This window comes from Acetobacterium tundrae, from assembly GCF_008086615.1.
GTDB lineage: Bacteria > Bacillota > Clostridia > Eubacteriales > Eubacteriaceae > Acetobacterium > Acetobacterium tundrae.
Genome location: NZ_RXYB01000016.1, coordinates 1 through 57671, shown reverse-complemented (window position 1 = coordinate 57671; position 57671 = coordinate 1). Strand labels below are relative to the sequence as shown.

Sequence of the window (57671 nt, the reverse complement as noted above, 5' to 3'; positions counted from 1 at the left end):
TTTTCTTAAAATCTCAATTCCCTTTCCCCCGACCCGCGGATTGGGATCCATTGCTCCAACCACCACCCTGGCAATTTTGCTTTGAATAATGGCCTCTGTGCATGGCGGTGTTTTTCCCGTATGACAACAGGGCTCCAGATTCACATAGAGGGTTGCGCCTTCAGGGGACTGGGTACAGGATGCCAGGGCGTTTCTTTCAGCGTGGAGTTCCCCATATTTTTGATGATAACCACGTCCGATAATAAGGTCGTCCTTAACAATAACCGCTCCCACCAGGGGATTAGGATTTACTAGACCTCGTCCTTTTTTTGCCAGTATAATCGCCATCTGCATATATTTTTGATGATTTTCCACTTAATCCCTCCTCTCAAATAAATAAAAAAACACCTTGAATAAGAATATTCAAGGCATCTGATAAAAAGTCTGTTTAATGCCATTTAGAACTCCCCTTTGCGATACAAAAAGCTCTGAAATGATAAACATTTCAGAGCTAAAAAAACAAAGATAAGCATAAACATGCAAACACTTTATCATCTTCTTTCATCCAGACTTTAACTGTCGGCTTCGGAATTACACCGAATCATACCTTGCGGCTCGTGGGCTATACCACCGGTAGGGAAACAATCCCTGCCCTGAAGACAAACTATTTAATTGCTTTTGATTTTAACACCTAACTACCTGGTTGTCAATATGTGTTGCTTTTTTTAATTCTATAGTCACCGGCAAGGGCCTCCGGCTTCAAACAAATCATCGCTTCGCTCATGATGCACACGCCCTCTGCCCCGGTCTTTAAAACCCTTTCAAGTTTATCTTTTGTAATCCCACCAATGGCAAAAACGGGTATTTCAACCGTATCACAAACCGCTTGTAAAAAAGAAAGACCCCTTGGCGGAACGCCTTCTTTACAAGCCGTAGGAAAAATATGCCCTGCCACTAAATAAGTAGCACCTATTTTTTCAGCTTCTTGTGCCTCATTCACTGTGTGAATTGAAGCCCCGATATTTTTAAATTCTTTAAGCTTTTTTTTGTTTTTCCTTAAATTATCCATCGATAACTGAATGTTCTCATACTTCATTTTGACAGCCACTTCAATGTTCTGATTGATAATCATGGTTACCTGATGCCTCATACAAATTTCATTTATTGCATTCGCCAATTTTTCATATCCTGCCAAATCCAGGTCTTTTTCTCTTAACACAATCGCCTGCGGTTTTCCGATTGCAATTTGATTGATTCGGCTTAGAAAATCATCATTACACAATTTTCGATTAGTTACGCAAATAAGCATTTTTACACTCTCATTCTAAACCCTGATATAATCCGTATAAACCGGTTGTAATCCCTTGCTTATAATCATATGATGTACTTCCGGGACACTTCTGGGATCGGATATCTCAAACTGTTCATCTGCCTTTTCTTCCAGCTTATGACCGCCAACCCCAACACTTACGCCAGCCGAAATTTTTGTCGCCACCATGCCGATGACATGGTCCCGAAAGCCTGCTCTTTCCCGAGTTGAAATGGTAATGCCGGCGTATGGCATCAACAGCCGATAGGCCAGCATCACTTGTAACAACTGTTTTTCATGAACATCATTGGGATTATTATCCGCATTATTGATGAATGGTCTTAATCTCGGAGAGGAAAAAGCAATCTCTGCCTGAGGATATTTTTGCTGGATGAAAAAGGCATGTAAGCCTGTCGCATAGGCATCTTTTCTAAAATCATCCAATCCCAGCAGCGCCCCGAAAGCGACGCCGCGCATTCCCCCCAGCAAGGCACGTTCCTGAGAATAAAACCGGTAGGGATAAATTCTTTTTGAACCGCTTAAATGAACCTGTTCATACTTATTGATATTATAAGTTTCCTGATAAACCGAAACAAAATCTGCTCCGCATTCATGAAGATAAGCATATTCATCTGAATTTAGGGGGTATATTTCAATGCCAATGTTGGTAAAATAATTTGCCGCCAACTTAATGGCTTCGCCAATATATTCGACACCAGACTGATGACGAGATTCTCCTGTTAAAATCAGAAGTTCTTTTAAACCGGTTTCTGCAATGGCCTTAAGCTCTTCTTCCATTTCAGCAAATGAAAGTTTTCCTCGGCGAATTTTATTTTTACAGTTAAAACCGCAGTAGATGCAGTGATTTTCGCAATAGTTGGAAATATATAAAGGGGTGAACAGACAAATCCCATTGCCGAAATGTTTTCTTGTCTCTGGAACAGCTTTTCTTGCCATTTCTTCCAGATGCGGCAACGCGGCAGGAGACAGGATCACCCCATAATCCTCCAACGTCAACTGTTCTTTGTTCAATACCTTTTTTACGTCTGCCTCAGTATATTGGTTGTAATCATAATTTTCTACCAATTTCAAAATACAATCCATCATCTCTGAATCAATGATTTCCATCCCTTCACTATATTCCATCGGGTTTGTTTTTTGGGTTGTCATCCTTAGTCCTCCAAAAATCCGGTTAACGGACTCGATGCTTCTGCAGTATGATTCAATACTCGGCCAAGTCCTGCAAGATAGGCATTTCTTCCCGCCTCGATGGCCTGTCCGAAGGCTTTTGCCATCTGGGCAACATTTTTTGCAGTTGCAATTGCCGTATTGCACATGACGGCATCCGCACCCATTTCCATGACCTCACAGGCTTGTGAGGGTCTGCCAATGCCTGCATCCACAATGATTGGCAGGTCTATTTCATCCACTAAAATCTGGATGAAATCTTTTGTACTCAAACCCTTGTTGCTTCCAATCGGAGCGGCTAAAGGCATTACAGCGGCAGCACCGGCATCAACCAGAGATCTTGCCACATTTAAATCCGGATACATATAGGGCATGACAATAAATCCTTCTTTGGCAAGAATTTCTGTCGCTTTGATTGTCTCATAATTATCCGGCATCAAATACTTGGAATCACGGATGACTTCCACCTTCACAAAATCACCGCAGTTCATTGCTCTGGCCAACCGGGCAATTCTTACCGCTTCTTCGGCATTTCTTGCCCCAGATGTGTTTGGCAGCAAGGTCACATTCTTCGGTATATGTTCGAGAATATTTTCTTCTCCGCCAATGTTGGCCCGACGCAGTGCCAGGGTTATAATTTCCGCTCCGCCATTTTCAACAACCGCTTTCATGATTTTCAATGAGAATTTACCGGATCCCAAAATAAATCGTGATTGAAAACCGTGTCCGCCTATTACCAATTGTTCATTCATTTTTCAATCTCCCTATACTTCTTCTATTTTCAGCAGCAGCCGTAAAATCATATTTGCCTGATGTCCTGCACAAATTTGTACCCGTGGTGCCATCAAACCTCTTCCTACTTCGGCGCCATTTTCCAAATCTCCACAAATATATAAATTTTTCATTACTTTGACTGTTCTTATTAAATTTCCGCTATCATATCCTGCCATTCCAGAAGCTGAAACAACCTTAATATCAGGCAATTCCTCTAAGGCAGTATTCACCAGCATGGATTTCATCTCTGGTTTATCAAAAGCTTCACAAATAACGTCATAACCGCTGAAAAGCTCTTTAACATTCTCTTCTGTTACTTTTATCTTTCGAACCGCCACTTGAATAAAGGGATTAATCTCGGTTATTTGTTTTTTCAAAGCCTCGGTTTTTGGCATTCCTAAATGGCTGATATAATAATTTTGGCGATTTAAATTACTTGGCTCCACCACATCAAAATCAACCAGTAGCAGCTGTCCCACCCCGATTCTGGCAAGCATAACCGCAATATTTGATCCCAGGCCACCTAGCCCGGCAATCGCAACTTTTCCTTTCTTTAATTTCTTATATACATTTGGTGTATGTCTGGCCATCATCATACTTTCAAGCTCATCTCTTTTGGGGAGCACACCTTTTCTGATAATCGCTAAACAGTCTTTTTCTTTCACTTTACAGTTTTCTTCAATCTGAAATCCATTCAAAATAATAATATCCTGCCGATTTCCAATATGTTCCCTTACTTCAAATACCGTGTTACAATCCAGCTCTGTTTTTTTTCCATTAATTATTAACTCCATGTCTCAGCCACCTCCCACAAATCTTACAATTTCAAGTCTGTCTTCATTATTAAGTATTACCTCCTGATAGGTTGATTTAGGTAATATTTCACCATTGCATTCTATTGCAATTTTTCTAATATCATATTGATTTATTGCTAAAAAATCCACCAGCTTTTGATTTTTACTTAAAATCACTTCTTTGCCATTAACTCTCATTCTTTTCACTTCCTTTCAAAAAAACGCAATAAAAAAACACAAAACGAGAACGACACCCTTTCGGTGGTGTACCCCATTTTGTGTTCATATTTATCTGATGCAATTTTATATTATATTATCCTGTCTAAAATGTCAAGACCCGCTCACTTTCAACTTCTTGTATAGGCATTATAAATTGCCATCTTACTTTTATCTTCTTCTATTTCTTCAATTTCTCTTTTAATAACTTCAAGTCTAACCATCAAAGAACTAATTTCCTCTTCATCAACCATTCTTTGAGCCACTTCCCTTTTGATCCCTAAAGCTAACAGTTGATCATCTTTTTCTTCATATTCTTTTTTTAATTTTTCAAGCGTAATATCATCATTATTCATCATTTTTTTTATCATTCGCTGTATCCGCATATCATCATATCTTTTTAATATTGTCTCCATTGAGTTCCTCTGCTTTCCTGAAATTCATGTTTTTATCATTGCTTTCAGTTTATCACAGCTACTCATGCAATTACTTATGCTAAAATGGAAAAAATTTGTGCTATCATCTAATTTCGGTTACAAAAGGTTTCAATAATCATCTATATTTTATAAACTATAATACCATGTTTCTTTTTCAATAACCCGGGCCGGAATTCCAACCGCGGTGGATTCATGAGTTGTATCACATAACACAACTGCATTCGCCCCTACTTTGGTTCCTGGCGCAATATAAATATTTCCTAATATTTTGGCTCCTGATCCGACGACTACACAATTACCCAGGGTTGGATGGCGTTTTCCTTTTTCTTTCCCGGTTCCTCCCAGGGTTACTCCCTGATAAAGGGTTACATTATCTCCAATGATCGTGGTTTCTCCAATGACAACACCCATACCATGATCAATAAACAAGTTATCGCCTATTTCTGCTCCCGGATGAATTTCAATTCCTGTTTTTTTTCGGGCTTTTTGAGACAACCAGCGAGCAGCAAAAAAATGACCGTTTTTATAAAGCTTATGTGCTTTTCGATAGGTTTTCAATGCCTTAATATGAGGATATAAAAAATAAACCTCCACCGCAGATCGCGCAGCTGGATCTTTACGCATCGTCACATCAATATCATTCATTACTGCTTTAAAACCTGAAAACATAATCTTTACTCCTTAATATCCAAGTATTCCACCTGGAATTACTACATTATAATTTTTTCACTATTTTTTGTCAATAGTTTTTACATCAATAACCTTTTTCTTTAATGTAATTCATGCTTAAATACTATATACTCAGGGTATAAACTTAAAAAAGTAATTCAATAAAATGGGAGCGTGTATAATGAAAGAAGAATTAAAAGAACTCATGAAAGCTAAAAAAGGCTTCATCTGCGATATGGATGGTGTTATATACCACGGCAACCGGCTTTTACCCGGTGTCATCGAATTTGTCAATTGGCTTTATGCCGAAGATAAGAACTTTCTCTTTTTAACCAATTCCAGCGAGCGTTCACCGATTGAATTAAAGGAAAAATTAAACCGGCTTGGCTTGGAAATTGATGAAAGTCATTTTTATACCAGCGCTTTAGCTACTGCTAAATTTTTAAAAGATCAATGCCCAGGTGGCTCTGCTTATGTCATCGGTGAACCTGGACTTCTGAATGCGCTTTATGATGCAGGAATCACCATGAATAATGTTAATCCTGATTATGTTATCGTCGGAGAAACACACAATTATAATTATGCCAGCATTTTACAGGCTGTCAAACTAATTCAAAAAGGTGCCAAACTTATTGGTACCAATCCCGATTTAACCGGTCCCACCGAAGAAGGTGTTATTCCGGCTTGCCGTGCTTTTGTTGCTCCGATTGAACTGGTTACCGGAAAAGAAGCCTATTATATTGGGAAACCCAATCCCTTAATGATGCGCACCGGCATCAAGCGTTTAGGGGTTCACAGCGAAGATACAGTCATTATTGGTGATCGTATGGATACCGACATCGTTGCGGGTATTGAATCTGGTCTGACAACTTTTTTGGTCCTCAGCGGCGTTTCAACTCATGAAACGGTAGATAATTTTCCCTACCGTCCTGATTATATTCTTACCGGAATCGATGAGATTGTCTCCGTACTGGAATTGCGATAAAAGTTTTTGGCTAGTAAAAAGACTTTTAGGATAACCCATTTATTATGGCCTATACTAAAAGTCTCGTTACTAAAATAGGATTCAAAACTTGGTGAAGTCCCCAGCCTATTGCTTTTGTATAATGAATGACGTCCTCTTATGTTAATGAACAACTATGAAGACAGGATTTTCTATTTTTTTAAAATCCCGATCAATTGATCAATGGTACTTTGAAGGTTGATCCCAGTCAGAAATGCTCTTCCATTAATGATCGGCGCATCAATTTCACCTTCTAATTGACAGGTACAAACAATGGCATCAGGATGCAACTCTTGATATTTACTAAAGGTATCAACGGCTCTAGCTTGAACAGTCTTACATTCAATACCATTCTCCTGAGCAATCTGTTCAATTTTCCTGGCCACCACTGTGGATGTTGCCAAGGCTGTTCCACATGCAACTAAAACAAGTTTCATTTTCCTCATCCCCCTCAAAATTTTAAGAACTTATCCTTCAATGATCTTTCTGAACCGTTTCATATTTTCTTGAATTTGACCTTTAAAAAGACAGGAACCCGAAACAATCACATTCGCTCCGGCATCAACCACTTCTTTTAAAGTATTAAAATTTATACCGCCATCAATTTCTAAATCAATGGAACGACTCCCAAGCATTTTCCGACACTCTCTTATTTTTTGGGTACATCCAGAAAGATAACTTTGTCCTCCAAAACCGGGATACACACACATAATAAGAACCATTTTGATTTGATCAAGATAAGGTTCAAGCACTTTTAACGGAGTATCGGGGGACAACACTAATCCCGGTTTTACACCTTTTTTTACAATGGCATCAATACAGGCCTGAATATCTCCTTCAGATTCCACATGAACAGTAATAATATCCGCTCCGGCATCTGCAAATTGATTGATATACTTTAGCGGCTCACTAATCATCAGGTGAATATCAAAAGGTATTGTTGTTGTTTTTCGAATCTGTGCTACCTGATCCGGTCCCATGGTAATATTCGGTACAAAATGACCGTCCATAATATCTACATGAAGAAAGTCAGCGCCACTCTTCTCAACTTCCTTTAAATCGTGTTCTAGATTGGCAAAATCTGCACTGAGCATGGATGGTGCTATTTTAATATTCATTAATCTTCACTTTCTTTGAAATAATTACTAGATCAAAATACAAACTTAATAGACATATCCAAAATTTAAAATAAATCAATTAAGTTAAATCATTTTATAACTTTAGTTGTGTACATTATTAGCATAGCGGTAGCTGGTATCTTGCATAATCGTATTAAACACTACAAAAAAGTATTAATTAGATTGTAAATGGTTTTCGATTCTTTTGCATCTTTTATTTTATGTAAAACCTTTTCATTTTGAATGATGGTAACAATTGTCTGTAAAATGCCTAATTGTTTTTCAGGATCTTTAATCGCTAATAAAAACACAATTTGAACCGGAACGCTTTCTTTAGGATTACCCATTCCTGCGAAAACAATGGTATTTTTAAGCGTAACGATGGAAATACTTTCTCTCAATACATATTTTGCCTCGGTATGGGGTAAAGCTACCCCAATTTTAGTTGGCAGACCGGTTGGAAAGGTTCTTTCTCTTTCTATCGCTGCTTCAATAAAATCTTCGGTTATATAGCCCTGCCTTAACAGCGGTTTTGCTGCTAAGGCAATGGCATCAAATTGATCATTAACTAAACAATTAATTTGAATGAGATTTTCATGGATTAATGAGTCCATTATTCTTTTTCAGTGGTGTCAATGATTTCTATTTGATCTTCTTCCTCATCATCATCCACTGAATCCTCCTTGTATACTTTAGAAATAGTCGCAATAGATTCATCAGACTTAAGTTTCATGAGTCGAACCCCCTGGGTATTCCGCCCAACTGCCGTAATATCATGTCCCTCCAGTTTAATAACGACGCCCTGATTATTGATCATCATAATTTCACCATCACGATCGATGACACAAAAGCCAACCAATTCTCCGGTTTTTTTAGTTACCTTATAGGTTTGAACGCCTTTACCCCCACGTTTCTGTGGACGATATAAATCTGAAGCACTCAGTTTTCCATATCCATTTTCACTGACACAAAGAACAAAGAGATCTTCTTTTACAATATCCATACCAACGACGACATCGTCATTTCTCAGATCGATCCCTTTTACACCAATGGATGTTCGACTAATGGCTCTAACTTCTTCAGAATTAAATCGAATGGCATGACCGCATTTGGTTCCCATGACAATTTCTTCATCCTGTTCGACCAATCGAACATTAATTAACTCATCGCCTTCTCTTAGATTAATGGAAATGATCCCATTTTTTCGAGACGTGTCATATTCGGTTAATCCTGTTTTTTTAATGATCCCCTGTTTTGTTGCCATAATGAGATATTTATCATCCGTAAATTCTTTTACCGGAATCATGGTGGCAATTTGTTCGCCTGCTTCCAAAGGAAGAAGATTAACGATGGCTGTTCCTCTTGCCGTTCTTCCGCCTTCTGGAATTTCAAAAGCTTTTAGACGATAGACTTTCCCTAAATTGGTAAAAAACATGAGATAGTGATGGGTGGTGGTTGTAAAGAGTTGTTCGACAAAGTCATTCTCACGGGTACTCAAAGCCGTTATTCCTTTTCCTCCGCGTTTTTGTGAACTGTAATTATCCGCACTGATCCGTTTGACATACCCAATATGAGTCATCGTGATAACCACATCGTCTTCTTCGATGAGATCCTCAATATCAAAATCTTCCACATCAATATCAAAAGCGGTTCGACGTTTATCGGCAAATTTTTCTTTAATCTCCAGCATTTCTTCTCTGATGATACTTAAAACTAATTTTTCATTAGATAAAATTGATTTTAAATAGGCAATTATTTTGAGTATTTCTTTTAATTCTTCTTCAATTTTTTCGCGTTCAAGACCGGTTAAACGTTGCAGACGCATATCTAAAATAGCCTGAGCCTGGATCTCCGACAAGGTGAATCGCTCGCTCAATTGGACTTTTGCTATCTTACCATCTGCAGCCGCTCGAATTAACTTGATAACCTCATCAATATGATCCAACGCAATTTTTAAACCTTCTAAAATATGTGCTCTTGCTTCCGCCTTTTTTAAATCAAAAATCGTTCGTCTCGTGATAACTGTTTTTTGATGTTCTAAATAATGGAATAACATTTCTTTCAGATTTAAAACCTTCGGCTCATTATTAACCAAGGCCAGCATAATAACCCCAAACGTTTCCTGGAGTTGGGTATGTTTGTACAGCTGATTTAGAATAATGGTTTCATTGGCATCGCGTTTTAAATCAATGACAACATTTATACCTGTTTTTAAGTCCGTCTCATCCCTTAAATCCGAAATTCCTTCAATTTTCTTTTCTTTAACCAATTCGGCTATTTTTTCAACCATTTTTGCTTTATTAACCATATATGGAATCTCGGAAATGATGATCTGTTTTTTACCTTTTTTGGTCGTCTCTATTCTTACTTTTCCACGTACTTTTATACGGCCCCTACCAGTCTGATAGGCGCTTTTGATTCCCGATTTTCCTAAAATAATACCGGCCGTTGGAAAATCCGGTCCTTTTATATGCTTCATCAGCTCATCAATAGTAATGTCCGCATTATCAATAAAAGCAACCGCTCCATCGATAACCTCGCCCATATTATGAGGTGGTATATTAGTAGCCATCCCAACGGCAATACCGGACGATCCATTTACCAGTAAATTCGGAAATCTGGATGGCAGCACCGATGGTTCCTGTTCTGATTCATCAAAGTTTGGAACAAAATCAACGGTTTCTTTATTGATATCCCGAAGCATTTCAACGGTAATTTTTGCCATTTTAGCTTCCGTATAACGCATTGCCGCTGCGCCATCCCCATCAATTGATCCAAAGTTACCCTGACCATTGACAAGGAGGTACCGGGTAGACCAATCCTGGGCTAAACGCACCATGGCATCGTAAACAGACGTATCGCCATGAGGATGGTATTTACCTAAAACATCGCCGACGATACGGGCTGATTTACGAAATGTCTTTTGCGGATCCAGCCCCAACTCGCTCATGGCATAAATAATACGGCGATGGACAGGCTTTAATCCATCTCTGACATCCGGTAAGGCACGTCCTATAATGACACTCATCGCATAGTCAATATAGCAAGTTTTCATTTCCTGTTCAAGATTAACCGATTTTACTCGATCAAATTCTACTATTTCTTGCATTTTATATTATTACTCCTTCTTTACTAGATGTCTAAATTCTTAACTTTTTTAGCGTTGCGTTCAATAAATTCTTTACGTGGCTGGACCTTGTCTCCCATTAAAATGGTGAAGACTTCATCCGCATAAGAAGCATCTTCAATATTAACTTGCAGCAGAGTTCTGGTAACGGGATCCATGGTCGTCTCCCAAAGTTGCTGAGCATCCATTTCCCCGAGACCTTTGTAGCGTTGAAGACTGATTCTGGAACGATCTTCGACTTCTGCTAATTTCTTTTCTAAATCTTTATCCGTATAAGCATAATCAACCTGTTTGCCCCGGGTTATTTTATAAAGAGGAGGTTGGGCAATGTACACATAGCCTTGTTCAATCAAACCTTTCATATAACGGAAAAAGAAAGTTAACAACAGCGTCCTGATGTGGGCCCCATCCACATCGGCATCTGTCATAATAACAATTTTATGATAACGGGCTTTTTCAACATTAAATTCATCACCAACGCCGGTTCCAAATGCAATAATCATGGATTTTAGCGAATCAGTGGTCAAAATACGATCCAAACGGGCTTTTTCAACATTTAATATTTTACCTCGAAGAGGTAAAATTGCCTGGGTTTTGGAATCTCTTCCGGTTTTTGCTGAGCCACCGGCTGAGTCCCCTTCCACGATATATATTTCCGATAAAGCCGGATCTTTTTCTCGACAATCTGCCAATTTTCCCGGAAGTGCCGTTGAATCCAAGGCCGTTTTTCGGCGGGTGAATTCTCTGGCTTTTTTTGCAGCTTCCCGGGCTCTTGCTGCTGAAAGTGTTTTTTCAATAATACTTTTAGCAATTCCCGGATTTTCTTCCATTAATGCCGTCAGTTGATCCCCGACAATGGTTTCTACGATCCCTTTGACTTCTGTATTTCCTAATTTTGTTTTAGTTTGTCCTTCAAATTGAGGATCAAGAAGCTTAATACTTACAATCGCCGTCATTCCTTCTCGGGCATCTTCTCCAGTAAGATTTTTGTCATTTCCCTTTAGAAAACCATTTTTTCTGGCATAGGTATTGATAGTTCGCGTCAAGGCACTTTTAAATCCATTAAGATGTGTTCCACCTTCTGGCGTATTGATATTATTCGCATAGGAATAAATATTTTCCGAATAGCCGGTTGTATATTGAAAGGCAATTTCTAATGCATAATCATCTTTTTCTTTTTCAAAATAGGTGATTTTATCATACAATGGATCTTTATTCCGGTTCATGTATTCAACAAAGGAATGAAGTCCACCGCTATAACAATAATTTTCTTTTCTTTTGGGTGATTCTTTTTCACTGATCAGATTAATGTTTATCCCTTTATTTAAAAAGGCAAGCTCTCTCATGCGATGTTCCAAGGTATCAAAATCATATTCTGTTTCATCAAAAATATCGCCATCCGGTTTAAAATAAACAGTGGTTCCGGTACGATTTGTCGTTCCCGTAACGATTAATTCATCGACAGGTTTTCCTTTTTCATAATGTTGAACAAATACCTGTCCTTTTTGTTTAACCTCAATGGTCAGCTTTTCGGACAAGGCATTAACGACTGAGACACCGACCCCATGAAGTCCTCCGGAAACCTTATAGCCGCCGCCGCCAAATTTACCTCCGGCATGAAGAACGGTGAGTGCTAATTCAACTCCGGTTTTTCCTTGAGCATGATTCATACCGGTGGGAATTCCTCGTCCATCATCGACAACGGTAATTGAATCATCTGGATGGATGGTTACCGTAATGTTCTTACAGTAGCCGGCAAGCGCTTCATCGATACTATTATCTACAACTTCATAAACTAAATGATGTAATCCTCTTGACCCGGTGCTTCCGATATACATTCCCGGTCTTTTTTGAACAGCTTCTAATCCTTCCAGGACCTGTATCTGGTCCGCTGTGTAGGTATCTAGGTTCTTTTCTGGCATGTATTTCCTCCTAATTTTCATGGTTTTCTGGTGTAAACTCTCTGGCCTTCCCCTGATGTATCTCAATAATATGCTTAGTTTTCTGTATTTCATCAGCACTTGTAAACAGATCTTCCGTACAGGTGATGAAGGCTTGGGTTTTATTTAAAAGCTTGATAATGCTCTTACGTCTGTTTTCGTCTAATTCGGAAAAAATATCATCCAGCAAAACCACTGGATACTCTCCGGTATTATCAAAGTATATCTCTATTTGCGATAATTTCAAGGAAATCGCAGCTGAACGTTGTTGCCCCTGGGATCCGTATCGTCTAGCATCTTTGCCATTGATTTGAATGATAATATCATCGACATGGGGTCCATATATCGTGGAACCCCTTAATATTTCTTCTTCCCGACTTGATTTCATTTTATTTTTGAAAATACTTTTAATTTCTTTCATATCTTCTAATGAGTCAATAATATTGTTTTGATAGTAAAGAGAAAGAATTTCTTTTTCTTGGCTTAGTATTTTGTGAAGAATATTTACTTCTCGATTAAGCCGATGTAAATAACGAATCCGATGATTCATCAGTCGCGTTCCAACCTCAACAAGCTGTTCATCCCAAACATCTAAAGTTGTTTCTAAACTGGGCTCATATCGAATATTTTTTAATAACATGTTTCTTTGATTTAATATTTTTTCATAATCTCTCAGCAGATAATGATATTCGGGTCTAAATCCGGATATCTCCTGATTCAGAAATCGTCTTCTTTTATCAGGTCCTTCCTTGACTATTTTTAAATCATCCGGCTCAAATAAAATGGTATTAAAAATTCCATTAATTTTATCTCTTTTTCTTACTTTTCCATCCAGTAAAAATTGCCGCTTTCCCAAATGACTTTTGGCAGTAAGCGTATGTTTTACTCCCTCACTGACGACACGTGCACTCATAAAAAAATCATCATGATCCCATTGGGCAAGTTCTGCCACATTTGACGCACGATGACTGTAACCACGGGATAAAAAAAACATTGCTTCAATAAGATTTGTTTTTCCTTGTGCATTTTCACCCATGATGACATTGATACCTTCTTGGGTTTTGATGCATTCATTTTCATAGTTACGATAATTTATTAATTTTATTTCTTCAATAAACATGTGTTATCGATCCCTTTGACTTCTAAGGTATCATAATCCTCAATTTCAACAAGATCGCCAGATCTTATTTTTTTATTTCTTTGGGTACACAACTCCCCATTAACACGGACTAATCCATCAAGAATCATGAACTTCACATCACTGCCATTTCCAACAATTCCGGCATATTTAATGAGTTGATCAATTTTTATGTACTCTGTGTTAATTTCAATTATTTGCATATTATTCCCCGTTCATTATGTTTTTGGTAAAAATTAAAGATTATTACTTTAATCCCCTTTATTTGTGCCAAAATTGATTAAATTATTGCATCACTATCTTTAGACCTAACTATTATAACATAAAATTAAAAAATAGTCTTTAAAATCAGATGTCATTCATTAAATTCTGATTTCATAGACTATTTTTATAAATTTAATTTTCTTCAGCAATTCGAACCGGTAATATTAAATAAATGAATTCATTTCCTTCTACCGGAAGAATAACTCCCGGACCAACAGAAGTGGTCATATGAATCATTAACTCTTCATCTTCAATCACCCGCAATGCTTCAATTAAAAATTTTGAATTAAATGCGATCTTTAAAGATTCTCCAATATTTTCAATTGGGATAATCTCGAAAACATTCCCAATTTCTGCATTGGAAGTTAAAATCAGTTGATCCTGATTAAAATCCATTTTTATTAAATTATTTTTACCTTCTCTGGCTAATAGTGCCGCACGTTCGCTGCTTTCTAAAAGCAATCGTCGATTGATCTTTACCTGAGTTGTTTTTTCCACTGGAATGATTTGTTTATAATTAATAAAATCTCCTTCCAGGAGTCTGGAAGTAAACTGGGTATTTTCCATTTCAAAAAATATTTGATTTTTTGAAAATTTCACAATCACATCCCCAGTATAATTTGTTAAAACCTTATTAATTTCAGATAATGATTTAGCCGGAATAATAACACTCAGATCTTCGCCAACAGCATTTTTTATTTTTCCAAAACGTAGTGCCAAACGATAACCATCTAAAGCAATTAGATTGATATTATCTTCATGCAACTCTATTTTTACGCCAGTCAAAACAGGAATATTCTCATTTGTGGCAACTGAAAACAAAGTTCCTTTTATTAATTCTTTTAAAACAGTAGCATCTATTGAAAAAATATGATCTTCGATAACTTCTGGAAAAGCAGGAAATTCATCAGCTGATAATCCCTTTAAGGTAAAGTTTGATAAAAGACATTCAATTTTTATTTGATGATGATCATCACTTTCAAAAAAAACATCAGATCCTGATAATTTACGAATAAGTTCACCAATGATTGATGAAGACAGAACAATATCACCTTCAGTATCAACCTCAGCAGGAATATTAACTTCAACACCAATTTCTAAATCAGTGCTTCTTAATAATAAATTATTATTAGCTACACTAAAAAGTATTCCTTCAAGTATAGGAAGTGTTGTTTTTGAAGAAACAGCTTTCTGAGCAATTGCTAAAGCACCCATTAAACTTTCTTTTGAACAATTGAATTTCATAAAAATACCTCCTTTGTAATTTGTTTAAAACCCCTTTTATATATAATAATATATATTTATATAGTAGTAATAGTAGTAGGGGGTGTGGATAGTGTGGATAACCCCTTAAAGTCGTTGCTGATATCAAAAAAGCTAAAAAGCTAAGGGGGATAAGCTGTGGATAACCAGTTTGATCAAAAGGTAAAAATGTGATCTATTAATTTCCATTAATTTCTCGTTGAATACGTAAGATCAAATTTTTGAAATCTGTGTTAGTAGCCATATCTTCAGTAATTTTTTGACAGGCATGAATAACAGTTGAGTGGTCTCTTCCACCAAATTCTTCACCAATGCGCGGAAGTGAAAGATCGGTGATATCACGGGTAATATACATAGCAACCTGACGGGGAAGAGAAATAGAACGCGTTCGTTTTTTAGAATTCATATCTTCAACGGTTATATTAAAGTATTTTGCGGTTACTTCCTTAATATACTCACTGGTAATAACAATATCCTCTTTTTTTCTAAAAATATCTTTTAAGGCATTTTTGGCAGATTCAATATTGATTGGAGCGTTATGAAGTTTTGAATAAGCGAAAACAGTCGTTAAAGCACCTTCAAGCTCACGAATATTTGAATGAATACTATCGGCAATGAAACTTAAAACTTCATTGGGGATTTCATCACTGAATGATTCTGCTTTTTTTCGAATGATGGCAATCCGCGTTTCAAAATTTGGAGCGTATATATCGGTAATTAATCCACTTTCAAAACGTGAACGTAAACGTTCTTCGAGCGTTGGTATTTCTTTTGGCGGACGATCGCTGCTGATAACAATCTGTTTGTTTTCCTGTTGAAGGGTGTTAAAGGTATGAAAGAATTCTTCCTGTGTTCCTTCTTTTTTCGCTAAAAATTGAATATCATCAATTAAAAGAATATCGGCATTACGATATTTATTTCTAAAAGCAATATTTGTTTTATTTTGGATGGCATCGATAAAATCATTCGTAAATTTTTCACATGAAACATAAACAACTTTTTTGTTAGGTGCATAAGATAAAATATAATGTCCAATCGCTTGCATGAGATGCGTTTTTCCTAAACCAACACCACCATAAATGAATAGCGGATTGTATCTTTCAGAAGGCGCTTCTGAAACAGCAACACAGGCAGCATGGGCAAAACGGTTGTTTTCACCGATTACAAAACTATCAAATGTATATTTGGGATTCATTGAATTATTTTGGTGGGAAGAAATATTATCATCAACAAATGAGTTTGATGTATTAGGCTGAGTGTTTTCCGGAGAAATCATGGCATCTTCTTCTTTTAAGACAATTTTAACAGTTCCGGGTTTTCCGGTGACCTCTGCTAAAGCATTGGTAATCAATGGAATATGGCGGCTTTCTAATATTCCTTTTTCAAATTCATTCTCAGATAAAAAATAATAGGTGTTGTTTACATAATTTATGGGTTTGATTTTCAAAAACCAGGTATTGAAACTTGTCGGACTAATATCAGGTTTGATCAGTTCAAGCGCAGAATCCCATATTTTTTTAAACGAAGTGTCCATGAAATGAACCTCCAATTTCTTAAAAATTTAAAGTCGTATCGTTGTGGATAAGGTCTTTTTTTATGCACAGGAAGTCTATTTTAATGTGAATAGATAAATAAATCAAGTAAAAGTTAAGAATAATTGTGGATAATTTAAAAAAGTTATCCCAATAAAAAAAGACGAGAATACAAGAATGTTTACAAAATATGAACAAGTTATCCCCATTTCGTCCACAAAAACGCGATAATTGTGGACAATATGATAAAATTTAAAAACTTATCCACAGAATGTTGGCAACACTAGTATAACAAATTGTTTAAGAGCATACAATACAATTAAAATAAACATATAGATTAATAAAAGTTTTGAGTAGTACAATAATAAAACTTGACAGAGAATGGGCAAAACTATATAATTCTAGGGTAAAAGTCTTGTTAGCTTGGAAACAAATAAATATAAAGATTAAGTCAGGGGGTGTCGAAGTGAAAAGAACTTATCAACCAAAAGTTAGACAACGAAAAAAAGAACATGGGTTTAGAAAAAGAATGTTTACCAAAAGTGGTCGACTTATTTTAAAAAAGAGAAGACGAAAAGGAAGAGAAAAATTATCAGCATAGTTCTTTGTAGACCGTTTTTCAAAAACGGTCTTTTGTTTAATAAAAATTAAGGAGAATTCCTTTGGTAAAAATAAGTTCCCTAAAAAAAGAAAATGAATTTAAATCTGTTTTTCAAAAAGGGGATGTGTTTGGAAACAAAGCTTTTGTTATTTATTATTTAAAAAACGATTATAAAGAGAATCGTTTGGGAATAATTGTAAGTAAAAAGGTCTCCAAACGAGCTGTAGTGCGAAATAAAATAAAAAGAAGAACTAAAGAGGCATATCGTCACAATGAAGATTCTTTTTCAAAAGGTTATGATATTATTTTGATTGCTAAGGAATCCATTACGCTGGTGCCGTTTAGTAGTTTAGAAAAATCATTAATACATTTGTTTTATAAGAAAAATCTCATGAGGCCATAAAATGATAAAAAAATTCCTGGTAGTAATCATTAGAGGTTACCAAAAATTTATTTCACCATTTTTAGGAAAAAATTGTCGTTTTAGTCCAACGTGTTCAGAATATTTTATTATGGCCGTTGAAAAATACGGTGTGATAAAGGGTAGCTATTTGGGTGGAAAACGCATTCTTAGATGCCATCCTTTTAATCCCGGGGGATATGATCCCCTTCCCTAAAGAGAATTTTTAGGGAGAAATACCTTAAGGAGTTAATGAATGGATTTTTTATACAATATTTTTGGATGGGTGCTTTTTCAAATTTTCGAAATTGTTCACAATTATGGTTGGGCAATTATAATATTTACAATATTAACGAAGATTTGTCTGCTTCCGCTAAATATTAAGCAGACCAAATCAATGAAGGATATGCAGCGTCTTCAGCCTGAATTACAAAAGTTGCAAAAAAAGTTCAAAAATAACAAAGAAAAATTAAATGAAGAGACACTGAAGTTATACAAGACATTTAAGGTTAATCCAGCCGGTGGCTGTCTACCTTTATTAATCCAGTTTCCGATTTTGATTGGTTTATATGGTACGTTAAAATCGCCTGATCTTTGGGTATTTCATGGGACCATTGGCACCTTTGACATGTCTTTCTTATGGATGACGAGTCTTAGTAATACAGATCCATATTACATATTGCCAGTTTTGGCGGCATTATTCACATTTATTACGCAAAAATTTACGATGGCTTCATCTACGACAAATCCGGATGATCCCAATGCCAAAACCCAAAAAATTATGCTTTACGTTATGCCGATTATGATTGGCTATATGGCTATCAATATGCCGGCTGGAGTCGCTTTATATTGGGTTGTTCAGAATATGTTTACGTTTGTTCAACAATTTGCAATGATGCGTATGCCGGAACCGGATTATTCGATTGAGGAAGCGGAACGACGTGTTCGCGAAGCAGAGCAAGAGAGAAAAGCAGAAATAGCTGCAAAGCGAGCGGCGAATAATCCCTATGATCAAAAGAAAGATAAAAAGAAAAGCATTCCGGATGATGAAACCAAGAAACCTTTAACACGACCAGCTTCAGGTAAAAAGATACAGCAAAAACAAGTTCAGCAACGAAAAAAACCAACTGCTGAAATACCAAAAAGAGATGAAGCTCAAGAAGAAGCCTATCAAAAAGCCAAGGAACGTTATAATAACAAGTAAAAATGAACTGAAAGCTAAGGAGAGGAAAAATGAATAAAACAGTAACCGGTACTGGTAAAACCGTAGAAGAGGCCATTAATGATGGTTTGCAACAGCTCGGAGTTACTAAGGATCAAGTTGAAACGAATACATTACAAGTGCCAGACAGTGGTTTAATGAAGATTTTTGGGAAAAAGGAGGCGATTGTTGAAGTTACACTCATCAATGATCCGGAACAACGCGCCCTCGATTTTTTAAATGACGTATTTAATGCCATGAAAATTGCTTGTAAAATCCAGACACGTCTTGAAGACAATATTTTATTCATTAACTTAGAAGGCACAGATATGGGTGTTCTTATCGGACGCCGAGGTCAAACCTTAGATTCGCTTCAGTATTTAGTCAGTTTAGTTATTAACCGCAAAAATGAAGAATACGTCAGAGTGGTTTTGGATACAGAAAATTACCGTGCCAAGAGAGAAAAGACATTAGAGGATCTGGGTGAGAAAATGGCAAATAAAGCCGTTTATTATCAAAAGAAAATGATCCTTGAACCGATGAATCCATCAGAAAGACGTGTGATTCATGCGAAACTTCAAAATCACGAAAAGGTTTTTACATTCAGCGAAGGCGAAGAACCATACCGACGGATTGTCATTCAGTTGAAAGATAAAAACTAAATTTTTTTAAAGGGCGTGTCACAAAATAACTTTTTAAGTTAGTCTGTGGGGCGTCCTTTTTTTAGCAACAGCAGTCTTGTCAGTGACCTTGATTTATTATATCATTATAAATTAGCAAAGAATTATTTAGTCAGGAGAAAAAAGTGGAAGTCTTATTAGTGAATGAAGGTACCATTGCTGCGGTTGCCACAGGTATGGGCGGGGCAGGAATTGGAATTATAAGAATAAGTGGAAATAAAGCCATAGAAATTGGCAATAATCTTTTTATTAACCCAAAAGGAAAAACATTAGAAGCGGCAAAAAGCCATGCGTTGTTATATGGAAGAATTGTTGATCCGATCACAAATAAGGACATCGATGAGGTTTTAATTTCAAAAATGAAGGCTCCCCACTCATACACGGCTGAAGATATAGTTGAAATTAATTGTCATGGGGGGATTGTCCCCATGCGAAAAATACTCAAATTGGTGATTAAATCCGGAGCAAGATTAGCAGAACCGGGAGAATTTACAAAGCGTGCATTTTTAAATGGACGAATCGATCTGACCCAGGCAGAAGCAGTCATGGATATTATAAATGCCAAAACTGAAAAAAGTTTAGAATATTCGGTGGCGCAGTTAGAAGGGCGATTATCGGAAAAGCTGGAAGATTTAGATGTGATTCTTGTTGGTATTTTATCACATATGGAAGTAAATATCGATTATCCTGAATATGATATTGAAGAAATCACCTATGAATTTATTCATGCAGAAATCACTAAATTACTTAAAAAAATCGAAGCAATACTGGTGGTAGCCGAAACGGGGAAAATTTATCGAGAAGGCATTACCACAGCTATTTTAGGGGAGCCTAATGTTGGCAAATCTTCCTTATTGAATACTTTTCTAATGGAAAACAAAGCGATTGTAACAGATGTTCCCGGAACAACTCGAGATATGATCGAAGAATATATTAATATCGAAGGAATCCCCTTTAAAATTATTGATACTGCGGGAATTCGAGAAACAGACAATGTGGTTGAAAAAATAGGAGTAGAAAAATCAAAAGCTCTTTTAAATCAAACTAATTTGGTCATTTTTATGCGCGATATATCGAAAGAAATATCACCCGGGGAAAAAGAACTGCTCGAATTGCTGAAAAACAGAAAAACCATCTATATAGCAAATAAAACGGATACACTCAGCAAAAAAGATTGCGAAATATCAGCTCCGTGGATCCCCATGTCTTTGATTGAAGAGTCGGGCATTGAAATTCTGAAAAAGAAAATGATTGAGATGGTTTATGAAGGAACCGTTAATCAGGAAGCGGATTATCTGATTACCAATACAAGACATATACAATTACTGGAAGAAACAAAAAAAAGTCTGGAAAATGCGATTGTAACGATGAAGAGTCAAATGCCGATTGAGCTGGTTTCTATTGATATTATGGAAGCATTAGAGTCACTCCGCGGAATTACCGGAAAAGCAGTGGGAATGGATATTATTGATCAGATTTTTAAAAATTTTTGTATTGGAAAGTAGAGGAAAGAAGAATGACTTACCCAGGAGGAGACTATGATATTGTCGTAATCGGAGCGGGACATGCTGGTTCAGAAGCTGCCCTTGCCAGCGCAAGATTAGGATTAAAAACACTTCTTTTAACCATAAATTTAGATTCAGTAGCAATGATGCCTTGCAATCCATCCATTGGTGGAACCGGAAAGGGACATTTGGTGCGGGAAATTGATGCCCTTGGTGGGGAAATGGGAAAGAACATTGATGCGACAATGATTCAATGCAAAATGCTAAATACGGCAAAGGGGCCGGCCGTTCATTCATTAAGAGCCCAGGCTGATAAAAAAGCCTATCAGTTTCGAATGAAACAAGTCATTGAAAACCAGGAGAACTTACTTTTAAAACAACAGGAAGCAACAGAAATTTTGGTTGAAAATGGAAAAATCACCGGGGTGATGGTCAATACCGGTGCCGTTTACCCCTGCAAAGCTGCCATTATATGCAGCGGAACCTATTTGAAAGGACGGATCATCATTGGCGATGTGCAGTATGACGGAGGGCCTAATGGCTTATTTCCGGCAATGCACTTATCGGATAGTCTCGAAAGAAATGGCATTGAACTTCAGCGATTTAAAACAGGAACGCCTGCCAGAGTTGATGCGAAGACCCTGGATTATTCTAAAATGACCATTCAAGAAGGAGACGAGCATATTGTGCCGTTTTCATTCGAAACTGATAAAATCGAAATCAAACAAGTTCCTTGTTATTTAACCTATACTAATGAAGAAACACATCGAATTATTAATGAAAATTTAGAAAGATCGCCATTATTCACAGGGGATGTTGTAGGTATTGGACCACGGTATTGTCCTTCTATTGAAACAAAAGTGATGCGGTTTCACGACAAAGACCGTCATCAGATATTTATGGAGCCTGAAGGATTAAAAACAAATGAAGTGTATGTTCAAGGAATGTCATCTTGTTTGCCTGAAGATGTCCAAATTGCATTATACCGTACCGTGGCAGGAATGGAAAAAGTAGAGTTCATGCGTTCAGCATACGCCATTGAATATGATTGTATTCATCCCACCCGTTTAAAAGCTTCGCTGGAATCTAAAGAGGTAGAAGGCCTTTTTTTTGCCGGGCAAATTAATGGCACATCTGGTTACGAAGAAGCCGGCGCTCAAGGCCTGATCGCGGGAATAAATGCCGGGCAATATTTACTAGGTAAACAACCGGTAATTATTGATCGTTCAGAGGGATACATTGGCGTACTTATTGATGATATTATAACAAAGGGTATTGATGAGCCTTATCGAATGATGACATCACGTTCCGAATATCGATTATTGCTCAGGCAGGATAATGCTGATTTGAGATTGACGCCAATCGGACATCGGGTGGGTTTGATTAATGATAAAAGGTATCGTAAGTTCTTAGAAAAAAAAGCAGCGATTGAAATGGAAATAAAACGTTTAGACGAAGTGCTGGTTAAAGCAAGTCCTGAAAACAATGCCATCATGAGAGAGTTAGGGAGTTCTGAAATTAGGCATGGTCTATCGCTCGGGGAACTGATTAGAAGGCCGGAAATAAAATATCTTCAAACTGGAACTTTTGATCCAGAACGGCCATCTCTGCACTGGAGTGTTGTTGAACAAGTCGAAGTTCAGATAAAATATGAAGGATATATTAAAAAACAATTAGCCCAAGTGGAACAATTTAAGAAACTGGAAAACAAAAGAATACCAAAAGATTTTAATTTTGGGGAGACCGGGGGACTCCGTATTGAAGCCATTGAAAAGCTGCAGGAAATCAAGCCGACATCAATTGGTCAAGCGTCCCGGATTTCAGGTGTATCCCCAGCGGATATATCTGTTTTATTAATCGCATTAGAACAACGCAGACGAAAAATGGGGACAGAAAAGGAAGAAAGTGAAAATGAATAACCGGATACAGAATTTGATACAGTTGGGTGAACAATTCGATATTGCCATCACTGAAAAACAAGGTGATAAGCTACTTGCCTATATGGACAAATTATTGGAGAAAAATAAACATATTAATCTAACCCGGATAACGGATGAGGATGAATTTATAAAATTGCATATCATGGATTCATTGACATTACTTAAATTGATTAAAAATCCAAGAGCAAAAATACTGGATGTAGGGACAGGCGGCGGATTCCCGGGCATTCCATTAGCAATTGTCCTCGAAGATGCAGAGATTACCCTGATGGATTCAACAAAAAAGAAGTTGAATGTGGTTAAAGAGATTGCAAAAGAGTTAGGCATTGACAACATCAAAATACTTCATGGAAGAGCCGAAGAGCTTGGACAGGATCCGGAATTTAGAGAGATTTATGAAGTGGTAACATCACGGGCGGTTGCAAATCTGACGCTTCTTTCTGAATATTGTTTACCTTTAACAAAAATAGGCGGACAATTTCTGCCAATGAAAGGAAAAGATTATAAAGAAGAGTTAGAATCGGCAAAGAAACCGATTGAAATTCTTGGCGGGGAAATTATCGATGTAAAAAAAGGTTTATTACTGCAAAGCGATTATGTTCATGTTATAATGAATATTGAGAAAAACAGAAAAACGCCAATGCAATTTCCTAGAATTAATGGCAAAATCAGAAATGAAAACTTTCCAATTTAATGATATAAATAACAAGACGAAATAAAGGGTAATATGATAATATTTTTCTGGAATTCAAAGATGTTTCACGTGAAACATGTGAAAGCTAAGTGGGGAACATTGTGATTGACGAGCTAAATAACAATAAAACAGATATAAGGAGCGAAACATGGCGAAAATCGTGGCAGTATTCAATCAAAAAGGTGGCGTTGGAAAAACAACCACAAATATTAATTTAACCACGGCCTTGAGCATGGAAGGACACCGGATCCTCGTTATTGATATCGATCCACAAGGAAATACGAGCAGCGGGTTTGGCATTGAAAAAAGCAATCTTGAGAGAAGTGTTTATAATGGGATCATACATGGCGATGATTTGAAACAGATTATATTAACAACATCTTATGAGAACCTTCATATTCTTCCATCACATCCAGATTTAGCCGGAGCAGAAATTGAATTGATAAATTTGCCACAAAGAGAGTTGCGTTTAAAAAGTTGTATCGAAAATGTGAAAGCTTATTACGATTATATTTTCATCGATTGTCCGCCATCACTGGGTTTATTGACAATCAATGCCTTAGCGATGGCAAACAGCGTGCTAATTCCAATTCAATGTGAATTTTACGCATTGGAAGGAGTCAGTCAGCTAATGAACACAATCAGCCTGGTCAAACAGGGCTTGAACCCAGAATTAGAAATCGAAGGAGTTCTTATGACGATGTTTGACAGTCGTACAAACTTATCCAATCAAGTGGTTGATGAAGTTGTGGATTATTTTAAAGACAAGGTTTATGAAACAATGATTCCCAGAAATATCAGGTTGGCTGAGGCACCAAGCTATGGGCAAACCATTTTTGAGTACGCCAACTCATCAAAAGGGGCAAAAGCATATCGTGCATTGGCTAAAGAATTCATACAAAGACAGGAGTAGCTATGGGAAAAAACACAGGGTTAGGAAAAGGTCTTAGAGCGTTGTTTCCCGATGAAGTTATCATTTCAAAAGATGATGAGGAACTTGAGGTTGATGTTGAAAAATTGGTTTTCTATGTAAAAACCAATAACGTCCGTCCAAATCCAAATCAACCGCGCAAAAATTTTGATCGTGGAAAACTTGAAGAATTAGGTATTTCAATAAAAGAACATGGTATTATACAGCCCTTAGTCGTAAAGCCTGAAGCAAAAGGTTACAGTATCATTGCCGGGGAAAGACGGTGGCGGGCAGCAAATATGATCGGCTTAAAAGAAGTCCCTGTGATAGTAAAAGATCTTCCGCCAGAAGAAGTTTTAGAGATCGCGATCATTGAAAATGTTCAAAGAGAAAATCTCAATAGTATCGAGGAAGCCCTTGCGTTTGAAGGGTTAATGGAAAACTTCAATATGACTCAAGGGGAAATTGGTATTCGAATCGGAAAAAGTCGAACAGCGGTTGCCAATACACTCAGACTTTTAAAGCTTCCTAAGTCAATCCGAAATGAGGTAGCCGAAGGGATGATCACTCCAGGACATGCCAGAGCCATCCTTATTTTAGAAGATCCAGATAAAATGGAAGCATTTTCCAATGAAATCATAGAAAAGGGATTAAGTGTCAGAGAAGCAGAAAAGCGGATAAAAAAGATGCAAATGGAAGGTTCTGTTAAGCCACTGCAAAAAAAGAAAGAAGATAATAGCGGATACATCACAGAAATTCGGGAAGGCTTAGAAGAAAAATACAAAACAAAAGTTAATTTGCAGAATCGCGGAAAAAAAGGAAAAATTGAGTTTTCCTATTCATCTCTGGAAGAATTGGATCGGATTCTGGAGCTTTTGGGATATGTAAAGGTAGATTAAGGACAAGAAAATAAAATTAAATCATGAAATGGAGAAAAAATGAATCAAATCAAAAGAAAGAGACGATTGTCACCTCTTGAGGCGGCAGTCTTAGGAAATATTCTATACTTAGTGATTGTTTTGATATTTAAGTGCGTTTTTGATATTATTAGAACCGATAATTTCGATTATTTGTTTAATGGCGTGCAGTTATTGGCAATTGGAATTTTTTGGATGGTATTGTTTGTTATTTGTTTTAAAAATATTAGCAGAAACGAAAAGCCGAAAATTTTCAAGTACATATTTTTTAGTTTGATACCGATTGTTGTTCTTACAGTATTATTGACGGCAGTGTCCGTATTAGCACCTGGCCAAGATACAAGCAGTGTTTGGAATCAATTCGCTTTTTTGGCAGCACCAACAATTTTTTGGTATTTGCCGTTTGGGCTTATTTATCAATTGATTGGCAGTAATATCTCAATATTCGTCTTTTTTGGAATTTCGCTAATCTTCACGGTGGTGTTTCAAATGATTGGAATTGTTTTAGGGCGAATAATGGGACATAAATATTTAGAAGAATCAAAAGCAGAAAATGAAAAAGAAATCCAAGATGATTTAAATAAAAAGAAAGAAAAGAAAAGCACCAAGAAGAAGTCGAGATTACCGAAACGTACAAGTATCGGCATCGATGGTCTTTCAGATGAGATGATTAATGAGGGGTTTACCCCAAAAGAATCGGTAAGTATGAATATGACCGGGGTGATCATTGAAGATGCCTATCCAAGTGTAAATGACAAAGAATTATATATAGATAATGACCGGGAAAGATTAATTGACCCGCAAACGCCGAAAAATGAAACAGGACTCTTTGAAAGAATAGCGTCTGTTGATGAACAAACAGCGTTTTCAACAGAAATTGAAAGCATTAAGCCTAAAAGAATGCCGGAAATTACGGCCAAAGATAATGAAAGAACAGAAAAAACAACCGTTGCAGATGAATGGGATGTTACAGAACCAATGACTTTGGAGCAAGCCGAGGAAGAAATGAGAAAACATCAGGAAAGTAATGATAAATCATTCTTGAAAGAAACAAGCGCGATTAGAATTATCAATGAGGAAGACATAGAAGAATATTATAGGAATAAAAAATGAGTCTTACATCATTAGATTTAATTTGCATCCTGATTTGTGCAATTTCAGGACTCATCGGATATAAACGAGGTGCAATAAATACCCTGATCAGTTTCGGGGGATTTATTGCATCTTTTACAATAGCCTGGATTTTTTCTCCAATGTTAGGCAATTGGTTAATTGGCTTAGGAATGTTTGATCGCTTAATGGAAAAAATTAACGTTGAAGCAGTTGCTCAGTCACTCATTGATGTTGGACAACAAAGTGTTTTGGTAAATGATGCAACGACACAAGCGATCATCAACGGCGGACAGTCAATGCTGAATCAAAGCTTGAGTGCTATGACGGAGAGTCTTACCCACGGGATTGCACAAGGCATCAGTTTTCTAATCATTGTTTTTGCAGTATCAATTATTGTTTGGATGCTACAAATTATTTTTAGAGGTGTTTCAAAAATCCCGATTATTGGTGGTATCAACCGATTGTTAGGGCTTTTAATAGGATTGGTTTTAGCGCTTTGTTTGTTGGGAGTTGTGCTTTGGGTGTGTACGCTACTAAATGTATACACTGGCGGAGCCGCAAATCTTCCTACTTATGAAGAAAGTACGTTGTTTCAAATAGGCTTGCCCTGGATCATGAACTTTGTAGGAATACAATAGGAGGGTATTATGGGATACTTGATCGATAATTATCAAAAGGTCACATCGCAAATTAATTTTGGAAATCTGCTGGAAGAAATTCTGATTTCGCTTTTGGTATTGGTGGCAGCGATTGTGAGTATTAAAATAATATTTGGTATTGTCAATCGTGTTTTTGATTCATTAAAATCAGGCATTGATGTAAGAGAATCACGTCGGGTCGTGACATTAAACCACGTTGCTAAAACAGGTGTTAGAAGTGGTATATGGACTGTGGCAATTCTTATCATACTAGGACAATTTATGGATGTCAGTTCGCTTTTAGCTGTAGCAGGTGTTGGAACCCTGGCCATCGGTTTTGGCGCCCAGGGAATTGTAGAAGACGTGATGAGTGGGTTTGTGATTGTTTTTGAAAATCAGTTTTGTGTCGGAGATTACATTATTATTGATGAAAATCACTATGGAATCGTTGAAGCAATTGGAATGCGAACCACAAATATCCGTGAGTTCGACGGTGGACTATTTATCATCCATAATGGAAAGATTGATCGGTTGAAAAATTATTCAAAAGGTCATATTAAAGCGACTGTAAATGTCGGAATTTCTTATGAAGAGGACATCAGTAAGGTTACCGATATCCTTAATGACATCTGCAGGGAACTTTTTGAAAGTCATGAAGAATTGTTTAAAACCTGTCCAGAAGTTATTGGGGTGACCGATATGGGTCCATTAGCGGTGAATATCCGAATCAGTTGTGATGAGGATGCAGCTTCTAAATTTAAAGCAGAAACAGTGCTGCGTCAAAAAATAAAAGAAGTGTTTCATGAGAAGGGAATTGAAATCCCGTACAACAAGTCTTTTATTTATAACGGAGAATCAGATAAAAAAGCACAGAGGTGAAACTTGGAAAGTAAAGAATATGCATTAGGCGATCGAGTCGAAATGAAAAAAAAACATCCTTGCGGCAGCTTCCAGTGGGAAATCATTCGATTGGGTGCAGATATAAAAATTAGATGTATGGGTTGTGGACATATTGTGATGTTACAACGATCAAAATTTAATAAACAAATTAAAAAAGTGATAATGAATGAGGATCAGGTAAAGCAATGAAAAATTTCATTATTAGAGAATGGAATAGTGCGGGAATTTATTTTTTTAAAAATCTAAAACAAACTTATTATATTTTTCTAAGTCTTTTTGTTGCACTCATTATTGTTAATGTTATCCTGTTTCAGAATAATCCGCAGATGACAGAAGGCTATTATCAAGAGTTAGTTACGTTGTTTCAAGGAAAAGACATTTTGAATAATACCGGATTAGCTTTATGGTTCTGGATTTTCATTAACAATCTTTGGGCCGGAGGACTGACAATTGCTGCGGGTTTTATACCGTTTTTGTTTCTTCCTGTTTTTTCCCTCTTGTCTAATGCTATGATTGTTGGTTTGATTGGTGCGGTTTATCAGATCAACGGGGTTGGCTGGATTCCTTTTCTGGCAGGAATTCTTCCTCATGGCGTAATTGAGATACCCGCGTTGGTTCTAAGTGTGACACTAGGCGCTCACATTTGTTATGTACTCGTAAAAACGATGACTAAAAAAAGTTTCAAGGGAGAATTAAAACAGGCAATCCTTGCCAGCCTGCGAATTTTTTTTCTTTGGATCATACCGCTTTTTATTATAGCTGCATTTATTGAAACTTTCATGACACCGATAATATTTAAAGCTTTTTCATAAAATGATAACAGTAGGAAAAGAAACATTTTGGAAAAAGCGAGAAAATGCTTGCAAGGATTAAATTTTATGATATAATTAAAAACTGGTATCCTTGCTTGCTGGAAAAGTGAGCCATAGTCCATGAGGAGGTGAAATGGAATGAGAGCGTATGAAACATTATTTGTTTTAAAGCCGGATCTTGAAAAAGAAACAATAGAAGAATTGATTGGTAAAGTTAAAGCTGTAATTGAAACAGCTGGAACAGTTGGAAAAGTTGATGAATGGGGCAAAAGAAAATTAGCCTATGATATTGATAAAAAGTATCAAGAAGGTTACTATGTAATAATAGAATTCAATGCTGAAAACTCAGTACTTGATGCATTGGATCATTTATACAAGATTACTGAATCATTTATTCGAAATATCATTATTAATAAAGAGAAATAAGGGGGCATTTCTGTGAATAAAGTAATTTTAGTAGGAAGACTAACCCGAGATCCTGATGTAAAAAACACGACAACTGGCAAAGCGGTAGCTACATTTACCCTAGCTGTTGATCGTCGTTTTAAAAACAAAGATGGTCAAAAGGAAGCAGACTTTGTACCGATAGTGGTATGGGGAAAACAAGCAGAAATTGCGGGTCAATATCTGTCTAAGGGCAGCCAAATTGGTGTGTCAGGACGACTACAGGTAAGAAGTTACGATGCACAGGACGGTCAACGACGCTATGTGACAGAAGTTGTTGCTGATGAGATTAGTTTCTTGTCATCCAGCCGTAAAGATTCAACCGGCGGAAGTCAGCAAGCTTCTGCACCACGATCAGATAATAATATGTCAGTGATGGGCCTAGATGAAGATTTTCATTTGATGGCCGACGACGACGATATACCTTTCTAAGAATAGGAGGAAAATTTAATGCCAAAACCGTTTAAAAAAAGAAGAAAAGTTTGTGAGTTCTGCGAACGAAAAGTAGAACAGGTTGATTATAAAGATGTCATTACACTCAAGAAATTTATTTCTGAACGTGGCAAAATCTTACCAAGACGAGCCACTGGTACTTGTGCAAAACATCAAAGGAAAGTAACAGAAGCCATTAAACGTGCACGAAATGTTGCGCTTTTACCGTATACATCAAACAACTAAAACCGAAAAAGCTGTTCGTCCCAGGTTCACTCCTTGGATGAGCAGCTTTTTTTTGGCTCTTTGTCAAATGGTGTTGGTATTAGAAGACAAGAAAAATAAAAAATTTATAATTAACATAGCAAACTAAGAAGGAAAATAGTCCGAGGCTGCTTTTAGTTTAGGCAACTCCGGTGTAATGAAAATTCTGTTTCTAAAATGAAAGAAGATTTATAACCAAAAGGAATCGGTTTGATGGTTTTTATTTTAGTGTTTAATCCTTCCAGAACACCGTTTGTATAGTGACAGGGAAACCTCTGAAAAACAAAATAAAATGTATGTTTACGCAAAGTTATATTTATATTTCCGGCACTTTATCTTAATGGTATCTTAATACCACAGATAAAGTTATAACACTATACTGATTTTTACTATGTTATACTGAAAAATATAAAGAATTGAGTAATCACTTAACCCCGGCATTCAAGTGAACGTTGATCACGGCAAATGAGGTGTCTAAACTCGTAACATAAATACCTCCAGATCATAAGACATGGGAACAATGATCATTCACTTTGATTCTGGGGTTGATTTGCGAAAGTTAAGACACCTGCAAATATAAATGTTTGAATATGGCTATTTTGCAGGAAATATTTTTAGAAATTTTGATAAAAAAGTAAGGCTGAAGCGAAAAAGCTGAACCGTGAAAGATACAAAAAAAACGCTCTGAGTTTTTGAGAACGTACGAATTTACAAAAGGAGATGCATCTTATATGACTTTCAATCAAACAAATTTTGATTCCCAGGTTGAGCCCCCCATACCGACGGTAAAAAGACGTGGCAGATTGAAAATATATTTCGGTTATGCAGCAGGTGTTGGCAAAACCTATACCATGCTCAATGACGCCCAAGAGGCGCTGAAAGACGGAATTGATGTGGTCGCCGGTTATATTGAGCCCCATGCTCGACCGGAAACAATGGCATGTTTAGAAGGGCTGGAGGTTTTAGCCCCCTTGGAAATATCATATAAAGGCATCACTTTAGCGGAATTTGATTTGGACAGAGCTATTCGGCGTAAGCCCCAGCTTATTTTAGTGGATGAACTGGCACATACTAATGTAGAGGGGTGCCGCCACAAAAAAAGATACCAGGATGTGGATGAGCTTCTGCAGGCAGGCATAGATGTATACACTACGATCAATGTTCAACACATCGAAAGCCTGAATGATGTTGTCGCCTCCATTACCGAAATATCCGTACGAGAGCGTATTCCGGACAGCGTATTTGACAGCGCTGATCAAATTGAATTGGTTGATATTGAACCGGATGACTTGATAGACCGATTAAACAAAGGGAATATCTACCGGGAAGAACAAGCACGAAGGGCGCTTGGAAATTTTTTTACTAAAGAAAATTTGATTGCGCTTCGCGAAATAGCTTTGCGCCGGACTGCTGATAAGGTTAACCGCACGGCTATCAACAATGAAATACAAAACTGTGACCAGGCAAAAAGCAAAACTCAATATGCCAATGAGCATATTTTAGTCTGTCTTTCATCAGCTGCTTCCAACGCAAAAGTTATCCGTACGGCAGCAAGAATAGCAGATGCTTTTCACGGCACTTTTACTGCATTATTTGTGGAAACGTCTGAAGCCGAAGAATCAGACAACAAAAACATGATGAGTTTAATGGAAAACCTGAGACTAGCTGAGCAACTTGGTGCGCAAATTGCGACTGTGTATGGCGATGATATTCCCGCGCAGATTGCGGAATACGCTAGATCAAGCCGGGTGTCAAAGATTGTCATGGGACGCTCAGCACATACCAGAAAATGGTTTGTAAAATCCAATTTTGTTGATAAACTGACTGCGTACGCGCCAACTATTGACATTTATATTATTCCCGATACGCAGTCGTCTTCCTATATAAACTTTCCTAAGTTTGTAAAACCATCGGGCCTGTCGTTGGTCGACACAGCCAAATCCGTAGGTATTCTGGTAATTTGTACCTTGATCGGATTTTTGTTTACTTCTTTAAATTTTAGCATAGCAAATATAATAACAGTATATATTCTGGGCGTTCAGCTGAATGCCATAGTTACACGGGGTAGAATGTATAGCGCCGTATCGTCAGTATTAGGCGTGCTTTTATTCAACTATTTCTTTACGGAGCCCCGCTTTTCTTTTCAAGCGTTTGATCCGGGTTACCCGGTGACCTTTTTGATTATGTTGGTAGCATCTTTAATTACCAGCACGCTGACCAAGCAGGTAAAAGAGCAAGCTCGCCAATCCGCTCAAAAAGCGCATCGCACTGAGGTGCTTTTGGAAACGAGCAGAAAATTACAACAGGCGAAAAATCAATCAGATATTTTAATCGAAACGGCACATCAAATGGTAAAGCTGTTAGGTAGGACTATAATTATTTACGCTGCAAAGCAAAATACGCTATCTGAGCCGCTTGTTTTTCCAAAGGAAGATTCTGTTGATTCACAGGCGTATCTTGCAACAGATGAACGTGCAGTTGCCGAATGGGTTTATATGAATAATAAACATGCTGGTGCTACTACAAACACATTATCTACTGCTAAATGTTTATATCTTGCGGTACGTAGCGGCAATTCAGTACTTGCCGTTGCGGGAATTGTCATGGATAAAGAATCTCCTTTGGAAGCATTTGAAAAAAGCCTGATGATTGCCATGCTTAATGAATGTGCAATGGCACTTGAAAAAGAAAACTCGAATGAAGCACAAAAACAGATTTCAATTCAAATGCAGCAAGAACAACTCCGAGCAAACCTGCTTCGGGCTATCTCCCATGATTTGCGCACTCCACTTACCAGTATTTCAGGAAATGCGGGAATTCTTATGGGGAATTCCGAAGTGTTGAACAAAGCACAGAAAAAAAGTCTTTATTCGGATATTTATGATGATTCGATGTGGCTTATCAATTTGGTGGAAAATTTGCTTTCGATTACGCGAATCGACAATGGCACGTTAAATTTAAATATGCAGTCTGAACTTTTAGAGGAAGTCTTTACAGAAGCATTGCTTCATATTAATCGCAACAGTGTGGAACATAAAATTGAGACCGTATTGGATGACGAATTTCTGATGGCCAAAATGGATTCTCGGTTGATTATTCAGGTCATTATCAATATTATGGACAATGCTATCAAATATACGCCGCCCGGATCGCATATTATCATCTCTGCGAAGCGCGAAAAGCAGATGGTTCTTATAGAAATTTCTGATGACGGCCCCGGTATATCAGATAAAGCAAAATCAAAGTTGTTTGAGATGTTTTATACGGCAGACAACATTCGGGGAGATGGACGTCGTGGATTAGGCCTGGGGCTATATTTGTGTAAATCGATTATAAATGCCCTTGGTGGTACAATCGATATTAAGGATAATATCCCGCATGGTACAGTATTTTATTTTACTTTGCAGGCAGAGGAGGTAAATTATCATGAATAAACCATTGATTCTTGTAGTGGAGGACGACAAAGCGATCCGAAAACTGATTACTACAACACTGGAAACACAGCAATACCTATATCACACAGCTGAAACAGGCGGAGCTTCGATATTAGAAGCCGTTTCCAAACAGCCGGATATCATAATCCTGGACTTGGGGCTTCCAGATATGGACGGTGTGGATATCATAAAAAAAATCCGGGCATGGTCAAACACTCCCATCCTTGTGGTCAGCGCACGCAGTGAAGTCCGAGACAAAATAGATGCGCTGGATGCCGGTGCGGACGATTATCTGACGAAGCCGTTCAGTGTAGAAGAACTACTGGCAAGACTCCGGGTCAGCCTGCGAAGAGTCCGTTATGACAGTGATAAGCTGTTAAAGGATGCTTCTGTCTTTACTAATGAGAATTTGAAAATTGATTATGCAGCAGGATGTGTCTGGTTGGATGACGAGGAAGTACACTTGACTCCAATCGAATATAAGCTGTTATGCCTGCTGGCAAAGAATGTAGGTAAAGTACTGACTCATAATTATATCCTGCATGAAATCTGGGGTAATTACACCAGCGATGTTTCCGCTCTACGCGTTTTTATGGCAACTCTCAGAAAAAAAATAGAGCATACGCCCGCACAGCCAAAGTATATTCAGACACATATTGGTGTCGGCTATAGGATGCTGCAAGTCGATGATGACAGAAAATCGCTTTAATACGTTTCATACAAAACAATACATTTTTGAGAAGTCATCCTATAATCAATTGCAGCAAATGTTAACAAAAAATCTTGGTTCACTTTAATTGTGAACCAAGATTTTTTTGTTTGCATTTCTACTCATAAAAGTAACTGATATTGCATCTTCACTTTTATCATTTTTAATTCGGTTTTGGTCATAACTTATAAAAAAGACTATCTTTATATAGTATTAATTCACACACGAAAACCCTAACCCCGACCTAATGGCGGACGTGATAAACTAAACAAAATTGAAATATAGGAGGATTTAAATATGGACTTTTTAATGATTGGTATTTTAGCAATATGTTATTTGCTAATTAAGTTGTTTGCCGACTGGTGTGAGCACCAAGTTGAGAAATCGTAGAGGTGGTTATTAATTATGATAATTCTTGGAATTCTGATTATTGCACTGGGAGCGTACTTACTATATGCGTTAGTCAATCCTGAAAAATTTTAACAGAAAAGTGGAGAAAAAACGATGTTACAAATTATTTTAATATTGGTAACCTTTATTGCCCTTATTATTCCAATGGGGAAGTACTTATATCATATTGCAGTAGACCAACATACCTTTGCTGATCCGGTTTTCAACCGAATCGACAATGTGGTTTACCGGATATGCGGTATTGAAAAGAAAGAAATGAATTGGAAGCAGTATGCTATAGCAATGCTTGTAACCAACGTAATTATGGTTCTAGTTGGCTATTTGATCCTGAGAATTCAGGCCTTGCCGATTTTGAATCCTAACGGTATTGGTGGGATGGAGCCAAGCCTTTCATTTAATACGATTATCAGTTTTATGACGAATACGAACCTTCAGCACTACTCTGGAGAATCAGGGCTTTCATATTTGAGCCAAATGATGGTAATTATATTTATGATGTTTGCTTCTGCGGCTACCGGATTTTCCGTCGCCATGGCTTTCGTGCGCGGTCTTGCAGGAAAAACAAAGTCGATGGGCAATTTTTATGTCGATCTTATTCGGATCACAACACGTGTTTTGCTTCCGCTTTCCCTGTTGATCGGGTTGGTTCTTGTTTCTCAAGGGGTACCACAAAACTTATCTGCCAATGTCACGGTCCAAACCATAGCGGGAAAATATCAGGACATTGCAATGGGCCCGATTGCGGCGCTTGAATCAATCAAGCATATTGGGACAAACGGCGGCGGATTCCTCGGAGCTAATTCGTCGGCGCCGTTTGAGAATCCTAATGTGATTACCAATATAATCGAAATGCTTTCGATGATGTTGCTTCCGGGTTCGTGCGTGATAGCATTTGGACATATGGTACGCAACCGTAAAAAAGAAACCAAAAAAGGAAAAGAAAAAAGGGTTCTGATTGGTAGCGAGGCAAAGCCTATTTTCGCCGTGATGCTCATCATCTTAATTATGGGCGTGATTGTCTGCTTTGCAGCTGAACAAGCCGGCAATCCCATACTGAAGCAGATTGGATTAAACCAGAGCATGGGCAACATGGAAGGCAAGGAGGTCAGGTTTGGAATCGCTCAATCGGCGCTCTTTACAACGGTGACAACGGCCTTTACCACCGGCTCCATCAATAACATGCATGATACCCTTACGCCTTTAGGTGGTGTTGTTCCGCTAATGAATATGATGCTCAATGTTGTGTTTGGCGGTAAGGGCGTCGGACTGATGAACATGATTCTATATGTGATTCTTACTGTGTTCATCTGCGGGCTTATGGTTGGCCGAACGCCGGAGTATTTGTCTAAAAAAATTGAAGGAAAGGAAATGAAACTCACAGCGCTTGGGATCATCATTCACCCGCTGTTGATTCTAGCCTTTTCAGCATTAGCTATTGCTGTCCCGGCAGGTTTGGCCGGAATCAGCAATCCCGGATATCACGGACTGACGCAAGTGATATATGAATATGCATCCTCTGCAGCCAACAATGGTTCCGGTTTTGAAGGCTTGGGAGACAATACATATTTTTGGAATATCACTACCGGGCTAGTCATGTTTTTCGGACGCTATTTGTCCATCATTATCCAACTGGCTATTGCCGGCTCATTAATGATGAAACAGCCAGTTAGCGAATCTATCGGAACATTAAAGACAGATACCAGGACGTTTGGCATATCACTGTTCATGGTCATTTTGATCATTGCCGCGTTGACATTTTTCCCGGCGATGGTTCTTGGCCCGATTTCGGAACATTTAACCTTGTGGAATTAAGGAGGACACTTTCATGAATAAAGGAACAAAAACAAAGTTTATTACAAAAGATATTCTAAAATCATCAATTATAGGAGCGTTTACAAAACTGAATCCTCGGTACATGATGAAAAACCCAGTTATGTTTGTGGTTGAAATAGGGTTCGCGGTTACATTGCTGCTTTGTTTTTTCCCTAATATTTTTGGGGATGAAGGAAACAATTTGCGGCTGTATAATGGAATTGTCGCAGTCATCCTTTTAATTACTGTGCTTTTTGCTAATTTTGCTGAAGGGGTGGCCGAAGGCCGGGGCAAAGCACAGGCTCAAAGCTTGAAAAAAACGCAGAAAGATATGCAGTCTCGTATCTTGAGTGACGACGGCAGAGAAACCGTAATGAGCGCAAGTATGCTGAAAAAGGGAGATATCGTTTTGGTAAAGATGGGAGAGCTTATCCCCAATGACGGTGAAGTTATTGAAGGCATTGCTTCAGTAGATGAATCTGCTATTACTGGTGAATCCGCACCGGTGTTAAAGGAAAATGGAGGCGATTTTGCATCGGTCACAGGCGGAACAACAGTGGTGAGCGACTGGCTTAAAATCCGGATCACATCAAATCCGGGCGAATCTTTTCTTGATAAAATGATCGCATTGGTTGAGGGCGCATCCCGAAAGAAAACGCCAAATGAGATAGCCTTGAACACCTTACTGGTCGGCCTGACCATAATTTTTTTGATTGTCATAGTCACCCTCTATCCAATTGCTGTATACAGCGGGGTACGCTTGCAGATTTCGACTTTGATCGCTCTTACTGTTTGCTTAATTCCCACGACTATTGGTGGATTGCTCTCTGCCATAGGCATTGCTGGCATGGATCGTGTTACGCGTTTTAATGTCATTGCTTTGTCTGGAAAAGCGGTGGAAGTTTGTGGCGATGTGGATACTATGATTCTTGATAAGACTGGTACAATTACTTACGGAAATCGTATGGCAGCTAAATTTATACCAGTAGGAAATGCGAGCGAACAGGAGCTGATTCGTTACGCCGTCATCAGTTCTCTAAAAGACGATACTCCGGAAGGAAAATCGGTAGTAGAACTTGGAGAGCATCTTAGCGGGTTACATCAGGAGATAAACCCCGGTATGGAATTCATGGAGTTTACTGCGCAGACGCGCATGAGCGGCGTCGACCTTTCAGATGGGACAATAATACGGAAAGGCGCTTCTGATGCTATCCAAAAATATGTGCAGGAGTTGGGCGGTTTCATTCCAAAGGATTTGGAGGCGCAGGTCAATGAGGTTGCCAAGCTGGGTGGTACGCCACTAACTGTCTGCGTCGGGAATCGGATTTTAGGCGTCATTTATCTGAAGGACACCATAAAATCGGGGCTTGTGGAGCGTTTTGCAAGATTGCGTGCGATTGGCATCAAAACCATCATGTGTACTGGTGACAACCCGCTGACGGCAGCTACCATTGCCCAAGAGGCGGGTGTGGACAGCTTCATTGCGGAATGCAAGCCGGAGGATAAGATTGCGTTGATCAAGGCCGAACAATCCGAAGGTAAGATTGTCGCAATGACGGGAGATGGTACAAACGACGCACCAGCACTCGCACAGGCGAATGTTGGTATTGCGATGAACAGCGGAACCTCAGCCGCAAAGGAAGCGGCGAACATGGTCGATCTGGATTCTGATCCGACAAAGATTTTGGATGTTGTGGAAATCGGGAAACAGCTTTTGATTACACGCGGTTCGCTGACGACCTTCAGTATTGCCAATGACGTTGCCAAGTATTTTGCGATTATTCCGGCCATGTTCATGGCGGTCATTCCGCAAATGAAGGTATTGAACATCATGGGATTGTCCACCTCATATAGTGCGATACTCTCCGCTTTGATTTTTAATGCCATCATTATCCCATGCCTGATTCCACTTGCTATGAAAGGTGTCAAGTATAAGCCACAACGATCAGAGAATATGTTGTCTCACAATATGCTTATCTATGGACTCGGTGGTATCATTGCTCCATTTATAGGTATCAAGGTGATTGATTTAATCATCTCCCCACTGCTAGTGCTTTTGGGCCTATAGAGGGAGATCACATGGATTTGAAGGAGGTCATTTTATGGATGTCTTTTTAGAAAATGTCGGAATGTTGGCAATTGCCTTCGTAATTATTTACGGTTATAAGAAAATACTGGAATACTATGAGTTTAAACGTTCAGGCTTCTATGAGAATGAGATGGTTTATCAGGCAGCGGATGAATTTGTCCTTGGAGCAGCTTCCGACGAAGTTAAAGATCTTTTGACAAGTTGCTTTGATTTTGATAGGGAAGACGTTGATGAAATTCTGTCACGGTCACTTCCTCATAGGACTGATAAAGATGGAGGCTACCAGGCATTTATTACGTCCGTGAACAAGGTATTGGGCATAGATGTTTACAGCGAGTGTCACACACATTAGATTTGGTGACAGGCTACATCCTTATTGGCTATGCAGTGATTGATTTCACAACTATTTCGCTGTTACGCTTTTTGAATTAAAATTTTGAATTAAAATAGGAGGTTATCAAAATGAGTATATTTTTGAAAGAAATAAAAAAGCCGCTTTTAGTAACATTGACTCTGCTTTTGATATGCGGCCTGGCTTACCCAATGCTGCTTACAGGTGCCAGCCAAGTGTTCTTTCCGAAGCAGGCTAATGGTAGTTTGGTTACTGTTGACGGCAATGCGGTCGGCTCTGAACTTGTTGGTCAGGATTTTACTGATACGCGTTTTATGAAGTGTCGCCCATCTGCGGTAAACTACAATACCTATACGCAGGAGGATAAGGATAACGGTGATTATACCGGAATTGCTTCAGGATCAAAGAATTACGCAACAACCAATCCAGAACTGTCCAACCGTGTTCAGGATGACATCAGTGAATTTTTAAAATCAAATCCTTCTGTTAAAGCAGAGGATATCCCTACCGATTTATTGACAGCGTCCGGTTCCGGTCTTGACCCACACATCAGTCCAGAATCGGCTGCCATCCAAATTTCAGCGTTAGCCGAAGCAACCGGTTTATCGCAGGATAGACTGAAGGAAATCGTAAAGGAGAATACAAAAGGAAAGGTTCTTGGTATATTCGGGGAGGAAACCGTTAATGTGTTGATGGTTAATTTGCAAATTGCTAAAGATTTAAATCTGGTGAAATAGGCGCAGGTTAACAATCCGGTGTTGTCATAACACCTTCACTTAGATATGGAATTGGCATTGGAGGGTTGTTTTTTCCCAGGCTCAGCGGGAATCATGCTGAGCCAAGTAGAACAGGTTGATGATAAAGAAGCCATTAAACGGGCGCAAAATGTTGCGCTTTTACCGTATCCATCAAATAACTAAAACCGGAAAAGCTGTTCATCCCAGGTTCGCACCTGGGATGAGCAGCTTTTTTTATTTATGCTGAATCAGAGAGAAAATAATGATCATTGAGCGTGGGAAAAAATAATAGGCATTTTATTTTATTGTGATATAATGTATCAGTTAGTTTAGGTGCATAATTTGAGTGCATCTGGGAAAATTATAGACTTGTCAAGTTGGAGGATTAATGAAAACTCGAGGAATCACAGAAGGGGCACTATTTTGTGCACTAGCAGTAATACTTACTTTGATTTGCTATTACATTCCTTTTTTAGTCATATTAGTATTTTTTATCCCTGTTCCCATGGTCGTTCTGGGAAAACGACAGGGACTCAAGGTGAGCATTATTTCAAGTTTGGCAGCAACCATTTTAATTTTTTTGTTTATGGACCCCATTACTGCACTGTCATTTGGAGCGCTGATGTTTTTTGTGGGATGCAGTTTAGGGTTTGCCTATTACAAGAACATTTCGCCCGTTAGAAAAGTGATTGTCGGGGCCGTTGGTTTTGGAATCCTCTTAATCGCAGTGGTTTTAGGCTATCAATTCATTATGGGTGTGAATTTTACAAATTACATATTCCAAATGATGGAAACCAGCACAAAAGAAGTGATGAACATTTATGAAACATCAAACATGATCGATGCCAGCCAATTGACAATATTAAAAGATATGATGGACGCCAGAATGCAAACACTGAAACTGGTATTGCCGAGTACATTATTATTGTTGCCGGTGCTATTCTCTACGGTTAATATTGTCGTTTGTGATTTTATTTTAAAACGGATTGGTTATTCGGTGCAAGGATTTGAACCCTTGTCTCAGTGGAAAATACCAGCATCACTTAAGTACTTTCTGGCAATTTTCATTGTCGGAGATTTCATCATCAGTGTTTTTCAAATAACAGCAATACCGGATATCTATATTTACACGTTCATTGTTTTCATTGACCTGATTTTCCTAGTGATGGGAATTTCTTTTATTTTCGATTTTATGGAATATAAAAAAGTTCATAATAAGGGCTTAAAGGTTTTAGTCGTTTTTGTGGCCTTGCTCCTTCAATCCTTTGTAACACTATTGGGCGTTGCGGATGTTTACCTGGGGCTTCGCATGATTTTTCGAAGGGAGACCCAAAAAAAATGAAAGAAACAAAGAAAGAAATCGTTTGGTTGGCCATCGTTATCGTGCTAATTTTATCCATCGTTCTTAGTTTTTACAACATATATTTTGGAATCATTGGTGGCATCGCTTTTGCAGTACTAATTATTTATTACACCAAAAATACCTCCTTTGATGAAATAAAAATTGACAAGGCTATCGAGGAAATATACAGTGACTTGGATCAAATAAATCAGGAACGTATGTATGAAATGCCGATAGCTATGGTTATTGTTGATAGCGAAGGCATCATTTATTGGTATAATCAAGCATTTGGAAACGCCTTTAAAAATGAGAAGGAAGGTCTTTTTAAAAAAAATATTGTTGATGAATTGGGGATTAGTTTGCTAGACGCAAAAAAACAGGAGGATTTCACATTCCATTATGGAGAAAGTGACTATGGCGTTGTAACGAATGCTTTTTCAGACAGTGTTCATAGCTTTGAATTACTTCATTTTTTTGATATAACAGAGCAAAGCAGAGAGAGACAGCTTTACCGGAAAAATTCGCCATTGTTTTGCTATATTGTCAATGATAATTATGATGAGATTATTGAAAAAATTCCCAGCCATAAACGTTCTGCAATATTGGGAAAAGTAGATCTCAAACTCAATGAATGGGCGAAACAATTAGGAAGTGTCATTATTGAATATGAAAGTGATCGCTATTTAATGATTTTTGAACGTGGAAAAATCTGTTCTTTGGAAAAAGAGAACTTTAAAATACTGGATGCCGTCCGAGAAATCGAAAATGATGAAAAAATACCGATTACCTTAAGTATTGGCATTGGCATTCCTGAAAATATCATGGGAATCGTCGAATCCCAGGAATTGTCACATTCAGCTTTGGATATTGCTTTGGCTCGAGGGGGAGATCAGGCCGTGGTTAGACGGGATGAAAAAATGTCCTTCTATGGCGGAAAAACCGAAGCCACTGAAAAAAGAACCAAGGTAAAAGCCAGGGTTAAGGCATATGGATTAAAAGAATTAATCAAAGAGGCTGACCACGTGCTGTTAATGGGACACCAGAATCCAGACATGGATTGTTTAGGCAGTGCGGTGGGTCTGCTGGGAGCCTGTAAAGCCTTGGGAAAAGATGGAAAAATAGTTGTCAAGGAAATCAATTATTCAATTAAGTCTCTTTTTGATTATCTTTTAGAAAATGAGGCCTATCAGGAAGCTTTTATTACACCAAAAGAAGCTGAAAGCTATGGGACGAAAAATACTTTATTAATTGTTTTAGATACCCAAAACGTCAATTATTTAGAAATGCCTGGATTAATCGATCAAATAACAAAAATTGTCGTGATTGACCACCATCGACGATCAGGAAAAGCCATTAGTAATACGTTGTTAAATTACACCGAAGTCTACGCCTCTTCAACTTGTGAATTGGTGACGGAACTGCTTCAGTATTTTGGCGAAAAGAGTCAATTGAATCAGATTGAGGCAAATGCTCTGATGGCGGGAATTTGTATGGACACCAAGATGTTTACCCTTAAGACCGGCGTTAGGACTTTCGAAGCCGCATCCTATTTAAGAAGAAAGGGTGCCGATACGATTGTCAGTAAAATCCTTTTACAGGATGATTTAAACACCTATACGGCGAAATCGGATGCAGTAAAGAATGCAAAAATATATTTTGACAACATTGCCATATCGACTTTTGAGAACAACTCAGATTATGGAAAAGTCATCGCTGCCCAGGCTGCCGATGAACTCTTAAACATTAAGGGAATTGTGGCTTCTTTTATTATCCTAAAAAATGATGAGGGACTTGCCATCAGCGCCCGATCTATGGGCGATGTCAATGTTCAAATTATTCTAGAAAAATTAGGCGGCGGCGGACACTTAGCGATTGCTGGGGCACAATTTCCAGGAGAAAAAGACCTTGAAGTTGGGATCGACTTGCTGCTAACAGCAATAAAAAAATACAAGAAGGAGAATGAATCATGAAAGTTGTTTTATTAGAGAATGTTAAAAATATTGGAAATAAGGGAGATGTTGTAGAAGTAAAGGATGGTTATGGCAGAAATTTCCTGATAAAAACAAAAAAAGGAGTCATTGGAAATAAAGAAAACATTGCGTTGGCAGAAAAAGAGAAAATAACAGAAATTAAGCGAATAGAAGAAGAGCGACAGGAAGCCATTGCCTTGGCTAAAAAAATTGATGAAACGGAAATAACGATTACCGAGCGTGCCGGAGAAGATGGTAAACTTTTTGGCTCGGTGACCAGTAAAGATATTACGGAAATATTGGAAAAAGAAAAAGGAATAAAAGTGGATAAGCGGAAGGTTGAACTCGAAATGCCGATTCGCAATGTGGGACGCATTGAAGTTAAAATCAAGACTTATCAGGGGATCATCGGTAATTTGACAGTTGTTGTAAAAGGCGAAGCCTAGGAGCCAAGTGTGATGAATCCAAAAGTTCCCCCACATAATATTGAAGCAGAACAATCCGTTTTAGGTGCCATCCTCATGGAGGAGTCGAATATTGCCCGGGCTGAAGAGCTGTTATCTCCAGATGAATTTTATCGGGGGGCACACAAAGAAATTTATCAGTGTATGCTGGATCTTCACAACGAAAGAAAACCGATCGATACGGTTACCTTGATCAATGTCTTAAGAAATCGGGGCGTGCTTGATAAAATCGGAGGAATTGGCTATCTCAGCGAACTGATTGAGATGGTGCCAATTAATCGAAATTATGTGGAATACTGTCAAATTGTTCATGAGAAAGCGGTTGTCCGAAATCTGATTCATACAGCGACTCAAATTTTAGAAGATAGCTATGGGCACTACGATAATGTTGGGGATGTCATTGATCGAGCGGAGCAGGAAATTTTCAAAGTTTCCCAGGGCCGTCGAACCGGAGACTTTCAGAGCATTCAGGAGACCCTCAGCACGACGCTTTCTCAAATTGAAGCAATTGAAAGCAATAAAGGAAAGCTTACGGGTATCGAAACCGGTTTTGCGGAGTTGAATCATATTACCTCCGGATTACAGCCTTCGGATTTGATTATTGTAGCGGCACGGCCTTCCATGGGGAAAACGGCCTTTGCGCTTAATATTGCTCAAAATGCAGCAGTGAAAGACAATTGTTCAGTGGCAGTGTTCAGTTTGGAAATGGCCAAGGAACAATTGGTACAACGGATGCTTTGTGCAACAGCTCTAGTGGACAGCAATAACGTGCGAACGGGAAATTTGTCCAAGGAAGACTGGGAGCGGATAGTCGTTGGTTATAATACGCTCTATGGGGCCAGTATTTATATCGATGACACGCCGGGAATTACCGTTTCGGAAGTACGTTCAAAATGTCGCCGGTTGAAAACAGAGAAGTCGCTGGATTTGATCGTCATTGATTATCTACAACTAATGGGTGGAGGCGGAAGAACTGAAAATCGCCAAAATGAAATTTCTGAAATGTCCCGAGGATTAAAAGCGCTGGCGAGAGAAATGAATGCGCCTGTGATTGCCTTATCTCAGTTGAGTCGTGCTCCGGATGCACGAACCGATCATCATCCGGTTATGTCGGATTTACGAGAATCAGGATCGATTGAACAGGATGCGGATGTGGTGATGCTGTTGTTCCGGGAATACTATTATGAAAAAAATCCGGAATTAAAAAACATTGCCGAGATAAACATTGCCAAACAGCGTAATGGCCCGACGGGAACCATTCGGTTGGCATGGATTCCAGAGTATACAAAATTCAACGATTTAGCGGTAGGATTTAATGAAGAGGATTATGGACCGGATGTGTTTGCTTAATTAAAGGAAGTGATACAATGAATTATGATGTCATTATTATTGGTGCAGGACCAAGCGGTATTTTTGCAGCAATGGAATTAAAAAATAAAAATAAAAATTTAAAAATATTAATGCTGGAAAAAGGAAATTCCATCGAAAAACGAATTTGTCCCAAACGAAAAACAAATAAGTGTATGGGCTGCAACCCCTGTAATATCACAACTGGTTTTGCCGGGGCCGGGGCTTATTCTGACGGGAAGCTATCGCTGTCGCCAGATGTTGGCGGTGAGCTTCCAGCGTACATTGGTTATAATAATACGGTTGATCTGATAAAATATGTTGACGATCTTTACATTCAGTTTGGAGCAGATAAACGGGTTCACGGACTAGATAATCCTCAAAAAATAAGAGAGATTCGAACTAAAGCCATTCAAAACAACTTAAAACTCATTGAATGTCCGGTACGTCATATGGGCACCGAGGTCGGCTATACCATTTATCAACGGATTCAGAATTATTTAATCAACGATTTAGGCGTTGAAATTAAATTTAGAACACCGGTCCAGAGATTAGTCGTTGAAGACAACACGGTGGTGGGGGCTGTGGCAAAAGACGAAACTTATACTGCCGACAAGGTGCTTGTTGCGGTTGGCCGAGACGGGTCGGAGTGGTTCACAACCATGTGTGATGAATACAAGGTGGAAACCAAGGTCGGTAAAATTGATATTGGCGTTCGTCTGGAAACACGTAATGAGGTTATGCAGGAAATTAATGACGCCTTGTATGAAGGAAAACTGGTTTATTATACCCCAACTTTTGATGACAGCGTTCGTACTTTCTGCTCAAATCCCGGAGGTGTGGTGTCGACGGAATATTATGACAATCACCTGGCAGTGGTAAATGGTCACAGCTATAAAGCGGACAATTTAAAAACCAACAATACCAATTTTGCGTTGTTGGTATCGAAGAGTTTTACAGAACCGTTTAATGAAGCCGTTGCTTATGGAAAGCACATTGCCAGTCTGGGAAACATGTTAACCGGTAATAAGATTATGGTACAGCGTTATGGTGATTTTTTAAGAGGTCGACGGACGACAGAAGAGCGCCTTTTACGCAATAATCTTCGACCAACTTTAATTGATGCAGTACCCGGAGATTTATGTCTCGTTCTTCCGTATCGGATCATGAAGGATATTGACGAAATGATTAAGGCGTTGGATCATGTATCACCAGGTCTTGCCAGTGATGAAACCTTGTTATACGGGGTTGAAGTGAAGTTTTATTCAAACAAGGTGACGGTGGATGAAAACTTCCAATCCAGTGTTAAGAATCTCTATGTTTTGGGAGATGGTGCCGGGATAACCCGAGGCTTGATGCAGGCATCCGCTAATGGTGTTTATGTAGCGCGAAATCTCTATAACGATTAATATGACAGGGAAACTTTATATTGTGGGAACCCCCATTGGTAATTTAGACGATATGAGCATTCGAGCGTTAAGAGTGCTCAAAGAGGTGGATCTGATTGCAGCGGAAGATACCCGACATTCCATTAAATTGCTTAATCATTTTGAAATTCCTAAAAAAATGGTGGCTTATCATCAGCATAATGAACAAAAATCAAGTGAAGGCCTGATAGCGCTTTTAAAGCAGGGGCAGAATATAGCTCTTATCTCGGATGCCGGGATGCCTCTTATTTCAGATCCGGGATCGGTTCTAGTAAAGAACTGCGTCGAAAATGGTATTGCCATGGAGGTGGTTCCGGGACCTAATGCCGGGCTTTGCGGTTTAGTACTTTCCGGTTTGGATACACGGGCATTTCTGTTTCTTGGCTTTTTAGGCAAAGAAAACAAAGCCATTAAAGAGGGCTTAAAACGGATTGAAGAGGCGGAGGTTACCACCGTTCTTTATGAATCCCCCCATCGTTTGACAAAAACCCTGGAGGCCTTGGAAAAATTCGGCTTGGGTCATCGTCAAATGAGCATTTCCAGGGAGATAACAAAAAGATACGAAGAAACTATATATGGCTCCATATCGGAACACAATCAGTATTATCAGGAGCATACACCCCGAGGGGAATACGTTCTCTGTATTGAGGGAAAAACCGATGATGAAGCGCGCACCATTACAAACCTTGAAATTGAGGGGTTAAGTATAGCAGACCATTTAGCTCATTATATAAATGAAGGAATCCCCGAAAAAGAGGCCATGAAACAGGTTGCCAAGGATCGGGGCATCTCGAAACGAGATGTTTATAATGTTGTCAAGCGATAAAAGCGCTTGAAAATATTTTAATTTACAGTATAATTAAGAATAACCAAATATAAAATTATGATGAAGAGAAGAGTAAATGCTGGACTTGTCTAAAGAGAGCCGGAACAGGTGAAAGCCGGTGACAGAAAAAGTATTGAAGATGGCCTTGGAGTAAGTGTGAGTGAGGAAAACGCTAAACTCAAACCGCTTGCAAGCGATAAAACTTAAAGTTTAATAGACTTATGAAGGCATTATTTGTGAGAATGATGTGAACTAAGGTGGTAACGCGAAACCTTCGCCCTTGATTGGACGAAGGTTTTTTTTGCGAACAAAGTTCAGTGAGCTTTGAAATTTAGAAACAAAAAATTAAGGAGAAAATTATGTCAGATAAAACATTTTACATCACAACCCCGATTTATTACCCTAGCGGGAATCTCCACATTGGGCATACCTATACCACTGTGGCGGCGGATACCATAACCCGGTTTAAAAAGTTGAAAGGGTATGACACATACTTATTAACAGGAACCGATGAACACGGGCAAAAGATTGAAAAGGCAGCAGCAGCAGCAGGTGTGTCGCCAAAAGAGTATGTGGATGGGGTTGTCGCAGGAATTAAAAATCTTTGGGACACAATGAATATTAATTATGATCAGTTTATTCGAACCACGGATCCCGAACATGAGAAAACCATTCAACGGATTTTTAAAAAACTCTATGATCAGGGGGATATTTACAAATCCAACTACGAAGGCATGTACTGTACGCCTTGCGAATCATTTTGGACAGAAAGTCAGTTAGTGGACGGAAATTGCCCGGATTGTGGACGACCGGTGGAAAAAGCATCGGAAGAAGCTTATTTCTTTAAAATGTCAAAATATGCGGATGATCTGTTAAAATACATCGAAGAAAATCCGGATTTCATCCAGCCGGAATCCCGAAAAAATGAAATGATCAACAATTTCATTAAGCCGGGTCTTCAGGATCTGTGTGTCTCCAGAACCTCTTTCAGCTGGGGCGTACCGGTGGACTTTGATCCCGGACATGTCGTCTATGTATGGATTGACGCCCTTCCCAACTATATTTCTGCCCTCGGCTACCTAAACGATAAACCAGATTTAATGAACAGATATTGGCCGGCAGATGTTCATTTAGTCGGAAAAGATATTATTCGTTTCCATACGATTTATTGGCCAATTATTCTCATGGCATTAAAGTTGCCGCTGCCAAAAAAAGTATACGGACATGGCTGGATTCTCTTAAAAGGCGGAAAAATGTCGAAATCTGTGGGTAACGTTGTGGATCCTGTGACATTAGTGGATAAATACGGAGTCGATGCTTTGCGTTATCATGTCCTTCGAGAAATGAATTATGGTTCTGATGGCGTTTACAATGAAGATCTTTTAGTCAGCCATATTAATTCAGATCTGGCCAATGATTTAGGGAATTTGCTCAGTCGAACCTTAGCGATGACAGAAAAGTACTTTGATGGGATCATCCCGGCAGAACGCGAGAAGGGTGAATTTGATGACAGTCTGATCGAATTGGCAAAAAAGACACCTGAAGTGGTTAGTGAATACATGGACAAGCTTGATTTCAGTAGAGCTTTAGAGGAAATTTGGAAGCTGATCTCCCGTTCGAATAAGTATATTGATGAAACCCAACCATGGGTATTGGGTAAAGATCCGGAAAAGAAGGGAAGACTTGCTCAGGTTATGTATAATCTAACCGAATGCCTGCGGATTGTCACTGTCCTTATTTCTTCCGCTATGCCCCAAACGGCAGAAAAAATGACAGTTCAGTTAAACTGTCCAAGTGATTGTCTGACCTGGGAAAGCATTCAAAAATTCGGAGGATTCCCGGAGGGGATTGCAGTCAAACGGAGCGAAGCCTTATTCCCCAGAATTGAATTCAATAAGAAAGAAGAAGCAACCAAGGAAAACAAAAAAACGGAAAATAAAAAAGCAGCAAAAGAAAATTCAGAAGCGCTTCCAGAAGGACTCATCACCATTGATGATTTTGCCAGGGTGAAGCTTCGAGTGGCTGAAATAGTGGCCTGCGAACGGCATCCCGATGCAGACCGATTACTGGTGCTGCAGTTAATGGTAGGATTGGAAAAACGACAGGTGGTATCCGGAATTGCTAAATATTACAAACCCGAGGAACTGGTTGGGAAAACAGTTATTTTGGTAGCAAACTTAAAACCGGTAAACCTTCGTGGCATCGAATCCAACGGCATGATTTTGGCGGCTACAAAAGGCAAAAAGTTATCTCTGGTAACAGTTGAGGGTATTCCATCTGGTGGAAAAGTTTCCTAATAATTACTATTTAAAAAAGCACGCAATGGCTGATTAGCCATTGCGTGCTTTTAAGAATAAGTTGAATTTTAAAGGCTTTTTATCGCATCAATATATTCGCTCTTTTCACGAACGCCGACAAAACGATTCACCGCTTCACCGTTCTTAAAGAAAACGACGGTAGGAATACTCATGACTCTAAACTGTTGGGCAAGTGTTTGATTTTCATCCACATTGATTTTGCATACTTTCATGCCGTCAGGAAGTGCCAGAGCAATTTCGTCTATTGTTGGGGACAGTGCTTTGCAAGGTCCACACCATTCTGCCCAAAAATCCACCATGACCGCTCCATTATAGGATAAGATCTCGGTTTCGAAATTTTCCATATTGATGTTAATCGTTTTTTCATTGGACATTTTTATTACTCCTTATAAATTGTATTTGCTCACATATTATATAATAATTCTGGTAAAGATAAAAGGATAAAAGATAAATTTCTGCTATTAAAAGAAAGCCTTTGTGTTAAAATAGAGAAATGAACAAAAGTATATTGAAAAAAGAACTGGAAAAAATAAATAAAAAGAATAAGCGGCGCTTTTACATGCCGGGACATAAAGGACGAGGGGGAGACTTCGATTTTTATGCCTATGATATCACCGAAATTCCGGGTGCAGACAATCTTCATGATGTCCATGGTGTGATTGGAACTGTACAAAGGAAATTAGCAAAAATCTATAACAGTGATGAAGCTGCAATTTTAATAAATGGAACGACCACGGGGATACACAGCGCCATTTTGGGAGCGTGTGTATCCGGAGATCAACTTCTGGTGCCGGTAAATTGTCATCGATCAGTATTTGGAGCCTTGGCTTTAGGCCGAATTGAAGGAGTTTTTATCAATCCGAAAATTCAAAAGGATATGGGCTTTGCACAAAAAATAGAGCTGGAAAGTGTAAAAAAAGCACTGTCAGAAAATTCGAAAATAGCAGGGATGGTTCTAACCAATCCAACTTATTATGGAACAACGAGTGACGTAAAGGCCATCGCCGAGTTGCTTCATAGGAAGGGGAAATTTCTGATTGTGGATGAGGCTCATGGCGCGCATTTGCATTTTAATAACAAGCTGCCTATGGATGCGATAACAGCAGGAGCTGATGTGGTGATTCAAAGTACCCATAAAATTTTAGGATCGTTTACCCAAAGCGCTTTGATCCATTTCAAAGGAGAACGGATTAATCGGCAGCGGATAAAATCATTCCTTGCTTTACTGCAAAGCTCATCCCCCAGCTATCCCTTAATGATTTCTGTTGAAGAAGCGGTGGATATGGCCTGTGAAAAAGGGGAAGCCGTATTTGAAAGCATCATTCAAGCGCATCGGAGATTCTGTCAAAATCAGGAAAAAAGTGCTCCGATCACGTTATATGATGAAGTGGAATCAGACACCGGTTATGACCGCAGCAAATGGCTCTTTCATACTCAGGGAATATCAGGAGAACAAGTAGAAACGTTGCTTTCAGAAGAATATGGCATACAATGTGAAATGTCAGGTGATGATGATGTATTGGCCATGACCGGGATGGGGACCACATCAGAAGATTTAGAGCGTTTAACTCAAGCCGTTTGGGAGTTGAATGATAAGATTAAGCTTCGCGATTTTACCGGAAGACCGGTTGGAAAGAAGAATGGTCAAGCTCAAGAAAATCGGTTGACCGAATCGATAAAAACGGAAGTTTCCTTATGGGAAGCACTCACTTCTGATGCTACGGAAAGAGAATCCTTACAAGATGCCCAAGGACGTTTAGTAGCAGCGTTTATTATTCCCTATCCCCCGGGAATACCGGTATTGCTGCCGGGGAGCAGAATGACACCGGAAATACTGGCCTATTTAAGCCACTTATTGGATCAAGGCGTGGCGGTGGTGGGAATCGATGGGAATCGGGAACTTTTATTACTTAAAGAAAAGGGAGCAATTCATGAATCATAAAAAACATAAAGGCCAGCTTATGGTCATTGAAGGGGTGGATGGCAGCGGCAAGGAAACTCAAACCAAATTGCTCTATGATCGGTTGGTGAAACAGGGAGAAACAGTCATGACGGTTTCTTATCCAAGATATGACAAAGAATCCTCAGCCATGGTAAAATTGTACTTAAGTGGGGCCTTTGGAGCAGATCCCAGTACGGTAAGTCCTTATATCGCATCGACTTTTTATGCAGCTGACCGATACGCGTCTTACAAAGAAGACGGTGAGGATTTTTTAAACCAGGGTGGCACGGTATTGGCTGATCGATATACAACCTCAAATATGGTTCATCAGGCTGGTAAAATTCGCGATGAAAAAGAGCGGAAAAAATTTCTCGATTGGCTCTGGGATTATGAATTTAACCTCTATGGGTTACCCATTCCGGATCAGGTTTTCTTTTTAAACATTCCTCCGGAAATTAATGAAGAGTTGATGAAAAATCGTAACAATAAAATAACCGGAAAACAGGAAAAAGATATTCATGAGAAAAGTCCTGAGCATTTAAGGGATTCATATAAAAGCGCCTTGGCCTTGGTTCATGAATATGGATGGACAGAAATTAACTGTGTTCACCAGGGAAAATTAAGAAGCATTGAAAGTATTCATGAAGAAATTTGGAATTGTATAAAGACAAAGGAGAGTCAATCAAATGATTGAAGATCAATATATATATTTAACGATGGCCGCCACTGATATTGAATTTCTTTTGCTAAAAAATTATCTAAGTGTCAATGGCATTCCGGTGATTACCAAAGAAAAAGGGTTTGGTGGACCGCTCCGAAGTATTTTTATGGGAAATTTTACCCCGGCACATATTGAAGTATTTGTAAGAGATAGCGACTATGACGAAGCGGCGATGCTACTGGATTATGAAAAATTTAATGCTGAATTGGATGAAGAATTAGAGCTGGCACAGAATGGCGACGAAGAGGATGAGGAAAAAAACAAGCCTAATTAAGTAGGTTTAATTGGGGGAAAAATAATGTTTGAAAAAATAGTTGGACATCAAACCATTACAAACCATCTAGAAAAAGAAATAGCTGGAGGCGCGGTTGGCCATGCCTATCTTTTTTCCGGAATGGATGGGATTGGAAAGAAGAAAGCCGCTAAAGAATTTGCCAAAGCGCTTCTTTGTTTAGATACTGAAAAGAAACCGTGTGGGCATTGCCCGGTATGTATTCAGATTGATCACGAAAATCATCCGGATGTGAATGTGATTACGCCTAAAACCGGAGAGGTCAGCATTAAGATTAACCAGATTCGGGAAATGATCAGCGATTTGTCGGTTAAACCCTACTCTGGAAATTGGCGCATTGTAATTATTGATGGCGCAGAAACAATGACGCCGGAAGCCCAGAATAGTCTGCTAAAGTCGCTGGAAGAACCGTTGAGTTATAATATCTTTATCCTTTTAACCAGCCATCCTCAATCGCTCTTGCCAACGATTCGGTCCCGCTGTCAAAGTTATCATTTTCAGCCGCTTGCGAGTGAAGAAATCGAAAAAATTTTTCAGCAAGAAACGGAGTTTGACGAGCAGGCAATTAGTGAAGCGGCTCTTTCTGCCGGGGGTTCCCCGGGGATGGCATATTATCTTTTAACCAACCGTGAGATACGAGAAGAAAGAATCCATTATCTCAGAGAGATTTACAGCCTTTTGAGAGGGAATGAGATTAAAGTTTTTTCTTTAGCAGAAGCCTTGTCAAAGGATAAAATAACCAGCCAGGGGATACTTGAGTTTTTAATTAATTGGTTTTATGAAGTAGGCCTTCTGCTGGAAGGACATCCGCTGCCAGGCGAGGCAAAACCAAATAAAATACAGATTGAGTTTCATAAAATACTTCAAAATGAAAAAAATATAGCCATTATTAAAACATTATTTGAAATGATGGCGACAATACAATATAATGTTAACTTAAGATTGCAATGGGAAAAGTGTTTCATTAAGATAATGAAAATTCAGAAAGGATAAATCCAATGGGAAAATCAGTCGTCGGTGTACGATTTAAAAAGGTTGGAAAAATATATTACTTCGATCCATTAGATATTGTGTTTAATCAGTTTGATCCGGTTATCGTTGAAACGGTCAGAGGAATTGAATATGGAGAAATCGCTTTAACAGCAAGAGAAGTCGATGATGAAGAGATTGTAGCACCGGTAAAACCGGTTATTCGCAAGGCCACAGAAAAAGATACCCTTGAATATGAAAAACTTAAGCGGAATGAAGTTGATGCAAGAGAAATTTTCATCACAAAGGCAAAAAAACATAAGCTGGAAATGAAACTGATCGATGTGGAATACACATTTGACCAAAAAAAAGCGATATTTTATTTTACTGCGGAAGGACGAGTCGATTTTAGAGAGCTGGTGAAAGACCTGGCATCGATATTCAAGGTTCGAATTGAGCTTAGACAAATAGGTGTTCGTGATGAAGCAAAAATCTTTAAAGGATTAGGGGTCTGCGGTCGGACTACCTGCTGTGCCCAATGGTTAGGCGACTTTACGCCGGTATCTATAAAGATGGCCAAAGAGCAAAACTTATCTTTGAATTCCACAAAAATTTCAGGCATTTGCGGACGTCTGTTATGCTGTTTAACCTATGAGCAAGAATTTTATGAAACGGTTTCCAAGAAATTGCCAAAGGTCGGACAAAAAGTTATTACTGCAGACGGAGAAGGCGAAGTATTTAAGCTAAGCATACTTCAAGAAACCGTTTTCGTTAAAATACAGGTTAATAAAGATGAAACTGAGGTAAAAAAATATCTTTTAGAGGAAATCGAAGTAAAAAAATACGAAAAAGTCAAAAAAGACAAAGAATCATCTTGATTTCAATACAAAAAAGGATATAATAAATATGTTGTAAATGCTAAAAGGAGGGATTTTCGATGGCTTATAGAATTACAGATGAATGTATTGCTTGTGGCTCATGCGCGGATGAGTGTCCGTCAGAAGCAATTTCTGAAGGCGATATCTACGTTATTGATGCAGATAAATGTACCGAATGCGGTACATGTGCAGAACAATGTCCAGTAGAAGCAATTGTCCAGGAATAGTTAGCAAAGTTAAAAAAGGCGCCTTTTAGAGAAATCTAAAAGGTGCCTTTAACTTTGCTATGAGAGTTTTGATGCTAAGTTTTTCAAAATAATTGTGTTAGAATGAAAATCATCTGGGTATATAAATTAGAAGAATAGAAGAAAGAAATTTAGATATTATGAATATCTGCTGGAGGAAAGAATGCAAAAATATGTATGTGATATCTGTGGCTACATGTATGATCCGAAACTTGGGGATCCAGATAATGAAATTAATCCAGGAACAGCCTTTGAAGATCTGCCGGATGATTGGATTTGTCCATTGTGTGGTGTAGATAAAGATGACTTTTCATTAGAAGATTAAATCCAGTCAATGATCCCATAAAAAAGGGCTTAAGCTCTTTTTTTTATGGGATCATTGAGGTATAATGAAATTCAATATAGAATAATGGAGGAGTTATGTCAGTTAAAGCACGTGAAATTCTGGAGAGTAAACAAATTAGTATCCCCACATTAATAATAATGATGCTGGTTCTTGTTGGTTATACATTTTTCTATAACCGGGTTATCAACAACGTAGCGGATTATCAGTTAAAAACAATTATAGGCATTGTTTGTTTGGTTGTGATGATTATTTTGTTTTTATTATCATTGCGTTATGTTACTACAAGTTTTGAAATGGTACTTACCCACGATCGATTAATCATTGATCGAAAAATAGTATTCTTTAAAAAAACAGTTTCAGAAATTAGAATCAATGATATAAAAAAAATACTCCCAATAGAAGATGTCGTAAAAGTCGAAGGTACAAAACAAAACTTCACCTTGACAAATATTGAAGGAAAACGAAAATATACTGTTCTCTATGAAGGACAAGGAAAAATTTGCTCGATAAAAATACAATGTTCGGGAAATTTCTATGATTCTTTAAAAAAACTAGTCAAAATAAGATAGCTTTAAGGAAGACTTAAGCTTAATAGAGTATTATTTAGTTATAACAAGTTACCCTCTTTCAAAGTTTTTAGAAAAAACCGAATGCTTTCACACAGCTTCGGTTTTTTTATTTTTTGAAAAGGAGAATTTATTAGCTGAATATGTCAAATGAGGAAATAATGTTATTGTTATTATGATCGTAAATCGGGTATAATACTTTTTAAATAGTATAGGATTAATGAAAGAAGGGAAAAACGAAATGGAAATTGTAGCAATAATGGGAAGTCATCGAAACGGTCATAATACCCAAAAAGCATTGGACTTTTTTTTAAAACAAATTGATGCTGATTATGAATTACATCTATATAATGTTAATAAAATAAAAATCGAACCTTGTAAGGCCTGTGATTATTGTGTGGAGCACCAGGGAGAATGTATCATCAAAGATGATGCGATGCCAGATGTCTATAAAAGAATAGAAACTTGCGATTTATTGATTATTGCAAGTCCTATTTATTTTAGCGCATTCCCGTCTAAAATAAAAGCACTGATTGATCGCACCCAAATGTTGTACAATCTGAAAGATCGTTCAATTATAAAAAAGAAGAAGTTGGTGGTGATTGGCGTTGGTGGTGCACCACATTATCCACGACAATTTCAGGCAATGGAAAACACGCTTGAATGGTATAAAAAATACCTAAATTGTGAAGAAATTGGATATGTTAAGTTTTCCCATACTGATGAAGTCAGTGTATTAGAAAATAAAAATGGGTTGGAAAGCCTTCAGAAAATTGGTGAAAAAGTTAACGAAATCGTTGCTGATAACGAGAATTAATTAAAGGAGAAAAAGACGATGGCAAAAGTAATAGATCAAAATGGATTTAATGAATTGGTACTAAACAGTAAAGGTGTAATATTGGTTGATTTTTTTGCGACATGGTGTGGACCCTGCAAAGCACTCGCCCCAGTTTTAGAAGAAGTATCCGTTTTGTTAAAGGATAAAGTGCAGATAGTTAAAGTTGATATTGATCAGAGTCAGGCACTCGCTAAAGAATACAAGGTAATGAGTGTTCCGACAATGAAGATATTTAAAGATGGCCAAGTTGTTGAAACCATTGTTGGTCTTCAATCTAAAAATGTTTTGGTGGATAAGTTAAACTATTATGCAGGATAAATAAAATTAGGCAATCAAATTGAGATCATTTCTAAAGCAGAAGTGGTCTTTTTTTATGTTGCAAACTGATGAGTACCGGCATCTATTTTGTTTGCGAAAAATAGCGATTCAAATGAAAACGACTACCTTTCTGAATGATGCTTTTGTACATAGACAATTGAAAGATTTTGTCGTATTATCAGACATTGGAGACTAATAGTCTAATTACAATGATAATACAGAGTGCTATACTGCATGAAGCAAAAGAAAAGGAGTCGGTTATGAACAAAAAAAGTATGACTAAACGGAATATTCAACGGATCGCTGTCATTATCGGGGTTATCATCATACCTCTTATGTATAGTTATTTCTATCTCAGTGCCTTTTGGGATCCTTATTCAAAACTTGAAGGTTTACCCATTGCGGTTGTCAACAATGATTCAGGGGCCCTCATTAATAATGAACAGCGAAATCTGGGGAATGAATTTGTTGATCAATTAAAGGATGACGGTTCATTTGATTATATTGTCACCAATGAAACAGATGCCACCATCAATACGGAGGGAACAAAATACTATGCAATGATTAGTATTCCCAGTAATTTTTCCAGCGATATCGCTTCGGCGGCCGATAAAACCAAACAGACGGCAACCATTACGTTCTCGGCCAATGAAAAGCGCAATTATCTGGCCAGCCAGATTTTAAGCCGGGCCGTCCTGCAAATGGAAACAAGTCTCAGAGAGAATATATCGGCGGAAATTGTCAATCATTTAACGGATCAGGTGGCCGAAGTTCCCGGACAATTGGAAACCTTGAATGACGGGCTGACCCAGCTGTCGGATGGATCGTCCCAGTTGGTGGACGGGTCCCAGACGTTGGCAGACGGATCCCAGACCGTGGCGAATGGTTCGCAGACCCTGGCGGATGGCACTCAGACGCTGGCGGATGGAACCCAAACCCTGGCCGACGGATCCCAGACCCTGCAGTCCGGAACCGCGCAGTTTGCTTCGAAATTCTCTGATTTCAATACCGGCCTCAGCACCCTTAAAAGCGGTTCGGCCCAGTTGAATATCGGAGCCCAGACCCTGGCGGCGGGAACGGACCAGCTGGACGACGGAATTCAGGCCTATACGGCTG

General features: G+C 38.4%; 63 protein-coding genes, 1 riboswitch and 1 other annotated feature (1 of these 65 running past the window's edge). Of the genes, 44 read left to right on the top strand and 19 right to left on the bottom strand.

All coding sequences use genetic code 11. The features are described 5' to 3' along the window. The 8 genes from ribD to epsC all read right to left on the bottom strand — a co-directional run. Positions 1-354 carry the beginning of a bifunctional diaminohydroxyphosphoribosylaminopyrimidine deaminase/5-amino-6-(5-phosphoribosylamino)uracil reductase RibD gene (gene ribD / locus FZC40_RS12545; RefSeq protein ID WP_148604843.1) on the bottom strand. Its footprint begins 735 nt before the window's first position, so the window shows 354 of its 1089 coding nt (coding positions 1-354); the start codon lies at positions 352-354; its stop codon lies off the left edge, out of view. Positions 355-528: 174 nt separating this feature from the next. Beyond that, positions 529-644, bottom strand: a riboswitch (FMN riboswitch). Between the two features lie 41 nt (positions 645-685). After that, entirely contained in the window at positions 686-1288 is a 603-nt protein-coding gene (locus tag FZC40_RS12540) for a thiamine phosphate synthase (protein WP_148604841.1), read from the bottom strand. Between the two features lie 15 nt (positions 1289-1303). Beyond that, positions 1304-2458, bottom strand: a complete 1155-nt coding sequence (gene thiH, locus FZC40_RS12535; protein ID WP_148604839.1) for a 2-iminoacetate synthase ThiH — start codon at positions 2456-2458, stop codon at positions 1304-1306. A 2-nt stretch (positions 2459-2460) separates the two neighbouring features. Beyond that, positions 2461-3228 (bottom strand): thiazole synthase, encoded by a 768-nt coding sequence (locus tag FZC40_RS12530; RefSeq protein ID WP_148604837.1) that lies wholly within the window; start codon positions 3226-3228, stop codon positions 2461-2463. A 12-nt stretch (positions 3229-3240) separates the two neighbouring features. Further along, positions 3241-4044, bottom strand: coding sequence for a sulfur carrier protein ThiS adenylyltransferase ThiF (gene thiF, locus FZC40_RS12525; protein WP_148604835.1), 804 nt, complete (start codon positions 4042-4044; stop codon positions 3241-3243). Positions 4045-4047: 3 nt separating this feature from the next. Beyond that, positions 4048-4242 (bottom strand): sulfur carrier protein ThiS, encoded by a 195-nt coding sequence (thiS, locus tag FZC40_RS12520; protein WP_148604833.1) that lies wholly within the window; start codon positions 4240-4242, stop codon positions 4048-4050. A gap of 149 nt (positions 4243-4391) precedes the next feature. Continuing rightward, a complete protein-coding gene (locus FZC40_RS12515; RefSeq protein WP_148604831.1) occupies positions 4392-4676 on the bottom strand; it encodes a hypothetical protein in 285 nt (94 codons plus the stop codon). Positions 4677-4823: 147 nt separating this feature from the next. Then, positions 4824-5366, bottom strand: a complete 543-nt coding sequence (gene epsC, locus FZC40_RS12510; RefSeq protein ID WP_148604829.1) for a serine O-acetyltransferase EpsC — start codon at positions 5364-5366, stop codon at positions 4824-4826. A 181-nt stretch (positions 5367-5547) separates the two neighbouring features. On the opposite strand from epsC, the gene FZC40_RS12505 reads away from it, so the two are divergent. Next, the gene (locus tag FZC40_RS12505; RefSeq protein ID WP_148604826.1) at positions 5548-6351 is read left to right on the top strand and encodes an HAD-IIA family hydrolase; all 804 of its coding nucleotides are present in this window, start codon (positions 5548-5550) and stop codon (positions 6349-6351) included. A gap of 170 nt (positions 6352-6521) precedes the next feature. Here the strand turns inward: FZC40_RS12505 and FZC40_RS12500 are convergent, their stop codons facing one another. The 9 genes from FZC40_RS12500 to dnaA all read right to left on the bottom strand — a co-directional run bounded on the left by FZC40_RS12500 (position 6522) and on the right by dnaA (position 16753). Continuing rightward, positions 6522-6806 carry a PTS sugar transporter subunit IIB gene (locus FZC40_RS12500; RefSeq protein ID WP_148604824.1) on the bottom strand — a complete coding sequence of 95 codons (285 nt, stop codon included), beginning with the start codon at positions 6804-6806 and terminating at the stop codon, positions 6522-6524. Between the two features lie 30 nt (positions 6807-6836). Continuing rightward, positions 6837-7487 (bottom strand): ribulose-phosphate 3-epimerase, encoded by a 651-nt coding sequence (rpe, locus tag FZC40_RS12495; RefSeq protein ID WP_148604822.1) that lies wholly within the window; start codon positions 7485-7487, stop codon positions 6837-6839. A 161-nt stretch (positions 7488-7648) separates the two neighbouring features. Beyond that, complete coding sequence (locus FZC40_RS12490; protein ID WP_148604819.1) at positions 7649-8101, bottom strand: PTS sugar transporter subunit IIA; 453 nt, start codon at positions 8099-8101, stop codon at positions 7649-7651. Beyond that, entirely contained in the window at positions 8101-10596 is a 2496-nt protein-coding gene (gene gyrA / locus FZC40_RS12485; RefSeq protein ID WP_148604817.1) for a DNA gyrase subunit A, read from the bottom strand. The genes FZC40_RS12490 and gyrA overlap by 1 nt, the downstream gene beginning before the upstream one ends. A gap of 23 nt (positions 10597-10619) precedes the next feature. Beyond that, positions 10620-12536, bottom strand: coding sequence for a DNA topoisomerase (ATP-hydrolyzing) subunit B (gene gyrB / locus FZC40_RS12480; protein WP_148567964.1), 1917 nt, complete (start codon positions 12534-12536; stop codon positions 10620-10622). A 10-nt stretch (positions 12537-12546) separates the two neighbouring features. After that, complete coding sequence (recF, locus tag FZC40_RS12475) at positions 12547-13674, bottom strand: DNA replication/repair protein RecF (RefSeq protein WP_148604815.1); 1128 nt, start codon at positions 13672-13674, stop codon at positions 12547-12549. Next, positions 13656-13895, bottom strand: coding sequence for an RNA-binding S4 domain-containing protein (locus FZC40_RS12470; RefSeq protein WP_148567962.1), 240 nt, complete (start codon positions 13893-13895; stop codon positions 13656-13658). The genes recF and FZC40_RS12470 overlap by 19 nt, the downstream gene beginning before the upstream one ends. 193 nt (positions 13896-14088) lie before the next feature. Beyond that, on the bottom strand, positions 14089-15201 hold the full coding sequence (gene dnaN / locus FZC40_RS12465) for a DNA polymerase III subunit beta (protein WP_148567961.1): 1113 nt from the start codon (positions 15199-15201) through the stop codon (positions 14089-14091). A gap of 196 nt (positions 15202-15397) precedes the next feature. Beyond that, the gene (gene dnaA, locus FZC40_RS12460) at positions 15398-16753 is read right to left on the bottom strand and encodes a chromosomal replication initiator protein DnaA (RefSeq protein WP_148604813.1); all 1356 of its coding nucleotides are present in this window, start codon (positions 16751-16753) and stop codon (positions 15398-15400) included. Positions 16754-17217: 464 nt separating this feature from the next. Between dnaA and rpmH the strand changes: the two genes are divergently transcribed. The 18 genes from rpmH (at position 17218) to rpsR (ending at position 30184) form a co-directional block, all read left to right on the top strand. Continuing rightward, positions 17218-17352, top strand: a complete 135-nt coding sequence (rpmH, locus tag FZC40_RS12455; protein ID WP_148567959.1) for a 50S ribosomal protein L34 — start codon at positions 17218-17220, stop codon at positions 17350-17352. Between the two features lie 61 nt (positions 17353-17413). Continuing rightward, entirely contained in the window at positions 17414-17755 is a 342-nt protein-coding gene (rnpA, locus tag FZC40_RS12450) for a ribonuclease P protein component (protein WP_148604810.1), read from the top strand. Between the two features lies 1 nt (position 17756). Then, positions 17757-17969 (top strand): membrane protein insertion efficiency factor YidD, encoded by a 213-nt coding sequence (gene yidD, locus FZC40_RS12445; RefSeq protein WP_205737081.1) that lies wholly within the window; start codon positions 17757-17759, stop codon positions 17967-17969. Positions 17970-18008: 39 nt separating this feature from the next. Then, positions 18009-18956 (top strand): YidC/Oxa1 family membrane protein insertase, encoded by a 948-nt coding sequence (locus tag FZC40_RS12440; RefSeq protein WP_148604807.1) that lies wholly within the window; start codon positions 18009-18011, stop codon positions 18954-18956. 29 nt (positions 18957-18985) lie between these two features. Next, positions 18986-19615 carry an RNA-binding cell elongation regulator Jag/EloR gene (jag, locus tag FZC40_RS12435; protein WP_148604805.1) on the top strand — a complete coding sequence of 210 codons (630 nt, stop codon included), beginning with the start codon at positions 18986-18988 and terminating at the stop codon, positions 19613-19615. A 143-nt stretch (positions 19616-19758) separates the two neighbouring features. Then, on the top strand, positions 19759-21138 hold the full coding sequence (gene mnmE / locus FZC40_RS12430; protein WP_148604803.1) for a tRNA uridine-5-carboxymethylaminomethyl(34) synthesis GTPase MnmE: 1380 nt from the start codon (positions 19759-19761) through the stop codon (positions 21136-21138). A gap of 11 nt (positions 21139-21149) precedes the next feature. Next, complete coding sequence (gene mnmG, locus FZC40_RS12425) at positions 21150-23057, top strand: tRNA uridine-5-carboxymethylaminomethyl(34) synthesis enzyme MnmG (protein ID WP_148604800.1); 1908 nt, start codon at positions 21150-21152, stop codon at positions 23055-23057. Next, complete coding sequence (rsmG, locus tag FZC40_RS12420; protein ID WP_148604798.1) at positions 23050-23772, top strand: 16S rRNA (guanine(527)-N(7))-methyltransferase RsmG; 723 nt, start codon at positions 23050-23052, stop codon at positions 23770-23772. The genes mnmG and rsmG overlap by 8 nt, the downstream gene beginning before the upstream one ends. A gap of 148 nt (positions 23773-23920) precedes the next feature. Beyond that, positions 23921-24685, top strand: a complete 765-nt coding sequence (locus FZC40_RS12415; RefSeq protein ID WP_148604795.1) for a ParA family protein — start codon at positions 23921-23923, stop codon at positions 24683-24685. A 2-nt stretch (positions 24686-24687) separates the two neighbouring features. Next, entirely contained in the window at positions 24688-25581 is an 894-nt protein-coding gene (locus FZC40_RS12410; protein ID WP_148604793.1) for a ParB/RepB/Spo0J family partition protein, read from the top strand. A 39-nt stretch (positions 25582-25620) separates the two neighbouring features. After that, entirely contained in the window at positions 25621-26712 is a 1092-nt protein-coding gene (locus FZC40_RS12405) for an APC family permease (protein ID WP_148604791.1), read from the top strand. Next, positions 26709-27350, top strand: coding sequence for a CvpA family protein (locus tag FZC40_RS12400; protein WP_148604789.1), 642 nt, complete (start codon positions 26709-26711; stop codon positions 27348-27350). The genes FZC40_RS12405 and FZC40_RS12400 overlap by 4 nt, the downstream gene beginning before the upstream one ends. A gap of 9 nt (positions 27351-27359) precedes the next feature. Further along, complete coding sequence (locus FZC40_RS12395; RefSeq protein WP_148604787.1) at positions 27360-28229, top strand: mechanosensitive ion channel family protein; 870 nt, start codon at positions 27360-27362, stop codon at positions 28227-28229. Between the two features lie 3 nt (positions 28230-28232). Then, positions 28233-28439 carry a DUF951 domain-containing protein gene (locus tag FZC40_RS12390; RefSeq protein WP_148604785.1) on the top strand — a complete coding sequence of 69 codons (207 nt, stop codon included), beginning with the start codon at positions 28233-28235 and terminating at the stop codon, positions 28437-28439. Further along, on the top strand, positions 28436-29062 hold the full coding sequence (locus FZC40_RS12385; RefSeq protein ID WP_148604783.1) for a stage II sporulation protein M: 627 nt from the start codon (positions 28436-28438) through the stop codon (positions 29060-29062). Before FZC40_RS12390 ends, FZC40_RS12385 begins: the two co-directional genes overlap by 4 nt. A 138-nt stretch (positions 29063-29200) precedes the next feature. Beyond that, on the top strand, positions 29201-29488 hold the full coding sequence (rpsF, locus tag FZC40_RS12380; RefSeq protein WP_148604781.1) for a 30S ribosomal protein S6: 288 nt from the start codon (positions 29201-29203) through the stop codon (positions 29486-29488). A gap of 12 nt (positions 29489-29500) precedes the next feature. Then, a complete protein-coding gene (locus FZC40_RS12375; RefSeq protein ID WP_148604778.1) occupies positions 29501-29938 on the top strand; it encodes a single-stranded DNA-binding protein in 438 nt (145 codons plus the stop codon). A gap of 18 nt (positions 29939-29956) precedes the next feature. Then, complete coding sequence (gene rpsR, locus FZC40_RS12370; RefSeq protein ID WP_148567943.1) at positions 29957-30184, top strand: 30S ribosomal protein S18; 228 nt, start codon at positions 29957-29959, stop codon at positions 30182-30184. A 152-nt stretch (positions 30185-30336) separates the two neighbouring features. On the opposite strand, the gene FZC40_RS12365 is transcribed toward rpsR, so the two are convergent. Continuing rightward, positions 30337-30510, bottom strand: a complete 174-nt coding sequence (locus FZC40_RS12365; RefSeq protein WP_186843797.1) for a transposase — start codon at positions 30508-30510, stop codon at positions 30337-30339. A 423-nt stretch (positions 30511-30933) separates the two neighbouring features. Between FZC40_RS12365 and FZC40_RS12360 the strand changes: the two genes are divergently transcribed. From FZC40_RS12360 to metG, 14 genes are all read left to right on the top strand, one after another. After that, the gene (locus tag FZC40_RS12360; RefSeq protein WP_148604776.1) at positions 30934-33636 is read left to right on the top strand and encodes a sensor histidine kinase; all 2703 of its coding nucleotides are present in this window, start codon (positions 30934-30936) and stop codon (positions 33634-33636) included. Continuing rightward, the gene (locus FZC40_RS12355; RefSeq protein WP_148604774.1) at positions 33629-34345 is read left to right on the top strand and encodes a response regulator; all 717 of its coding nucleotides are present in this window, start codon (positions 33629-33631) and stop codon (positions 34343-34345) included. Before FZC40_RS12360 ends, FZC40_RS12355 begins: the two co-directional genes overlap by 8 nt. Before the next feature lie 405 nt (positions 34346-34750). Continuing rightward, the gene (gene kdpF / locus FZC40_RS17800; RefSeq protein ID WP_205737082.1) at positions 34751-34828 is read left to right on the top strand and encodes a K(+)-transporting ATPase subunit F; all 78 of its coding nucleotides are present in this window, start codon (positions 34751-34753) and stop codon (positions 34826-34828) included. Positions 34829-34849: 21 nt separating this feature from the next. Continuing rightward, a complete protein-coding gene (kdpA, locus tag FZC40_RS12345) occupies positions 34850-36568 on the top strand; it encodes a potassium-transporting ATPase subunit KdpA (protein WP_148604771.1) in 1719 nt (572 codons plus the stop codon). 13 nt (positions 36569-36581) lie between these two features. Then, positions 36582-38636 (top strand): potassium-transporting ATPase subunit KdpB, encoded by a 2055-nt coding sequence (kdpB, locus tag FZC40_RS12340; RefSeq protein ID WP_148604769.1) that lies wholly within the window; start codon positions 36582-36584, stop codon positions 38634-38636. Between the two features lie 34 nt (positions 38637-38670). Next, on the top strand, positions 38671-39009 hold the full coding sequence (locus FZC40_RS12335) for a hypothetical protein (RefSeq protein ID WP_148604767.1): 339 nt from the start codon (positions 38671-38673) through the stop codon (positions 39007-39009). Between the two features lie 110 nt (positions 39010-39119). Then, complete coding sequence (locus FZC40_RS12330) at positions 39120-39746, top strand: K(+)-transporting ATPase subunit C (protein WP_148604765.1); 627 nt, start codon at positions 39120-39122, stop codon at positions 39744-39746. Positions 39747-40134: 388 nt separating this feature from the next. After that, a complete protein-coding gene (locus FZC40_RS12325) occupies positions 40135-41088 on the top strand; it encodes a YybS family protein (RefSeq protein ID WP_148604763.1) in 954 nt (317 codons plus the stop codon). Then, positions 41085-43058, top strand: a complete 1974-nt coding sequence (locus FZC40_RS12320) for a DHH family phosphoesterase (RefSeq protein ID WP_148604760.1) — start codon at positions 41085-41087, stop codon at positions 43056-43058. Before FZC40_RS12325 ends, FZC40_RS12320 begins: the two co-directional genes overlap by 4 nt. Further along, the gene (gene rplI, locus FZC40_RS12315) at positions 43055-43504 is read left to right on the top strand and encodes a 50S ribosomal protein L9 (protein WP_148604758.1); all 450 of its coding nucleotides are present in this window, start codon (positions 43055-43057) and stop codon (positions 43502-43504) included. The genes FZC40_RS12320 and rplI overlap by 4 nt, the downstream gene beginning before the upstream one ends. 12 nt (positions 43505-43516) lie before the next feature. Next, positions 43517-44872, top strand: coding sequence for a replicative DNA helicase (dnaB, locus tag FZC40_RS12310; protein ID WP_207706726.1), 1356 nt, complete (start codon positions 43517-43519; stop codon positions 44870-44872). 17 nt (positions 44873-44889) lie between these two features. Beyond that, on the top strand, positions 44890-46278 hold the full coding sequence (locus tag FZC40_RS12305; RefSeq protein ID WP_148604754.1) for an NAD(P)/FAD-dependent oxidoreductase: 1389 nt from the start codon (positions 44890-44892) through the stop codon (positions 46276-46278). A gap of 22 nt (positions 46279-46300) precedes the next feature. Then, entirely contained in the window at positions 46301-47122 is an 822-nt protein-coding gene (gene rsmI, locus FZC40_RS12300; RefSeq protein ID WP_337959678.1) for a 16S rRNA (cytidine(1402)-2'-O)-methyltransferase, read from the top strand. Positions 47123-47173: 51 nt separating this feature from the next. Further along, positions 47174-47407: a binding site (T-box leader), on the top strand. 74 nt (positions 47408-47481) lie between these two features. Next, the gene (metG, locus tag FZC40_RS12295; protein WP_148604750.1) at positions 47482-49419 is read left to right on the top strand and encodes a methionine--tRNA ligase; all 1938 of its coding nucleotides are present in this window, start codon (positions 47482-47484) and stop codon (positions 49417-49419) included. A gap of 68 nt (positions 49420-49487) precedes the next feature. On the opposite strand, the gene trxA (FZC40_RS12290) is transcribed toward metG, so the two are convergent. Beyond that, positions 49488-49814 (bottom strand): thioredoxin, encoded by a 327-nt coding sequence (gene trxA, locus FZC40_RS12290; protein WP_148567930.1) that lies wholly within the window; start codon positions 49812-49814, stop codon positions 49488-49490. Positions 49815-49933: 119 nt separating this feature from the next. On the opposite strand from trxA (FZC40_RS12290), the gene FZC40_RS12285 reads away from it, so the two are divergent. The 11 genes from FZC40_RS12285 to FZC40_RS12235 form a co-directional block, all read left to right on the top strand. Beyond that, positions 49934-51382, top strand: a complete 1449-nt coding sequence (locus tag FZC40_RS12285) for an aminotransferase class I/II-fold pyridoxal phosphate-dependent enzyme (protein ID WP_148604748.1) — start codon at positions 49934-49936, stop codon at positions 51380-51382. Further along, positions 51372-52076 carry a dTMP kinase gene (locus tag FZC40_RS12280; RefSeq protein ID WP_148604746.1) on the top strand — a complete coding sequence of 235 codons (705 nt, stop codon included), beginning with the start codon at positions 51372-51374 and terminating at the stop codon, positions 52074-52076. Before FZC40_RS12285 ends, FZC40_RS12280 begins: the two co-directional genes overlap by 11 nt. Further along, the gene (locus tag FZC40_RS12275) at positions 52069-52377 is read left to right on the top strand and encodes a DUF2007 domain-containing protein (protein ID WP_148604744.1); all 309 of its coding nucleotides are present in this window, start codon (positions 52069-52071) and stop codon (positions 52375-52377) included. The genes FZC40_RS12280 and FZC40_RS12275 overlap by 8 nt, the downstream gene beginning before the upstream one ends. A gap of 24 nt (positions 52378-52401) precedes the next feature. After that, positions 52402-53388 (top strand): DNA polymerase III subunit delta', encoded by a 987-nt coding sequence (gene holB, locus FZC40_RS12270; protein ID WP_148604742.1) that lies wholly within the window; start codon positions 52402-52404, stop codon positions 53386-53388. A gap of 5 nt (positions 53389-53393) precedes the next feature. Continuing rightward, a complete protein-coding gene (locus FZC40_RS12265; protein ID WP_148604740.1) occupies positions 53394-54242 on the top strand; it encodes a PSP1 domain-containing protein in 849 nt (282 codons plus the stop codon). 59 nt (positions 54243-54301) lie between these two features. Continuing rightward, the gene (locus FZC40_RS12260) at positions 54302-54469 is read left to right on the top strand and encodes a 4Fe-4S binding protein (RefSeq protein WP_148567920.1); all 168 of its coding nucleotides are present in this window, start codon (positions 54302-54304) and stop codon (positions 54467-54469) included. Between the two features lie 181 nt (positions 54470-54650). Continuing rightward, complete coding sequence (rd, locus tag FZC40_RS12255; protein WP_148604737.1) at positions 54651-54812, top strand: rubredoxin; 162 nt, start codon at positions 54651-54653, stop codon at positions 54810-54812. 95 nt (positions 54813-54907) lie between these two features. Beyond that, positions 54908-55402: a YdbT family protein gene (locus tag FZC40_RS12250; protein WP_148604734.1), complete on the top strand. Its 495-nt coding sequence runs from the start codon at positions 54908-54910 to the stop codon at positions 55400-55402. 238 nt (positions 55403-55640) lie between these two features. Continuing rightward, a complete protein-coding gene (locus tag FZC40_RS12245; protein ID WP_148604732.1) occupies positions 55641-56216 on the top strand; it encodes a flavodoxin family protein in 576 nt (191 codons plus the stop codon). Positions 56217-56234: 18 nt separating this feature from the next. Further along, positions 56235-56555 carry a thioredoxin gene (gene trxA, locus FZC40_RS12240; RefSeq protein WP_148604730.1) on the top strand — a complete coding sequence of 107 codons (321 nt, stop codon included), beginning with the start codon at positions 56235-56237 and terminating at the stop codon, positions 56553-56555. 260 nt (positions 56556-56815) lie between these two features. Continuing rightward, positions 56816-57671: YhgE/Pip domain-containing protein (locus tag FZC40_RS12235; protein WP_187389067.1), on the top strand; the 856-nt coding region annotated here is incomplete at its 3' end.

Bases quoted from the DNA above. Each gene is read 5' to 3' on its own strand.
- FZC40_RS12265 (WP_148604740.1), top strand. From the start codon at position 53,394: ATGGGAAAATCAGTCGTCGGTGTACGATTTAAAAAGGTTGGAAAAATA.
- holB (WP_148604742.1), top strand. From the start codon at position 52,402: ATGTTTGAAAAAATAGTTGGACATCAAACCATTACAAACCATCTAGAA.
- metG (WP_148604750.1), top strand. From the start codon at position 47,482: ATGTCAGATAAAACATTTTACATCACAACCCCGATTTATTACCCTAGC.
- FZC40_RS12360 (WP_148604776.1), top strand. From the start codon at position 30,934: ATGACTTTCAATCAAACAAATTTTGATTCCCAGGTTGAGCCCCCCATA.
- thiH (WP_148604839.1), bottom strand. From the start codon at position 2,458: ATGACAACCCAAAAAACAAACCCGATGGAATATAGTGAAGGGATGGAA.
- FZC40_RS12505 (WP_148604826.1), top strand. From the start codon at position 5,548: ATGAAAGAAGAATTAAAAGAACTCATGAAAGCTAAAAAAGGCTTCATC.
- rsmG (WP_148604798.1), top strand. From the start codon at position 23,050: ATGAATAACCGGATACAGAATTTGATACAGTTGGGTGAACAATTCGAT.
- FZC40_RS12515 (WP_148604831.1), bottom strand. From the start codon at position 4,676: ATGGAGACAATATTAAAAAGATATGATGATATGCGGATACAGCGAATG.
- trxA (WP_148567930.1), bottom strand. From the start codon at position 49,814: ATGTCCAATGAAAAAACGATTAACATCAATATGGAAAATTTCGAAACC.
- FZC40_RS12275 (WP_148604744.1), top strand. From the start codon at position 52,069: ATGATTGAAGATCAATATATATATTTAACGATGGCCGCCACTGATATT.
- dnaA (WP_148604813.1), bottom strand. From the start codon at position 16,753: ATGGACACTTCGTTTAAAAAAATATGGGATTCTGCGCTTGAACTGATC.
- FZC40_RS12285 (WP_148604748.1), top strand. From the start codon at position 49,934: ATGAACAAAAGTATATTGAAAAAAGAACTGGAAAAAATAAATAAAAAG.
- rplI (WP_148604758.1), top strand. From the start codon at position 43,055: ATGAAAGTTGTTTTATTAGAGAATGTTAAAAATATTGGAAATAAGGGA.
- FZC40_RS12490 (WP_148604819.1), bottom strand. From the start codon at position 8,101: ATGGACTCATTAATCCATGAAAATCTCATTCAAATTAATTGTTTAGTT.
- FZC40_RS12355 (WP_148604774.1), top strand. From the start codon at position 33,629: ATGAATAAACCATTGATTCTTGTAGTGGAGGACGACAAAGCGATCCGA.
- thiS (WP_148604833.1), bottom strand. From the start codon at position 4,242: ATGAGAGTTAATGGCAAAGAAGTGATTTTAAGTAAAAATCAAAAGCTG.
- mnmG (WP_148604800.1), top strand. From the start codon at position 21,150: ATGACTTACCCAGGAGGAGACTATGATATTGTCGTAATCGGAGCGGGA.
- rpsF (WP_148604781.1), top strand. From the start codon at position 29,201: ATGAGAGCGTATGAAACATTATTTGTTTTAAAGCCGGATCTTGAAAAA.
- kdpA (WP_148604771.1), top strand. From the start codon at position 34,850: ATGTTACAAATTATTTTAATATTGGTAACCTTTATTGCCCTTATTATT.
- FZC40_RS12400 (WP_148604789.1), top strand. From the start codon at position 26,709: ATGAGTCTTACATCATTAGATTTAATTTGCATCCTGATTTGTGCAATT.
- FZC40_RS12250 (WP_148604734.1), top strand. From the start codon at position 54,908: ATGTCAGTTAAAGCACGTGAAATTCTGGAGAGTAAACAAATTAGTATC.
- FZC40_RS12305 (WP_148604754.1), top strand. From the start codon at position 44,890: ATGAATTATGATGTCATTATTATTGGTGCAGGACCAAGCGGTATTTTT.
- gyrB (WP_148567964.1), bottom strand. From the start codon at position 12,536: ATGCCAGAAAAGAACCTAGATACCTACACAGCGGACCAGATACAGGTC.
- FZC40_RS12415 (WP_148604795.1), top strand. From the start codon at position 23,921: ATGGCGAAAATCGTGGCAGTATTCAATCAAAAAGGTGGCGTTGGAAAA.
- FZC40_RS12335 (WP_148604767.1), top strand. From the start codon at position 38,671: ATGGATGTCTTTTTAGAAAATGTCGGAATGTTGGCAATTGCCTTCGTA.
- epsC (WP_148604829.1), bottom strand. From the start codon at position 5,366: ATGTTTTCAGGTTTTAAAGCAGTAATGAATGATATTGATGTGACGATG.
- FZC40_RS12470 (WP_148567962.1), bottom strand. From the start codon at position 13,895: ATGCAAATAATTGAAATTAACACAGAGTACATAAAAATTGATCAACTC.
- FZC40_RS12260 (WP_148567920.1), top strand. From the start codon at position 54,302: ATGGCTTATAGAATTACAGATGAATGTATTGCTTGTGGCTCATGCGCG.
- FZC40_RS12540 (WP_148604841.1), bottom strand. From the start codon at position 1,288: ATGCTTATTTGCGTAACTAATCGAAAATTGTGTAATGATGATTTTCTA.
- rpsR (WP_148567943.1), top strand. From the start codon at position 29,957: ATGCCAAAACCGTTTAAAAAAAGAAGAAAAGTTTGTGAGTTCTGCGAA.
- kdpF (WP_205737082.1), top strand. From the start codon at position 34,751: ATGATAATTCTTGGAATTCTGATTATTGCACTGGGAGCGTACTTACTA.
- FZC40_RS12330 (WP_148604765.1), top strand. From the start codon at position 39,120: ATGAGTATATTTTTGAAAGAAATAAAAAAGCCGCTTTTAGTAACATTG.
- FZC40_RS12245 (WP_148604732.1), top strand. From the start codon at position 55,641: ATGGAAATTGTAGCAATAATGGGAAGTCATCGAAACGGTCATAATACC.
- FZC40_RS12385 (WP_148604783.1), top strand. From the start codon at position 28,436: ATGAAAAATTTCATTATTAGAGAATGGAATAGTGCGGGAATTTATTTT.
- dnaB (WP_207706726.1), top strand. From the start codon at position 43,517: ATGAATCCAAAAGTTCCCCCACATAATATTGAAGCAGAACAATCCGTT.
- FZC40_RS12530 (WP_148604837.1), bottom strand. From the start codon at position 3,228: ATGAATGAACAATTGGTAATAGGCGGACACGGTTTTCAATCACGATTT.
- trxA (WP_148604730.1), top strand. From the start codon at position 56,235: ATGGCAAAAGTAATAGATCAAAATGGATTTAATGAATTGGTACTAAAC.
- FZC40_RS12280 (WP_148604746.1), top strand. From the start codon at position 51,372: ATGAATCATAAAAAACATAAAGGCCAGCTTATGGTCATTGAAGGGGTG.
- recF (WP_148604815.1), bottom strand. From the start codon at position 13,674: ATGTTTATTGAAGAAATAAAATTAATAAATTATCGTAACTATGAAAAT.
- jag (WP_148604805.1), top strand. From the start codon at position 18,986: ATGAATAAAACAGTAACCGGTACTGGTAAAACCGTAGAAGAGGCCATT.
- FZC40_RS12440 (WP_148604807.1), top strand. From the start codon at position 18,009: ATGGATTTTTTATACAATATTTTTGGATGGGTGCTTTTTCAAATTTTC.
- FZC40_RS12395 (WP_148604787.1), top strand. From the start codon at position 27,360: ATGGGATACTTGATCGATAATTATCAAAAGGTCACATCGCAAATTAAT.
- thiF (WP_148604835.1), bottom strand. From the start codon at position 4,044: ATGGAGTTAATAATTAATGGAAAAAAAACAGAGCTGGATTGTAACACG.
- FZC40_RS12410 (WP_148604793.1), top strand. From the start codon at position 24,688: ATGGGAAAAAACACAGGGTTAGGAAAAGGTCTTAGAGCGTTGTTTCCC.
- kdpB (WP_148604769.1), top strand. From the start codon at position 36,582: ATGAATAAAGGAACAAAAACAAAGTTTATTACAAAAGATATTCTAAAA.
- FZC40_RS12405 (WP_148604791.1), top strand. From the start codon at position 25,621: ATGAATCAAATCAAAAGAAAGAGACGATTGTCACCTCTTGAGGCGGCA.
- gyrA (WP_148604817.1), bottom strand. From the start codon at position 10,596: ATGCAAGAAATAGTAGAATTTGATCGAGTAAAATCGGTTAATCTTGAA.
- FZC40_RS12325 (WP_148604763.1), top strand. From the start codon at position 40,135: ATGAAAACTCGAGGAATCACAGAAGGGGCACTATTTTGTGCACTAGCA.
- yidD (WP_205737081.1), top strand. From the start codon at position 17,757: ATGATAAAAAAATTCCTGGTAGTAATCATTAGAGGTTACCAAAAATTT.
- rpe (WP_148604822.1), bottom strand. From the start codon at position 7,487: ATGAATATTAAAATAGCACCATCCATGCTCAGTGCAGATTTTGCCAAT.
- rd (WP_148604737.1), top strand. From the start codon at position 54,651: ATGCAAAAATATGTATGTGATATCTGTGGCTACATGTATGATCCGAAA.
- FZC40_RS12500 (WP_148604824.1), bottom strand. From the start codon at position 6,806: ATGAAACTTGTTTTAGTTGCATGTGGAACAGCCTTGGCAACATCCACA.
- FZC40_RS12320 (WP_148604760.1), top strand. From the start codon at position 41,085: ATGAAAGAAACAAAGAAAGAAATCGTTTGGTTGGCCATCGTTATCGTG.
- dnaN (WP_148567961.1), bottom strand. From the start codon at position 15,201: ATGAAATTCAATTGTTCAAAAGAAAGTTTAATGGGTGCTTTAGCAATT.